General features: G+C 70.1%; 40 protein-coding genes and 1 pseudogene (1 of these 41 cut by a window edge). 22 read left to right on the top strand and 19 right to left on the bottom strand.

Annotated elements, in window-relative coordinates; genetic code table 11:
- The 4 genes from ACIREI_RS16085 to glgB all read left to right on the top strand — a co-directional run.
- The coding region (locus tag ACIREI_RS16085; RefSeq protein WP_403332929.1) for a DUF3459 domain-containing protein at positions 1 to 573 on the top strand (573 nt) is incomplete at its 5' end.
- On the top strand, positions 570 to 2,270 hold the full coding sequence (gene treS / locus ACIREI_RS16080; protein ID WP_403332927.1) for a maltose alpha-D-glucosyltransferase: 1,701 nt from the start codon (positions 570 to 572) through the stop codon (positions 2,268 to 2,270). The genes ACIREI_RS16085 and treS, both read left to right, overlap by 4 nt.
- Positions 2,271 to 2,354: 84 nt before the next feature.
- A complete protein-coding gene (locus ACIREI_RS16075) occupies positions 2,355 to 3,800 on the top strand; it encodes a maltokinase (RefSeq protein ID WP_403332924.1) in 1,446 nt (481 codons plus the stop codon).
- Complete coding sequence (glgB, locus tag ACIREI_RS16070) at positions 3,797 to 6,508, top strand: 1,4-alpha-glucan branching enzyme (RefSeq protein WP_403332921.1); 2,712 nt, start codon at positions 3,797 to 3,799, stop codon at positions 6,506 to 6,508. Before ACIREI_RS16075 ends, glgB begins: the two co-directional genes overlap by 4 nt.
- A gap of 177 nt (positions 6,509 to 6,685) precedes the next feature.
- On the opposite strand, the gene ACIREI_RS16065 is transcribed toward glgB, so the two are convergent.
- The 4 genes from ACIREI_RS16065 to ACIREI_RS16050 all read right to left on the bottom strand — a co-directional run bounded on the left by ACIREI_RS16065 (position 6,686) and on the right by ACIREI_RS16050 (position 10,347).
- Positions 6,686 to 8,902: a HelD family protein gene (locus ACIREI_RS16065; RefSeq protein WP_403332918.1), complete on the bottom strand. Its 2,217-nt coding sequence runs from the start codon at positions 8,900 to 8,902 to the stop codon at positions 6,686 to 6,688.
- 181 nt (positions 8,903 to 9,083) lie between these two features.
- Entirely contained in the window at positions 9,084 to 9,416 is a 333-nt protein-coding gene (gene trxA, locus ACIREI_RS16060; RefSeq protein ID WP_403332916.1) for a thioredoxin, read from the bottom strand.
- On the bottom strand, positions 9,413 to 9,799 hold the full coding sequence (locus ACIREI_RS16055) for a MerR family transcriptional regulator (protein WP_403332913.1): 387 nt from the start codon (positions 9,797 to 9,799) through the stop codon (positions 9,413 to 9,415). Before ACIREI_RS16055 ends, trxA begins: the two co-directional genes overlap by 4 nt.
- 29 nt (positions 9,800 to 9,828) lie before the next feature.
- Positions 9,829 to 10,347, bottom strand: coding sequence for an Lrp/AsnC family transcriptional regulator (locus ACIREI_RS16050; RefSeq protein WP_403332910.1), 519 nt, complete (start codon positions 10,345 to 10,347; stop codon positions 9,829 to 9,831).
- Positions 10,348 to 10,392: 45 nt separating this feature from the next.
- Between ACIREI_RS16050 and ACIREI_RS16045 the strand changes: the two genes are divergently transcribed.
- Complete coding sequence (locus tag ACIREI_RS16045; RefSeq protein WP_403332907.1) at positions 10,393 to 11,304, top strand: NAD-dependent epimerase/dehydratase family protein; 912 nt, start codon at positions 10,393 to 10,395, stop codon at positions 11,302 to 11,304.
- Between the two features lie 323 nt (positions 11,305 to 11,627).
- Here the strand turns inward: ACIREI_RS16045 and ACIREI_RS16040 are convergent, their stop codons facing one another.
- The gene (locus ACIREI_RS16040; protein ID WP_403332904.1) at positions 11,628 to 13,016 is read right to left on the bottom strand and encodes a cation:dicarboxylate symporter family transporter; all 1,389 of its coding nucleotides are present in this window, start codon (positions 13,014 to 13,016) and stop codon (positions 11,628 to 11,630) included.
- A gap of 369 nt (positions 13,017 to 13,385) precedes the next feature.
- Between ACIREI_RS16040 and ACIREI_RS16035 the strand changes: the two genes are divergently transcribed.
- The 4 genes from ACIREI_RS16035 (at position 13,386) to ACIREI_RS16020 (ending at position 18,096) form a co-directional block, all read left to right on the top strand.
- Positions 13,386 to 14,564, top strand: coding sequence for an NAD(P)/FAD-dependent oxidoreductase (locus ACIREI_RS16035; RefSeq protein WP_403332973.1), 1,179 nt, complete (start codon positions 13,386 to 13,388; stop codon positions 14,562 to 14,564).
- A 30-nt stretch (positions 14,565 to 14,594) separates the two neighbouring features.
- A complete protein-coding gene (locus ACIREI_RS16030) occupies positions 14,595 to 15,497 on the top strand; it encodes an RNA polymerase sigma-70 factor (protein WP_403332901.1) in 903 nt (300 codons plus the stop codon).
- Positions 15,498 to 15,664: 167 nt separating this feature from the next.
- Positions 15,665 to 17,395, top strand: a complete 1,731-nt coding sequence (locus tag ACIREI_RS16025; RefSeq protein WP_403332898.1) for an ATP-binding protein — start codon at positions 15,665 to 15,667, stop codon at positions 17,393 to 17,395.
- The gene (locus ACIREI_RS16020; protein WP_403332896.1) at positions 17,392 to 18,096 is read left to right on the top strand and encodes a response regulator; all 705 of its coding nucleotides are present in this window, start codon (positions 17,392 to 17,394) and stop codon (positions 18,094 to 18,096) included. The genes ACIREI_RS16025 and ACIREI_RS16020 overlap by 4 nt, the downstream gene beginning before the upstream one ends.
- A 79-nt stretch (positions 18,097 to 18,175) precedes the next feature.
- Here the strand turns inward: ACIREI_RS16020 and ACIREI_RS16015 are convergent.
- Together ACIREI_RS16015 and ACIREI_RS16010 are read right to left on the bottom strand one after the other, a co-directional pair.
- Positions 18,176 to 18,979 (bottom strand): annotated as a pseudogene (locus tag ACIREI_RS16015) (tetratricopeptide repeat protein); the annotation flags it as partial.
- A gap of 1,594 nt (positions 18,980 to 20,573) precedes the next feature.
- Entirely contained in the window at positions 20,574 to 21,125 is a 552-nt protein-coding gene (locus ACIREI_RS16010) for a hypothetical protein (RefSeq protein ID WP_403332893.1), read from the bottom strand.
- Between the two features lie 33 nt (positions 21,126 to 21,158).
- Here ACIREI_RS16010 and ACIREI_RS16005 point away from each other — a divergent pair, with 33 nt between their 5' ends.
- Both ACIREI_RS16005 and ACIREI_RS16000 read left to right on the top strand, forming a co-directional pair.
- Positions 21,159 to 22,037 (top strand): nucleosidase, encoded by an 879-nt coding sequence (locus ACIREI_RS16005; RefSeq protein WP_403332890.1) that lies wholly within the window; start codon positions 21,159 to 21,161, stop codon positions 22,035 to 22,037.
- A gap of 106 nt (positions 22,038 to 22,143) precedes the next feature.
- The gene (locus ACIREI_RS16000; RefSeq protein ID WP_403332887.1) at positions 22,144 to 24,150 is read left to right on the top strand and encodes an ATP-binding protein; all 2,007 of its coding nucleotides are present in this window, start codon (positions 22,144 to 22,146) and stop codon (positions 24,148 to 24,150) included.
- Here ACIREI_RS16000 and ACIREI_RS15995 read toward each other — a convergent pair.
- Positions 24,147 to 24,653, bottom strand: coding sequence for an ATP-binding protein (locus ACIREI_RS15995; RefSeq protein WP_403332884.1), 507 nt, complete (start codon positions 24,651 to 24,653; stop codon positions 24,147 to 24,149). The genes ACIREI_RS16000 and ACIREI_RS15995 overlap by 4 nt on opposite strands.
- 276 nt (positions 24,654 to 24,929) lie before the next feature.
- Between ACIREI_RS15995 and ACIREI_RS15990 the strand changes: the two genes are divergently transcribed.
- The 6 genes from ACIREI_RS15990 to ACIREI_RS15965 all read left to right on the top strand — a co-directional run bounded on the left by ACIREI_RS15990 (position 24,930) and on the right by ACIREI_RS15965 (position 30,368).
- A complete protein-coding gene (locus ACIREI_RS15990) occupies positions 24,930 to 25,781 on the top strand; it encodes a helix-turn-helix domain-containing protein (protein WP_403332881.1) in 852 nt (283 codons plus the stop codon).
- A gap of 10 nt (positions 25,782 to 25,791) precedes the next feature.
- A complete protein-coding gene (locus ACIREI_RS15985; RefSeq protein WP_403332878.1) occupies positions 25,792 to 25,983 on the top strand; it encodes a hypothetical protein in 192 nt (63 codons plus the stop codon).
- A gap of 110 nt (positions 25,984 to 26,093) precedes the next feature.
- Positions 26,094 to 27,470 (top strand): extracellular solute-binding protein, encoded by a 1,377-nt coding sequence (locus ACIREI_RS15980; protein ID WP_403332875.1) that lies wholly within the window; start codon positions 26,094 to 26,096, stop codon positions 27,468 to 27,470.
- Between the two features lie 25 nt (positions 27,471 to 27,495).
- Positions 27,496 to 28,371 (top strand): carbohydrate ABC transporter permease, encoded by an 876-nt coding sequence (locus tag ACIREI_RS15975; protein WP_403332873.1) that lies wholly within the window; start codon positions 27,496 to 27,498, stop codon positions 28,369 to 28,371.
- 5 nt (positions 28,372 to 28,376) lie between these two features.
- Positions 28,377 to 29,216: a carbohydrate ABC transporter permease gene (locus ACIREI_RS15970; protein ID WP_403332870.1), complete on the top strand. Its 840-nt coding sequence runs from the start codon at positions 28,377 to 28,379 to the stop codon at positions 29,214 to 29,216.
- A 414-nt stretch (positions 29,217 to 29,630) separates the two neighbouring features.
- A complete protein-coding gene (locus tag ACIREI_RS15965) occupies positions 29,631 to 30,368 on the top strand; it encodes an XRE family transcriptional regulator (protein ID WP_403332867.1) in 738 nt (245 codons plus the stop codon).
- Between the two features lie 105 nt (positions 30,369 to 30,473).
- Here the strand turns inward: ACIREI_RS15965 and ACIREI_RS15960 are convergent, their stop codons facing one another.
- A complete protein-coding gene (locus tag ACIREI_RS15960) occupies positions 30,474 to 31,085 on the bottom strand; it encodes a DUF3500 domain-containing protein (RefSeq protein ID WP_403332864.1) in 612 nt (203 codons plus the stop codon).
- Between the two features lie 209 nt (positions 31,086 to 31,294).
- Positions 31,295 to 32,320, bottom strand: coding sequence for an ATP-dependent 6-phosphofructokinase (locus tag ACIREI_RS15955; protein WP_403332861.1), 1,026 nt, complete (start codon positions 32,318 to 32,320; stop codon positions 31,295 to 31,297).
- Between the two features lie 272 nt (positions 32,321 to 32,592).
- Here ACIREI_RS15955 and pta point away from each other — a divergent pair, with 272 nt between their 5' ends.
- The 3 genes from pta to pyk all read left to right on the top strand — a co-directional run bounded on the left by pta (position 32,593) and on the right by pyk (position 37,420).
- Complete coding sequence (gene pta / locus ACIREI_RS15950) at positions 32,593 to 34,695, top strand: phosphate acetyltransferase (RefSeq protein ID WP_403332858.1); 2,103 nt, start codon at positions 32,593 to 32,595, stop codon at positions 34,693 to 34,695.
- Positions 34,692 to 35,903, top strand: a complete 1,212-nt coding sequence (locus ACIREI_RS15945; protein WP_403332855.1) for an acetate kinase — start codon at positions 34,692 to 34,694, stop codon at positions 35,901 to 35,903. Before pta ends, ACIREI_RS15945 begins: the two co-directional genes overlap by 4 nt.
- 86 nt (positions 35,904 to 35,989) lie before the next feature.
- Positions 35,990 to 37,420: a pyruvate kinase gene (pyk, locus tag ACIREI_RS15940; protein WP_301996798.1), complete on the top strand. Its 1,431-nt coding sequence runs from the start codon at positions 35,990 to 35,992 to the stop codon at positions 37,418 to 37,420.
- A 135-nt stretch (positions 37,421 to 37,555) separates the two neighbouring features.
- On the opposite strand, the gene ACIREI_RS15935 is transcribed toward pyk, so the two are convergent.
- The 4 genes from ACIREI_RS15935 to ACIREI_RS15920 all read right to left on the bottom strand — a co-directional run bounded on the left by ACIREI_RS15935 (position 37,556) and on the right by ACIREI_RS15920 (position 41,948).
- On the bottom strand, positions 37,556 to 38,953 hold the full coding sequence (locus ACIREI_RS15935) for a hypothetical protein (RefSeq protein ID WP_403332852.1): 1,398 nt from the start codon (positions 38,951 to 38,953) through the stop codon (positions 37,556 to 37,558).
- Complete coding sequence (locus ACIREI_RS15930) at positions 38,943 to 39,527, bottom strand: DUF6114 domain-containing protein (protein WP_403332849.1); 585 nt, start codon at positions 39,525 to 39,527, stop codon at positions 38,943 to 38,945. Before ACIREI_RS15930 ends, ACIREI_RS15935 begins: the two co-directional genes overlap by 11 nt.
- A 142-nt stretch (positions 39,528 to 39,669) precedes the next feature.
- Positions 39,670 to 40,308 (bottom strand): DUF6230 family protein, encoded by a 639-nt coding sequence (locus ACIREI_RS15925; protein WP_403332846.1) that lies wholly within the window; start codon positions 40,306 to 40,308, stop codon positions 39,670 to 39,672.
- A 662-nt stretch (positions 40,309 to 40,970) separates the two neighbouring features.
- Complete coding sequence (locus tag ACIREI_RS15920) at positions 40,971 to 41,948, bottom strand: tetratricopeptide repeat protein (protein WP_403332843.1); 978 nt, start codon at positions 41,946 to 41,948, stop codon at positions 40,971 to 40,973.
- 257 nt (positions 41,949 to 42,205) lie between these two features.
- Between ACIREI_RS15920 and ACIREI_RS15915 the strand changes: the two genes are divergently transcribed.
- The gene (locus ACIREI_RS15915) at positions 42,206 to 42,823 is read left to right on the top strand and encodes a TetR/AcrR family transcriptional regulator (RefSeq protein WP_403332840.1); all 618 of its coding nucleotides are present in this window, start codon (positions 42,206 to 42,208) and stop codon (positions 42,821 to 42,823) included.
- Between the two features lie 10 nt (positions 42,824 to 42,833).
- Here ACIREI_RS15915 and ACIREI_RS15910 read toward each other — a convergent pair whose 3' ends face one another.
- The 5 genes from ACIREI_RS15910 to ACIREI_RS15890 form a co-directional block, all read right to left on the bottom strand.
- A complete protein-coding gene (locus tag ACIREI_RS15910; protein ID WP_403332837.1) occupies positions 42,834 to 44,534 on the bottom strand; it encodes a methylmalonyl-CoA mutase in 1,701 nt (566 codons plus the stop codon).
- An 84-nt stretch (positions 44,535 to 44,618) separates the two neighbouring features.
- Positions 44,619 to 44,951, bottom strand: coding sequence for a DUF3817 domain-containing protein (locus ACIREI_RS15905; RefSeq protein ID WP_128434727.1), 333 nt, complete (start codon positions 44,949 to 44,951; stop codon positions 44,619 to 44,621).
- A 53-nt stretch (positions 44,952 to 45,004) separates the two neighbouring features.
- Positions 45,005 to 45,514, bottom strand: a complete 510-nt coding sequence (locus ACIREI_RS15900; RefSeq protein ID WP_403332834.1) for a MarR family winged helix-turn-helix transcriptional regulator — start codon at positions 45,512 to 45,514, stop codon at positions 45,005 to 45,007.
- A gap of 62 nt (positions 45,515 to 45,576) precedes the next feature.
- Entirely contained in the window at positions 45,577 to 45,903 is a 327-nt protein-coding gene (locus ACIREI_RS15895; protein WP_403332831.1) for an antibiotic biosynthesis monooxygenase family protein, read from the bottom strand.
- A complete protein-coding gene (locus ACIREI_RS15890; RefSeq protein WP_403332828.1) occupies positions 45,900 to 47,168 on the bottom strand; it encodes a cytochrome P450 in 1,269 nt (422 codons plus the stop codon). Before ACIREI_RS15890 ends, ACIREI_RS15895 begins: the two co-directional genes overlap by 4 nt.
- A gap of 160 nt (positions 47,169 to 47,328) precedes the next feature.
- Between ACIREI_RS15890 and ACIREI_RS15885 the strand changes: the two genes are divergently transcribed.
- A protein-coding gene (locus ACIREI_RS15885) for an FAD-dependent oxidoreductase (protein ID WP_403332825.1) crosses the window boundary here: on the top strand, positions 47,329 to 47,621 show its beginning. The gene runs 1,339 nt beyond the window's last position; 293 of the gene's 1,632 nt are visible here — the first part of the coding sequence; its start codon is at positions 47,329 to 47,331; the stop codon falls past the right edge of the window.

Raw genomic sequence — 47,621 nt, 5'->3', positions numbered from 1 at the left:
CTCCAGCACGGCGGCCGCCCCGCCTTCGAGGTCCGCGCCGTCCTCGCCGCCACCCTCTCGCCCACCTGGGGCATCTACAGCGGCTACGAACTGTGCGAGAACACCCCGCTGCGCACCGGCAGCGAGGAATACCTCCACTCGGAGAAGTACCAGCTGCGCCCCCGCGACTGGGAGACAGCCGAACGCGAAGGCCGCACCATCACCCCCCTGATCACCCAGCTCAACGCCATCCGGCGGGCCAATCCGGCCCTGCGGCAGCTGCGCGACCTCCACTTCCACCACGCGGACCAGGAAGCGGTGATCGTGTACTCGAAGCGCAGCGGTTCGAACACGGTTCTGGTGGTCGCGAACCTCGATCCTCACCACACCCAGGAGGCCACGGTCTCGTTGGACATGCCGCAACTCGGCCTGGACTGGCACGAGTCGGTGCCGGTGCGCGACGAGCTCACCGGCGAGACCTATCACTGGGGCAGGGCGAACTACGTGCGTCTCGAACCGGGCACTCGTCCCGCGCACATCCTCACCGTCCTGCGACCGTCCACCCCGCAGATCGGAGGGTCACCCACAAAATGATCGTCAACGAGCCCGTTCAGGACACCTTCGAGGACACGCCTGCCAAGGATCGTGACCCGGATTGGTTCAAGCGCGCCGTCTTCTACGAGGTCCTGGTCCGCTCCTTCCAGGACTCCAACGGCGACGGCGTCGGCGACCTCAAAGGACTGACCGCAAAACTCGACTACCTGCAATGGCTCGGCGTCGACTGCCTGTGGCTGCCGCCCTTCTTCAAATCACCGCTCAGGGACGGCGGCTACGACGTCTCCGACTACACCTCCGTACTGCCCGAATTCGGTGACCTCGCCGATTTCGTGGACTTCGTGGACTCCGCCCACCAGCGGGGCATGCGGGTCATCATCGACTTCGTCATGAACCACACCAGCGACCAGCACCCGTGGTTCCAGGAATCGAGGAAGGACCCCGACGGGCCCTACGGCGACTACTACATGTGGGCCGACGACGACAAGCAGTACGCCGACGCCCGCATCATCTTCGTCGACACGGAGGCGTCCAACTGGACCTTCGACCCGGTCCGCAAGCAGTACTTCTTCCACCGCTTCTTCTCCCACCAGCCGGACCTGAACTACGAGAACCCGGCTGTGCAGGAGGAGATCCTCTCCGCGCTGAAGTTCTGGCTGGACCTGGGAATCGACGGATTCCGGCTCGACGCCGTGCCCTATCTGTACGCGGAGGAAGGCACGAACTGCGAGAACCTTCCCGCGACCCATGAGTTCCTCAGGCGGGTACGGAAGGAAATCGACGCCCACTACCCCGACACGGTGCTGCTGGCGGAAGCGAACCAGTGGCCCGAGGACGTCGTCGACTATTTCGGCGACTTCCAGAGCGGCGGCGACGAATGCCACATGGCCTTCCACTTCCCCGTCATGCCACGCATCTTCATGGCCGTACGGCGGGAATCCCGCTACCCGGTCTCGGAAATCCTCGCCAAGACCCCCGCCATCCCCTCCGGCTGCCAGTGGGGCATCTTCCTGCGCAACCACGACGAGCTGACCCTCGAAATGGTCACCGACGAAGAGCGCGACTACATGTACGCGGAGTACGCCAAGGACCCGCGGATGCGCGCCAACATCGGCATCCGGCGCAGGCTGGCCCCGCTGCTGGACAACGACCGCAACCAGATCGAGCTGTTCACCGCACTGCTGCTGTCGCTGCCCGGCTCGCCGATCCTGTACTACGGCGACGAGATCGGCATGGGCGACAACATCTGGCTCGGCGACCGCGACGCCGTCCGCACACCGATGCAGTGGACCCCGGACCGCAACGCGGGCTTCTCGTCGAGCGACCCGGGGCGGCTGTTCCTGCCCACGATCATGGACCCGGTCTACGGCTACCAGGTGACGAACGTCGAGGCCTCCATGGCCTCCCCGTCCTCGCTCCTGCACTGGACCCGCCGCATGATCGAGATCCGCAAGCAGAACACGGCCTTCGGACTCGGCTCCTACACCGAACTCCAGTCGTCGAATCCGGCCGTGATCGCCTTCCTGCGCGAATACGAGGACGACCTCGTCCTGTGCGTGAACAACTTCTCGCGGTTCGCCCAGCCGACGGAGCTGGATCTCCGGCGGTTCAACGGACGGCATCCGGTGGAGCTGTTCGGCGGGGTGCGATTCCCGGCCATCGGTGAACTGCCGTACTTGCTGACCCTCGGGGGCCACGGCTTCTACTGGTTCCGGCTCCGCAAGGACGCCGCCTGACAGCCCGGCGGGGCGGTTTCTCCCGCCCCGCCCGGGGCACGCATCAGTAACACCCCGACCGGCCCGGGGAAAGGACGTGACGCCATGTCGAAAGCCGTCACCCGCACCCTCACCACCCCTCCCAGCCTCCTCGCGTCGCTGGACCCGCTCCTGCGGGAGTGGCTGCCACGGCAGCGATGGTTCGCCGGCAAGGGGCGTCCGGTCACCGGGTTCTCGCTGGTGGCGGCCACCGAGCTGCTGCCGCCCGGCGGCAAGCTGGGCCTGTACCACCTGCTGGTGCGCGCCCATCAGCCGCTCGCGCCCCTGACGGGCGCCCCCGGGCAGCCCGCGGACTGCTACCAGCTCCTCATAGGAGACCGCGAGGCGTTGCCGCCGCGGCTCGCGCCCGCGCTGATCGGGCACGTGGCCGAGGGCCCGCTCGCCGGACGCACGGTGTACGACGCCCTGTACGACACCCGCCCCACCGAGCTGCTCCTGGAGGCGCTGCGCACCGGGGCCCGGATCGGTGCGCTGCGTTTCGAGCGGGACGACAGCCAGGAGATCCGCTCCGGCCTGGTACCGCGCCTGGTCACCTCCGAACAGTCCAACTCGTCGGTCGTCTACGGCGATACGTTCATCCTGAAGCTGTTGCGCCGCATCGTGCCCGGCGTCAATCCCGACCTGGAGCTGCCGCTGGCGCTGGCCCGCGAGAGCTGCGACCGGGTGCCCGCGCCCACGGCGTGGATCCGGGGGGAACTGTCCGGCGAGTCGTACGTCCTCGGGGTGCTCCAGCCCTTCGTGCAGGGCGCGGCGGACGGCTGGGAGCTGGCGCTGCGCGAGCTGGCCAAGGGTGAGGACTTCGCCGCCGCGGCGCGGGCGCTAGGGCGCGCCACGGCCGAGGTGCACATGGCGCTGGCCCGCACGCTGCCGACGGTGACCCTGGGGCACGCGCAGGTGCAGCAGCTGGTCGACGGCATGGTCGAGCGGCTGGACGAGGCCGCCCAGGCGGTGCCCGCGCTGCGGCCGTACGCGCCCGGTCTGCGTTCCGCCTTCGCGGCGCTGGCCGACCTGGCCGCCGAGGGGTGCACCTGGACCGCCCAGCGCATCCACGGCGACCTGCACCTCGGGCAGTGCCTGCGCTCGCCCGCGGGGCAGTGGTGGCTGATCGACTTCGAGGGCGAGCCGTCGAAGCCACTCGCCGAACGGCGAATGCCGCAGCCTCCGGTGCGGGACGTCGCGGGGATGCTGCGCTCCTTCGACTACGCCGCCCACTCGGCCGACCCTCCGGTACCGGGCTGGGCCGACGCCTGCCGGGCCGCGTTCTGCTCCGGGTACGCGCAGGCCGGCGGCGCCGATCCGCGCACCGATCCGGTGCTGCTGCGCGCGTACGAGACCGACAAGGCGATCTACGAGGTCGTCTACGAGGCCCGCCATCGCCCCGACTGGCTCCCCGTACCCCTGTCCGCGATACGCCGCCTCGCCGCGGACGCCGCGATCCCGTCCCCCGCCACGCCCCCATCCCCACCTTCGCCTAGGAGGCCCCGCCCGTGACCCCCCGCACCACTCCCTCCAGCGGTTCGGATCAGAAGAAGACGGCCGAGACGCCGGATGAGCAGACGAACGTCGCGAAGAAGGCGGCGACGAAGACGGCGAAGGCCGCCGAGAAGGCCGCGGAGGCCATGAAGAAGGGGACAGCGAAAAAGGCGACGGCGAAGGCCGGCGCGGCGAAGAAAACGGCTGCCGAGAAGACAGCTGCGAAGAAGACGGCTGCCAAGAAGACGGCCGCGAAGAAAGCCCCCGCGAAGAAGGCTCCGGCGAAGAAGGCCGCCGCCAAGGAAGCCGTGGCGAAGAAGGCCGTGGCCAAGAAGACGGCCGCGAAGACCACCACCGCGAAGAGCACGACGACGCCGAAGAGCACGGCCGCGTCGAAGAGCACGGCCCCGAAGAAGGCCGCCGCCAAGAAGATCCCCGCACAGAAGGCGACGGCGCCCAGGAAGATCCCCGCGCAGAAGGCCGCTCCCGTCGAGCCGTCGCCCCCTGTCGAGCCGTCCGCCCCGGTCGAGGTGGCCGTCTCCCCGGCCCTGGACGCCGTCGACCGCGACCGGCTCCTCACCGGCACCCACCACGACCCGCACTCCGTTCTCGGCGCGCATCCCGTGCCCGGCGGTGTCGCCTTCCGGGCCTTTCGGCCGTACGCCCTGTCGGTCACCGTCGTCGCGGGCAGCCTGCGGGCCGAACTGCACGACGACGCGGAGGGGTTCTTCTCGGGTCTGCTGCCGCTGCGGGAGGTGCCGGAGGACTACCGGCTCCTCGTGGAGTACGAGGGGGCGGTCCAGGAGACCGAGGACGCGTACCGTTTCCTGCCCGCCCTGGGCGAGCTCGACCTGCATCTGATCGGCGAGGGACGGCACGAGGAGCTGTGGCGGGCGCTCGGCGCCGAGCCGATGACGCACCAGGGCGTGACCGGCACCCGCTTCACGGTGTGGGCGCCGAACGCACGCGGTGTGTCCCTGGCCGGCACCTTCAACTTCTGGGACGGCACGGGGTATCCGATGCGCTCGCTCGGCGGCTCCGGCGTCTGGGAGCTGTTCGTGCCCGGCATCGGCGAGGGCGAGCTGTACAAGTACGAGATCACCCGGCCCGACGGGTCGAAGACACTGCGCGCCGACCCGCTGGCCCGCCGTACGCAGGCCCCGCCCGACACGTCGTCCATCGTGCACGCCTCGCAGCACGAGTGGGGTGACGCGGCGTGGCTGGCGCAGCGCGGGTCTGTGCCGACGCATGAGGCGCCGCTCTCGGTGTACGAGGTTCATCTGGCCTCCTGGCGCCCGGGTCTGACCTACCGTCAACTGGCCGAGCAGCTCCCGGCCTACGTCAAGGACCTGGGCTTCACCCACGTCGAGCTGATGCCGGTGGCCGAGCATCCCTTCGGCGGCTCGTGGGGCTACCAGGTCACCGGGTTCTACGCGCCCACGGCCCGCCTCGGCACGCCGGACGACTTCAAGTTCCTCGTCGACGCCCTGCACCAGGCCGGGATCGGCGTGCTGATGGACTGGGTGCCGGCGCACTTCCCGCGCGACGACTGGGCGCTGGCCGAGTTCGACGGCCGTCCGTTGTACGAGCACGAGGATCCGCTGCGGTCCGCGCACCCGGACTGGGGCACGCTGGAGTTCGACTTCGGCCGTCGCGAGGTGCGCAACTTCCTGGTCGCCAACGCCACGTACTGGTGCGAGGAGTTCCACATCGACGGGCTGCGGGTGGACGCCGTGGCCTCCATGCTCTACCTGGACTACTCGCGCGAGCCGGGCCAGTGGGTGCCGAACGAGCACGGGGGCCGGGAGAACCTGGACGCGGTGGCGTTCCTCCAGGAGATGAACGCGACCCTGTACCGGCGGGTGCCGGGGGTCGTGACGATCGCGGAGGAGTCCACGGCCTGGGACGGCGTGACGCGTCCGACGCACGTGTCCGGTCCCGGCGGTTTCGGGGGTCTGGGCTTCGGGCTGAAGTGGAACATGGGCTGGATGCACGACTCGCTGGAGTACATGGCCAAGGAGCCGGTGCACCGCAAGTACCACCACAACGAGATGACGTTCTCGATGGTGTACGCCTACAGCGAGAACTACGTCCTGCCCATCTCCCACGACGAGGTGGTCCACGGCAAGCGCTCCCTGGTGTCGAAGATGCCGGGCGACTGGTGGCAGCAGCGCGCGAACCACCGGGCGTACCTGGGCTTCATGTGGGCGCACCCCGGCAAGCAACTGCTCTTCATGGGTCAGGAGTTCGCACAGGGCGCCGAGTGGTCCGAGGCGCACGGCCCGGACTGGTGGCTGCTGGACCCGGCGTACGGGGCGGAGCCCGACCATCGCGGGGTGCGGGACCTGGTCCGCGACCTCAACACGGTCTACCGCCACACGCCGGCCCTCTGGCAGCGGGACACCGATCCGTCCGGCTTCCAGTGGGTGGTCGGCGACGCGGCCGACGACAACGTGTTCGCGTTCCTGCGCTACGACGCCGAGGGTGCTCCGCTGCTGGCGGTGTCGAACATGTCGCCGGTCGTCCGGCACGACTACCGTCTCGGGGTGCCGGACGACGTCCCGGCCTGGCACGAGTCGCTGAACACGGACGCGGCGAAGTACGGCGGCAGCGACGTCGTCAACCCCGACCCGATCAAGCCGGAGGCCCAGCCGTGGCACGGCCGTGCGGCGAGCATCCGGCTGACGCTGCCACCGTTGGCGACGGTGTGGCTGCGTCCCGCGTAGCTTTTCGCCCCCGCCAGGGGGCTCTGCCCCCTGGACACCCGCTCCTCAAACGCCGGAGGGGCTGAGATTTTCAGCCCGTCCGGCGTTTGAGGACGAGGCCCGAAGGGCCGACAGCGGGGTCCGGGGGCGGCAGCCCCCGGGGACGGGACGGGTAGGGGCGGCGGGGGCGAGACTCGTTCAGGTGGTGGTCAGTGCCTGCGGCAGCCGCCCCGTATGCAGCACCCCCAGCCGCTGCGTGGCCCGCGTCAGCGCCACGTACAGGTCGCTCGTGCCGTACAGCCCGGGCTCCACCACCAGCACGGAGTCGAACTCCAGCCCCTTCGCCTGGCGCGGATCGAGGAGTACGACCGCCTGCGTCAGGTCGGGCTCCGCACCCGCCGTCACCCCGTCCAGCCGCGCGGCCAGCGACCGGTGCAGATCGCGCGGCGCGATGACCGCCAACCGCCCGTCCGCCGGGGTCAGTTCCGCGACCGCCTTGGCCACCGCGCCGGGGAGGTCGTCGGTGGCGCGGATCCACGGCAGTACCCCCGTCGACCGCACCGAACTCGGCGGCTCGAACTCGGGGTTCTCGGCCCGGACCACCGCCGCGGCCAGCTCCATGATCTCGGCCGGCGTGCGGTAGTTGACGCCGAGGCGGGTGTGCTCCCAGCGGTCCTCGACGTACGGCTCCAGGATCCCCGCCCAGGAGCCGACACCGGCCGCCTCGGCCGTCTGGGCCGGGTCGCCGACCAGCGTCATCGAGCGGGTCGGGCTGCGCCGCATCAGCAGCCGCCACGCCATCGGCGACAGTTCCTGCGCCTCGTCCACGATGATGTGCCCGAAGGCCCAGGTGCGGTCGGCCGCCGCGCGCTCGGCGGCGCTGCGGTGGTCGTCCTCCTCCTGGCGTTCGGCGAAGCGCTCGGCGTCGATGATGTCGTGCGCGGAGAGGACCTCGCTGTCCTCGTCCTCCTTGTCCTCGAACTCGTAGGTCCGCGAGGCGTACGACACGTCCAGCACGCCCTGCGCGTACGCCACCTGCGTCTCGCGCTCGCGGTCCGCGCGGGCCCGCGCCAACCGGTCGTCCTCGCCGAGGAGTTCGGCCGCCTCGTCGAGGAGCGGGACGTCCGCCACCGTCCACGCCCGCGTCACGGGCCGGCGGATCGCGGCGACGTCCTCGTCGGGGAGGTAGCCCACGGGGTCGGCGAGGAAGTCCGCGACCAGACGCTGCGGGGTGAGCACCGGCCACAACTGGTCGACGGCCGCCCAGACCTCGGGGTTCTCGGCGAGCTCGTCGCGGATCTGGGTGATGTCGCTGGGGTCGAGGAGGCTGCTGCCGTCGTACGGGTCGGTGCCGACGCGCTCGGCGTACAGCTCGGTGAGCGTGTTGAGGATGTGGCCCTCGAAGTACTCACGGGCCACGTTGTGCTGGAGCCCCGCGGCCCGGGTGCGCTCACGGGCCACCTTGACCAGGTCGTCGTCGAGCATGAGGATCTCGCGTTCGTGCTCGATCGCGATCACCGGGTCCGGCAGCGACTGCCAGTCGCGTACGACCTCGGCGAGTACGTCCGCCATGTCGGCGCGGCCCTTCACCGCGGCCGCCTCACGGGTGTCGGCGGCGGTCGCCCGCACCCCCGGGAACAGCTCGCCCACCGTGGCCAGCAGGACGCCGGTCTCGCCGAGCGAGGGCAGGACCTCGCCGATGTAGCCGAGGAAGGCGGGGTTGGGGCCGACGATCAGAACGGCGCGTTTGGCGAGCAGTTCGCGGTGTTCGTAGAGGAGGTATGCGGCGCGGTGCAGGGCGACCGCCGTCTTGCCCGTGCCGGGGCCGCCCTCGACCACCAGCACCCCGCGGTGCGGTGCCCGGATGATCTCGTCCTGTTCGGCCTGGATGGTCTGCACGATGTCGTGCATGCGGCCGGTGCGCGCGGCGTCGAGGGCGGCCAGCAGCACGGCGTCGCCGGTCGGGTCCTCGTGGCCGGTCCGCTCCCGGTCCCCCAGGTCGAGGATCTCGTCGTGCAGGGCGGTGACCGTACGGCCGCTGGTGGTGATGTGCCGCCTGCGCCTGATGCCCATCGGGGTGTGGCCGGTGGCCAGGTAGAAGGGGCGGGCGACGTCGGCCCGCCAGTCGATCAGGATCGGCGTGCGCTCGGCGTCGTCGGTGCGCAGGCCGATGCGGCCGATGTGGTGGTGGACGCCCGAGGCGAGGTCGATCCGGCCGAAGCAGAGCGAGCCGTCCACCGCGTTCAGCGCGGCGAGCAGCCCCGAGCGCTCGGCGACGAGGATGTCCCGCTCCAGCCGGGCCTGCATGGGCGTGTCGCCCTGGGCGAGCGCGTCCCCGACGGAGGCCTCGGTGTCGCCGCGCAGCGCGTCCACGCGGACGTACAGGTCGTCGATGAATTCCTGCTCACGCCGCATTTCACCGTCTTGAAATTCGGTGTTTGACAATTCCGCTCCCGGCCGGATATACTGTGCTCACTGAACTTCTTTGCGACTCAATATTCCTGAAGTCGCGAACCATTGAATATACGCAAAGAAATCCCCCGAGCGCAATTGCGCTCGGGGGATTTCTTCGTTCCGGGCCGGCCCCCGACTGGGCTCAGAGGATGTCGGACAGCTCCTCCAGCAGCCGCCGCTTGGGCCGCGCGCCCACCATCGACCTCACGGGCTCACCGTCCCGGAACACCATCAGCGTCGGCGTCGACAGCACGCCGTACGCGATCGTGGTGTTCGGATTGCGGTCCACGTCCAGCTGGACGATCCGCAGCCGGTCGCCCGTCTCGCCGGCGATGGCGCTCAGGACCGGCGCGAGCTGGCGGCACGGGCCGCACCACTCGGCCGTGAACTGCACCAGCACCGGCAGTTCGGAGCCGATCACCTCCGCTTCGAAGTCCGCGTCCGTCACCTCTGCCACGCCCGCCGCCTTGATCACAGCTCCTGCCCTCCCAGTTCGCACAACGGTGGTTCCCCCTCGGCGAGCGCGAGCCGCAGCCCGATCTTGGCGCGCACGGTCTGCAACTCCCCGATCAGTGCGTCGAGTTCGTCCAGCTTGCGCCGGTAGACCGCGAGCGAGGCGGGGCACGTGTCGCCTTCCGGGTGCCCGGCGCGCAGGCACTCCACGAACGGCCGCGTCTCCTCCAGGTCGAACCCGAAGTCCTGCAGCGTCCGGATCTGCCGGAGCAGCTTCAGGTCGCTCTCGTCGTAGGTCCGGTAGCCGTTGCCGCTGCGCCGCGCGGGCAACAGCCCTCGCGACTCGTAGTAGCGCAACGTGCGCGTCGTGGTCCCGGCCCGTGCGGCCAGCTCGCCGATTCGCATGCGTACGAACGTAATCCTTGACGCCGACGTCAGGGCAACCGCGGCAGGAGCGGCTTTCCGCGCACCGGCGAGGACAGCACGATCGACGTCGTCGTACGGCCCAGCGCCGAGGTCTGTTCGAGGACCTCCTCCAGGTGGACGGTGTCCTCGACGGCGACCTTGAGGATCCAGCAGTCCTCGCCGATGACGTGGTGGACCTCGATGATCTCTGGGCGGTCGAGCAGTTCCAGGGTGCGGGGGTGTTTGAGGGTGTAGCCGCCGTGCGGGTTGACGCGGATGAAGGCCTGGATGCCGTAGCCGAGCCGGGCGGGGGCGATCTGGGCGCCGTACCCGGTGATCGCGCCCGCCGCCTCCAGCCGCCGTACGCGCTCGGTGACGGCTGCCGGGCTGAGCCGTACGCGGCGGCCCAGCTCGCTCAGTTTGATCCGGCCGTCGGTCTGGAGCAGTTCGAGGATCTGCCGGTCCAGGGCGTCGAAGGCCACCGGTGTTTCGCCGGCGGCTGGGCGCAGATGCCGTGTTTCTTTCGGCGCGGCGGCCTGATCTCCCATGTCTTCCCCTTCAGGACGCGGTGCGGGGCCAGGAGAATTATGGTCATGCGAAAGGCACGAGAGGTACTGGTCATCGGCGGCAACCGCTATTTCGGCAAGCGGCTGATCGCGCGACTGCTGGCGGCCGGGGACCGGGTGACGGTTCTCAATCGCGGATCGTCGGCGCCACCGGAGGGCGTCGTCCATCTGGTCGCCGACCGGAATGACGAGAAGTCCCTGACGGCGGCGCTGGGTTCACGGACGTTCGACGCCGTGGTCGACCAGGTCTGCTACACGCCGCGCCAGGCGGAGATCGCCCGCCGGGTCCTCGCCGGCCGCACCCGTCGTTACGTGCTGACGTCGACGGTGGAGGTGTACGAGTACGAGGACTCGATCGCCCCCGTGCGCGAGACGGACGTGGATCCGCTGGGCGTGAACGTCGACCTCGAACTGCCGTGGGACGACCCGGAGTTCCTCGACAGCCACTACGGCGAGGGCAAGCGGCAGGCGGAGGCCGTCTTCGCCGCCGGCCCGGACCTGCCGTACGCGGCGGTGCGGGTCGCCCATGTGCTCGGCGGGGACGACGACTTCACGGGTCGTATGACGTACTACGCGGACCGTATCCGTACCGGCGCGCCGATCGCCGTGCCGGTGGTGAACCAGCCGGCGACGTACATCCATGTCGAGGAGATCGCCGACTTCCTGTTCTGGGCGGTGGGCCAGGACTTCACGGGGCCGGTCAACGCCGCCTCGCACGGCCTGCTGACCACCGGTGACCTGTGCGACGCGATCGCCGCGCACCTCCCGGACGGCACGGCCGTCTTCCGGCACGTCGAGGTCGGCGAGGTCTCCCCGCTCTCCTTCACCCGCGCCTACGGCATGGACAACTCCCGTGCCACCCGCCTGGGTTTCCGCTTCACGCCGGCCCGGCAGTGGCTCCCGAAGGCCGTCACCGAGACCCTCGGAAGGGCCGACTGACGTACGGGACCGCACGGTTGACACTCGCCGCGCGGCGCGCCGAGCGCCCGCCGGTGAGGAGCATGGCCCCGGGACCAGGGACGCAAGCTTCCGGTCATGCCGTCAGGCGCACGGCGGTTGCCGTGCGCCTGAGGCGGGGTCGGGGTGGACGGACGCGGACCGGGCGGCTGGGAGACGGGGGAGCATCCCAGCCGCCCGGAGTGTGATGCCGGACGCCCGGCCCCGGTTCAGGAGGGGCCGGACGTCCGGAGTGAAGAGGGCGGAAGGTCCCGGAGGGGGCGCCGGGGCGGTGGGCCCCGAGTTCTCCGCGGGCCGCCCGGCGCCTACGCCTTGGCGAGTTCCTTCTCGTCGCCCCGTTCCGACGGCTCGGCAGCCGGGGCGCCGTGGCCGTCGTCCTGGAGGGTCGCCTCGTCGAACGGGAGCCGGCCGGCGAGCACCTGGTCGACACGCCCGCGGTCGATCTCCTTGGTCCAGGTGCCGATCAGGACGGTGGCGACGGCGTTGCCCGCGAAGTTCGTCAGGGCGCGGGCCTCGCTCATGAAGCGGTCGATGCCGACGATGAGGCCGATGCCGTCCACCAGAGCCGGCTTGTGCGACTGCAGACCACCGGCCAGCGTGGCCAGACCCGCACCGGTGACACCGGCGGCGCCCTTGGAGGCGACCAGCAGGAAGAGCAGCAGCGGGATCTGCTCGCCGACGGACATCGGCGTACCCATGGCGTCGGCGATGAACAGGGACGCCATGGTCATGTAGATCATGGTGCCGTCGAGGTTGAAGGAGTAGCCGGTCGGGACGGTGATGCCGACCACCGGCTTGCTGACCCCCAGGTGCTCCATCTTCGCGATGAGCCGCGGCAGCGCGGACTCGGAGGAGGAGGTGGACAGGATCAGCAGGAACTCACGGCCCAGGTACTTGAAGAGCGTGAAGATGTTGAGGCCGGCGACGACGCGCAGCAGGGCGCCGAGCACGAGGAAGACGAAGAGGAAGCAGGTGACGTAGAAGCCGACCATCAGGATGGCGAGCTGCTTGAGCGCGTCCAGGCCGGCGGACCCGGTGACGGCGGCGATGGCACCGAACGCACCGATCGGGGCGGCCCACATCACCATGGCGAGGATGCGGAAGACGAGCCGCTGGATGTGCTGCACACCGCGCAGGATCGGCTCCCCGGCCGAGCCCATGGCCTGCAGCGCGAAACCGGCGAGCAGCGCGATGAGCAGGGTCTGCAGGACCGATTCCGAGGTGAAGGCGGAGACCATCGTGGTCGGGATGAGGCCGAGCAGGAACTCGGTCGTGCTCTTGGCCTCCGAGTCGACCTGCTCGTGACCGGCGTCCTTGATGGCGTCGGTGATGTGCAGGCCCGTGCCCGGCTCCAGGAGGTTGCCGACGAGGAGCCCGATACCGAGGGCGACCAGCGACATCACGAGGAAGTAGCCCAGCGCGATACCGCCGACGGCGCCGACCTTGGCGGCCTTGCGTACCGAGCCGATGCCCAGAACGATCGTGCAGAAGATGATCGGCGAGATCATCATCTTGATCAGGTTCACGAAGCCCGTTCCGATGGGCTTCAGCTCGACCGCGAAGTCGGGCGCGACCAGGCCCACGGTGATACCGAGGGCCACCGCGATGATCACCGCGATGTAGAGGTAGTGCGTGCGGTCCCGCTTGGCGGCGGGTGCGGCAGGTGCCGTATCGGGGGATTTGGCGGCGGCCACGGCTGCCCTCCTTGACGTCTTCGTCGGTATCACCGGCGTGCGGCTCACGTCCGGGGTGGGGGTTCGCTGACGGGGAAGCGCGCCCCGGGGAGCGGGGGTCGTACTCCAGCGATGCGGTGACTATCCCTTGCCGTGTGAGGGCGGTCACCCTTCCGTTCATTGAGTTCACCGCGCATGCCCACGCGCCGCCGCATCGCCTCGGCGGCACCGGCCGAGCCCTGCTGGAGTGATCTGGGTCACGTCCTGTCACAGCGACCGAGGCCCCGGTGTCTTGAGGTCGAACCCCCTGGAGCCGGAGGAGGCACCGTGACCGAGAACAGCAACGGCATCAGCAACGTCATCGTGATCGGCGGCGGATACGCGGGCGTCATGGCGGCCAATCGCCTGACCCTGCGCGACGACGTGACCGTGACCCTGGTCAACCCGCGCTCGACCTTCGTCCACCGGGTCCGCCTGCACCAGCTGGTGGGCGGGTCCGACGACGCGGTCGTCGACTACCGGGAGGTCCTGGCCGAGGACGTCCGGCTGGTCGTGGACAGCGTGACGCGGATCGACGCGGCCGAGCGCAGCGTGACGCTGGCGACCGGCGGCACGGTCGGCTACGACTACCTGGTCTACGCGGTGGGCAGCGGCAGCGCCGACCCGGGCGTGCCCGGAGCGGCCGAGTTCGCCTACCCGATCGCCGGCCTGGAGGAGGCGCAGCGGCTGCGGCCGGTTCTCGACGCCGCGTCCGCGAAGGCGCCGGTGACGGTCGTCGGCGCCGGTCCGACCGGTATCGAGACCGCCGCCGAGCTGGCGGAGGCCGGCCGCAGGGTGACCCTGGTCTGCGGTGGGGTGCTCGGCCCGTATCTGCATCCGCGGGGGCGGCGCTCGGTCGCCAGGCGGATGGCCGCCCTCGGGGTGACCGTGCTGGAGGGCCCCGACACAAAGGTGACGGCCGTGACCCGGGACTCCGTACGGCTCGGCGACGGCCGTACGGTGCCGAGCGAGGTGACCATCTGGACCGCCGGCTTCGGCGTGCCGGACCTGGCCGCGCGCAGCGGGCTGAGCACCGACGCCCTGGGCCGACTGCTCACCGACGAGACGCTGACCAGCGTGGACGATCCGCACATCGTCGCGGCCGGCGACTCGGCGGCCCCGTCGGGTCTGCCGTTGCGGATGAGCTGCCAGGCCGCGATACCGCTGGGCGCGCGGGCCGCCGACACGCTGCTCAGCCGGCTCGCGGGTGAGCAGCCCTCGCCCCTCAGCCAGTTCTTCGCCGGGCAGTGCATCAGCCTGGGCCGCGGCGCCGGCATCTTCCAGTTCGCCCACCGGAACGACGTGGCGCTGTGGTTCCACATCGACGGCCGGCCCGCCGCGAGGCTCAAGGAGTTCGTCTGCAAGGCCATCGTCAAGCATCTGTCCGACGAGTCGCGCAAGCCCGGCTCGTTCCGCCTGCACCGCGTCTCGGGGAGCGTCAGGCGTCAGGAGCTGCTGCGGGCCGGGCACGACGGGACCCGGGCCACGGAGGCGGACGGGACTCCGGCCACCGTCGAACGCGTGGCCTAGCCCGCGCACGAACAGGGGAGAGACCTGGGCATGAGTGATCACGCCACCGATCCGGATCCGGCGACCGAGGCCTTCGTCGCCCACCGCAACCTGCTCTTCACCGTCGCCTACGAGATGCTCGGCTCGGCCGCCGACGCCGAGGACGTCCTGCAGGAGACCTGGCTGCGGTGGGTGGAGGTCGACCTGGGGCAGGTGCGCGACCAGCGCGCCTACCTGGTCCGGATCACGACCCGCCAGTCGCTCAACCGGCTGCGCACGATGTCGCGCCGCAAGGAGGCGTACGTCGGCCCCTGGCTGCCCGAGCCGCTGCTCACCGCTCCGGACGTGGCCCAGGACGTCGAGCTCGCCGAGAGCGTGTCGATGGCGCTGATGCTCGTCCTGGAGACGCTCTCCCCCACGGAGCGCGCCGTCTTCGTGCTGCGCGAGGTCTTCGACGTCGACTACGACGAGATCGCGGCCGCCGTCGACAAGACCCCCGCGGCCGTCCGCCAGATCGCGCACCGCGCCCGCCGGCACGTCGACGCCCGCCGCCCCCGCGCGGCGGTCTCCGCGAGCGCGACCAGGGCGGCCCTGGAGTCGTTCCAGCGCGCGCTCGCCACCGGCGACCTGCAGGGCTTCCTCGACGTGCTCGCCCCCGACGTGGTCCTGGTCAGCGACGGCGGCGGCGTCAAGCAGGCCGCACCGCGCCCGGTGGTCGGCGCCGACAAGGTGGCCCGCTTCATCGTCGGCGGCACGGGCAAGCTCGACGCCACGCTCACCACCGGCCTCACCGTGGTCAACGGCAGCCCGGCACTCGTCCTGCGCCTGGACGGCGAGATCGACGGCGTCATGGCGATCCGCATGGAGGACGCCCGCATCACCGGCCTCTACTACGTCCGCAACCCTGAGAAACTGACCCGCGTCGAGTCGGAGACCCCGCTCACCCTGCGATGACGACGCATACGGCGAGCATCACCTGGCGCTGAACACGGCGAGCCACCGGATCGCACGGCCCGGCGAACACCGCCTTTCACCGGGCGGTGCTCGCCCCTCATCCACAGGGAAAAACAGTCGTCCACAGGGGGCAGCAACCAAAATCGGCCATGGGGCAGACTGACGGCATGCGCATCTCCGTCCCGCGGCCCCGCAGCCTGGCCGGCCAGCTCTTCGCGATGCAGGCCGTGCTGATCGCGGTGCTCGTCGCCGGGTACGCGGTGTTCACCTACGTCAGCGACCGCGGCCAGGCCGAGGACGCGGCGCGCCGCCAGGCGATGGCGGTGGCCCAGTCGATCGCCGACGCCCCGTCCGTACGCGAGGCGATCCGCACCCCCGACCCGACGGCCGAACTCCAGCCCTACGCGGTGCGCGTCCAGCAACACACCGGCGTCGACTTCGTCACGATCATGAACCCCCAGGGCATCCGCTGGACGCACCCCGACGAGAAGCAGATCGGCCAGCACTTCCGCGGCCACACTGAGCGCGCCCTGCGAGGCGAACCCTTCACCGAGACGTACACCGGCACGCTGGGCCCGTCCGTCCGCGCGGTCGTGCCGATCTACGACGGTGGTACGGCCCCGAAGGACATCGTCGGGCTGGTCAGCGCGGGCATCAGGGTCGAGGAGATAAGCAAGCGGGTGCAGGAGCAGCTGACGGCCCTGCTGGGTGTGGCGGCGGGCGCGCTCGCGCTGGGCGCGATCGGCACGTACGTCGTCAACGCCCGCCTGCGCCGCCACACCCACGGCATGAACGCGGCCGAGCTGAGCCGGATGCACGACTACCACCAGGCCGCGCTGCACGCGGTGCGCGAGGGGCTGCTGATGCTGGACGGGCAGTACCGGGTGGCGCTGATCAACGACGGCGGGCGGGAACTGCTCGGGGTGGGCGGCGATGTGGTGGGGCAGTCGGTCGCGGACCTCGGCCTGCCCGCACCGCTGACCGGGGCCCTGCTGGCGTCCGAGCCCAGGGTCGACGAGGTGCATCTGACGGCGCAGCGCGTCCTGGTGGTGAACACCTCCCCCGTGTCGGGCGGCGAGCGCCGCGGAACGGTCGTGACACTGCGGGACGTGACCGAACTCCAGTCCCTGATGGGCGAGTTGGACTCCGAGCGAGGCTTCACCCAGGCGCTGCGGTCCCAGGCGCACGAGGCGGCGAACCGCCTCCACACGGTCGTCTCACTGATCGAACTCGGACGCGCCGAGGAGGCGGTGGAGTTCGCGACCGCCGAGCTGGAGCTGGCACAGGCACTGACGGACCAGGTGGTCGCGGCGGTCAGCGAGCCGGTGCTGGCGGCACTGCTGCTGGGGAAGACGGCGCAGGCCAACGAACGGGGCGTCGAGCTCGTCGTATCCGAGGACAGCCGACTGGACGACGGCCTGCTGCCGCCCTCGCTGCCGGCCCGGGACCTGGTGACGATCCTCGGCAATCTGATCGACAACGCGGTGGACGCCGCACAGGGGAGCGTGCGGGGCCAGGTGACGGTGACGGCGTACACGGAGGGTGCGGAGCTGGTGCTGCGGGTGTCGGACACGGGCGCCGGGGTGGACCCCGCGCACGCGGAGGCGGTGTTCGAGCGCGGCTTCTCGACCAAGCCGGCGGGGCCGGGCGGGCGGGGACTGGGACTGGCGCTGGTCCGGCAGGCGGCGCATCGGCACGGCGGGACGCTGGCGGTGGCGGAGGCTGCCGGGGGCGGGGCGGAGTTCGAGGTGCGGTTGCCGTTGGGGGAGGCCGTGAGGCGCGAGCCCGGTACCGGAGTCACGCCGGGTGCCGCACCGACGCCGGGCGGCGGGCCCGCGCGGCAGGCCGACCCGGTGCGGGGCTCCGAGGGCGCGGTGGTTTCGAGAGGTGACGTATGACGGCGGCGGCCGAGCAGGCGATTCGCGTCCTGGTCGTGGAGGACGATCCCGTCGCGGCGGACGCGCACGTGATGTACGTCGGCCGAGTGCCGGGGTTCGTCGCGGTCGGCAAGGCGCACACGGGCGCGGAGGCGCGGCGCGCGCTGGAGCGGACGCCGGTGGACCTGCTGCTGCTGGACCTGCACCTGCCGGATGTGCACGGGCTGCAACTGGCACGGTCACTGCGGGCGGCCGGGCATCACGCGGACGTGATCGCGGTGACGTCGGCGCGGGATCTGGCGGTGGTGCGGGAGGGGGTGTCGCTGGGGGTCGTGCAGTACGTACTGAAGCCGTTCACTTTCGCGACGCTGCGGGATCGGCTGGTGCGGTACGCCGAGTTCCATGCGGCGGTGGGCGAGGCGAGCGGCCAGGACGAGGTGGACCGGGCGTTGGCGGCGCTGCGGGCGCCGGGGCCTGCGGCGCTGCCGAAAGGGTTGAGCGGGCCGACGCTGGAGCGGGTGACCGGGGTGGTGCGGGAGGCCGCGGAGGGGCTCACGGCGGCGGGGGTCGCGGAGGCCGTGGGGATCTCGCGGATCACGGCTCGGCGGTATCTGGAGCATCTGGTGGAGGCCGGGAGGGCCGAGCGGAAGCCGGTTTATGGGCAGGTGGGGAGGCCGGAGTTGGTTTATCGGTGGGTTCCGGGAGTGGAGAAGGGACGTTAGGGGTAGCGGTGTCCAGGGCGGCTGCGCGGGTGCGGGCTTGAGCGGCTTCGGTGGGCGCGTTGGCGCGGGTGTAGGCGTTGGCGGATTTGAGGTAGGCAGTGCGGGCATCGACGGGGCGGTGGGCAGCCTTGTAGGCCCAGGCCAAGTTTGAGAGGGCCTGGCCCGCCCTGTACCAGTCCTCGAACTCGCGGCAGATCTCCAGTTCCTTGCCATACGCCTCGATCGCTTCCTCCGTCCGGCCCACCTTTTGCAGGGCGAGACCGAGGGTGTTCCACGCCGTACCCTCGCCGTAGCGGTCCCCAATGGCCTTGAAGAGGTCTCGGGAGCGGGTGTGGGCGTCGATTGCCGCCTCCGCTCGTTCCGCTACCCGCAGGGCGAGGCCGAGGCCGGTCCACGCGATGGCCTCGCCGTGGCGATCGCCGACTGAGTGGTAGAGATCGACGGCGCGGGTGTGGGCATCGATTGCCGCCTCCACGCGGCCCGCCTCCACCAGAGCGCGGCCGAGGTTGTCCCACGCGATGGCCTCGCCGTGACAGTCCCGGCTGGCCTGGTACAGGGTGCGGGAGCGGGTGTGGGCATCGATTGCCTCCTCCGGCTGCCCCGCCGCCCGCAGGGTGGCGCCGAGGCAATTCCACGCGATGGCCTCCCCTGTGCGGTCACCGATGCGATGGGCGGCGTCCCTGGCGGTACTCGCCACGGTGGCCCAATCGTCGAAGTAGCGGCGCCGGCCCAGATACTCCGCCAGGTATTCGGCCAGCCGCACCGCCAGACCCGCGAACCGCTCCTCCCGTCCCCATCCCACCGCCGCCACCAGGCCCGCCCGCTCCCCGTCCAGCCATGCCAGCGCCTGCCCCCGGTCCGCGAACCGCTCCGGCTCCTTCATCCCCGGCAGCCACCACAGCCGGGCATCAGCCGCACCCGTCCACCGGTGATAGAACTCGAGCACCCGCTCCCGCGCCGCGTCCCCCTCCCTCTGCAACCCGGCATCCCGCGCCACCACGCCCACCCCGAACACCCGCACCAAGTCGTGCAACCGCCACCATCGGCGCCCACTCCCCCGCTCAACGAGGTGTGCGCGGGCCAAGGCCTTCAGTTCCCGCACCGGAGTCACCTCGGCCCCGACCAGCGCGGCAACAACCTCGTCGCTCACCTCGGGCCCGGGCGCGAGGGCGAGCAGGCGCAGGAGGCGGGCCTGTTCGGGCGGCAGACGGCGGTAGGACAGGTCGAAGGCGGCGCGGACGTTGCGGTCGCCGTCGTCGAGGGGGTCGAGGCGGTCGTGCGACGCGGCGAGTTCGTCCACGAGTTCCGCGACCGGCTTGTCCGGGTCTTCCGCCAGCAGTGCGGCCGCGATCTGGAGGGCCAGCGGCAGGTATCCGCAGAGGGCGGCGAGCCGCTCGGCCGCGTCGGGATCGTCGGTGACCCGGCTGTCGTCCGGGTTGGCGATCCGCAGGGCAAGGCCCAGCAGTTCGTACGCGGCCGTGGGCGTGAGCTGGTCCAAGGGTACGAGCCGGGCACCGAGTTGAGGCAAGCGGTCGCGGGACGTGACCACGACGCGGTGGCGGGTGTCGCCCGGGATGAGCGGGCGGACCTGGTCCGGCGACGACGCGTTGTCGGCCAGCACCAGCACTGGTCCGCGCTCCCTCGCACGCGCGGCGAGTACCGAACGGTAGAGGACCGCACGGTCGTCGGCCGTGGCAGGGATGTGCTCCGGCGGAACCCCGAGGGCTCGCAGCAGGCACTGGAGTGCCTGGTCGGCGGTGACCGGATCATCGTCGTACCCGTGCAGGTCGACGAAGAGCTCCCCGCCCGGGAACCAGCCCTTCTCCCGGGCCAGGTGCGCGGTCTCGACGGCGAGCGCGGTCTTCCCGATGCCGCCGAGCCCGGACACGGCGGCGACGAGGACCGCCGCGCAGTCCGGCGACCGGGGCACGACCGCCGGGTCCAAGGCGCGCAGCAACGCCTCCGTCTCCTCACCCCGCCCGGCGAAGCCGCCGGGTCTCGGCGGCAGGGAGGCCATGGCCTCCGGCGCGGCGGCCGCCCCGCTCTGCTGGATCACGACCTGGACGCCGACCACCTCACGCAGGAACAGCCCGCCCCGGAAGTCAGTGTGGTCACCGCCGTACTCGGTGTGGTCGGCGCTGTACCAGGCCTTCCCGCTGCCCGGCGCGTGCCGCTCCATGGCCGCCGCGACGGCACCCGCGATCCGCGGATCGGCGGCGAGCAGGTCCGCGACCCGGTCGCCCCAGGCCCGTACCGCATCCCGCCGGTCCGGACGCCCCGCCACCTCGGCGAGCACCTGCGCGGAGACGCCCGTGTCCAGCCCCGACGCCCGCGCCAGTTCCCGCACCATCCGGCGCCCGGCGTCCCCGCCCGCGCCTTCGGCCAGGGCCGCCAGCAACGCCGCTCTCATGTGCCCGTTCCGTCCCCCGCTCCATGCCCCACCGGCCCGCGCGGAGCCGTAGGTCAACGGTACGGCGTCAGCCGGGAGTTCGCTCCGGACTCGCGTACAGCACGACCTGCACGCCGAGGCCGGCCACCGCGAGCGCTTCCAGCACCGACAGCGTGACGAGCAGTCCACCGCCCTCCCCGTCGGCCCAGAACACCACCAGCGCCGCCAGCGGCACCGCGCAGAACGCCGTCAGGTCCACGACGCACTGGACGGCCTTGCGGGACCTGCGCCGGGCGTCGCTCCGGTGGGCCCTCTCCCAGCCGAAGGCCGCGAAGTCCCCGCCGGGCTGGGCGAGTTGGGTCAGGCGGGGGCCCAGCTCGTCCCGCACGTACCGCCCGATCGCCGAGATCTTCTCGTCGTTGACCAGGTACGTCCACCCGAGGACGACGCACACGGGCGGCAGCGCGAGCAGCATCGACGCCTGCTTGGCCTGCGCCGCCGCGGCGATGAGGGCGGCGACCGCGGCCAGCGTGACGTACAGCAGATTGTCGCGGAACCCGATGCGCGCCTTCTGCTCGTCCTTGATGCTCTGGTACTCGGCGAGCAGCAACTGCCCGACGGTGACGTCCTGTTCCGGCACTCGAATCCCTTCCCCCGGCTGTACGTTATGAGTGTGCCGGAGACTCAGCCCAGCGTTCTCGTCCTGACCGCGCTCCCCCTCGAATACGCCGCCATTCGCGCGCACGTCGAGGAGCGCCGGGAACTCGTCCACCCCGACGGGACCCGAGTCGAGAAGGGCCAACTACCCGGTTCTTCCTGGCACGTTGCCATCGCCGAGCTGGGCATGGGCGCCGAGCGGGCCGCCGCTCTCACCACACAGCTCATCAACTGGTTGCACCCCGAGGCCGTGTTCTTCATCGGTGTCGCCGGCAGCCTCAAGGACGACGTCGGGATCGGCGACGTCGTCGTGGGTACGCAGGTGTACGAGATCCACGGCGGCAAGCAGACACCCGAGGGTTTCCTGGTCCGCCCGAAGGCCCTGCCGGGCTCGCACGCGCTCGAGCAGGCGGCCCGTTCCGCCGTGCGGGACATGCCCGGCGTACGGGCGCACTTCATGCCGATCGCCACGGGGGACGTGGTTTTGGCGGACGCCGAGTCCGAGATCGCCGCGTTCATCCGCCGGAGCTACAACGACGCGGGGGCGATCGAGATGGAGGGCTCCGGTGCGCTCCAGGCGGCCCATCTGAACGGCCAGTTGAAGGCCCTGGTGATCCGGGGCATCAGCGACCGCGCCAATGCCGAGAAGCACAAGGCCGACGCCTCGGGATCCCAGGAGCGGGCGGCCCAGCAGGCGGCCAGGGTCACGGTGGCCGTCCTCCGGAAGCAGCAGCCGCGCGGAGGCTCCGCCGACTCCGAGGAGGGGCCCCATTCCGGCCGCGCAGGCGGGGCCACCTACGGCGGCGACCACATCGACTTCCGGGGCAGCACCTTCCACGGGCCCGTCACCGGCAAGACCGTCGGGCCGGGACCGGGCGACGACGGGCGGCGGTGAGGGCACAGTCCCGGGGCGCGGCTCGGGCGCCGTCCACGGCCCGGTTCCGGTCGCGGCCACCACGCTCCCGCCCCGGCCGCTCGGCTTCACCGGCCGATCGACGGAGATGGACCGCCTGCTGCGGCGTCTCGCACCCGCCCCGGACGACGATGCCACCGCGCTCCCGCTCCTCATCTCCGCCGTCACCGGCATGGGCGGCATCGGCAAGACCGCGCTCGCGGTGGAGGCGGCGCACCGGGCCCGGGCGAAAGGCTGGTTCCCCGGCGGGACCCTCTTCGTGGACCTGCGCGGCTACGACGACAACCCGGTCACGGCCGACCAGGCGGTCCTGGCCCTGCTCGACGCACTCGGCGTCCACGGCCCGGACCTCCCCGCGACGGCGGCGCGCCAGTACGACACGTACCGCAAACTCCTCGCCGAGCGGCAGGACCGGACGTTGCTGGTCCTGGACAACGTCTCGGGCCCGTCTCAATACCTGCCGCTCCTGCCCGGCACGGACCACCACCGTGTGCTGATCACGTCCCGGGACCGCCCGGATGCCCTCCCCGTACGCGTCATCGACCTCGAAGTACTCGATCCGGACGAGTCCGCCGCCCTCGTGACGCGCGCGCTCCATGAGGCCGACGAGCGGGACGACCGCCCGGCACGGGAGCCGGACGCCCTCCGCGAACTGACCACCCTCTGCGGCCACTTGCCCCTCGCCCTCCAGATCGCCGCCGCGATGCTGCGTCGGCGGCGCCACCGGGGCATCGCCTCGCTGGTGGCCGAGATCAAGAAGGCCGGAGACCCGGCCGCTGTGCTCGACAACGGCACCCCCGGCACGGATCTGTACGGCCGCTCGCTCGTCCTCCGGCCCGTACTGGAGACCTCGTACCGCCGCCTGCCACCCGACCAGGCCCGCCTCCTGCGCCTGCTCGCCCTCGCCCCCGGCGCGGAGACCGGCACGGAGGCCGTGGCCGCCCTGGCCGACCTGGACACGGAGGTCACGCTGTCCCTGCTGGAGGACCTGGCCGCCACGCATCTCGTCGCGCCGGTCCCGGATAGCGCGGGATCGGCTTCCGTGTTGCGGTGGCGGTTGCATGACCTGGTGCGGGTGTTCGGGGCGGGTGTGGTGGCTCGGGATGCGGGTCTGCGGGAGGAGGGGGAGGCGGCGCGGGAGCGAGTGCTGGCGTTCTATTACCGGTGGGCGGATGCGGCTGATGACCGGTTGCGGTGGTTGCCGGGGATGGTGGAGCCGGAGCGGTTCGCCGACCGGGGGGAGGCGTTGGCGTGGCTGGACTCCGAGCGGGCGGGGCTGGTGGCGGCGGTGTCGTGGGGGCGGGAGGAGCGATACGCGGGCACGGCGGTGCGGCTAGCCGAGTGCCTGGGGGTGTATCTCGACTGGCGGCGGTACTTCGACGACTTGGTCACCGTCATGCGTGCCGCTCAGGAGGCCGCGCACCGCGCCAGGGACCGCTACAACGAGGCCGCGGCGTGGAACAACCTAGGCAACGCCCTGCAGGAAGCGGGCCGGACAGAGGAGGCCATCGACGCACTCACCCGCGCCCGCGACCAGTACCAGGCCGCCGGAGACCGCCACAACGAGGCCGCGGCGTGGCACAACCTCGGCAGCGCCCTGGGGAAGGCGGGCCGGGCAGAGGAGGCCATCGACGCACTCACCCGCGCCCGCGACCTGTTCCAGGCCGCCGGGGACCGCTACAACGAGGCCGGAGCGTGGAACAGCCTAGGCAACGCTTTGCAGAAGGCGGGCCGGACAGAAGAGGCCATCGACGCCCACACCCGCGCCCGCGACCTGCACCAGGCCGCCGGGGACCGGCACGGCGAGGCCCGGACGTGGAACAACCTCGGCGTCGCCCTGTGGGAGGCGGGCCGGGTGAAGGAAGCGATCGAGGCGTACGGCCAGGCCCTGGAGGTCTGCCGGGAGTTCGAGGACTGGTACGGGGCGGGCCAGGCCCTCCAAAACCTGGCCCTCGCCCACGAGTACGCCGACCGCCCCGCCGACGCCCGCACCCACTGGCTCCAAGCCGCCGACGCCTTCACCCGCGCCGGCGCCCCCGCCGAAGCCACTAAAGCCCGCACCCGAGCCACCGAACTCAACGAGACCGACACCTAACCCGCATACCCCCGAGCCCCCCGCCAAGGCACCACCGCCCACATCCGCGTCCCACCCCCGGGCTCCCGAGCCTCCCCGAACCCCCACTCCCCGTCACACGCCCGCACCACGCACCCCAACACCCGCAGCGCAGCCCGCCTCCGCGCATCGCAAGCCGCGGCGAGCCGAGGGTGCTCGTGCCGGCGATGCCCGTCGTACAGCACAACCCGCAACGTCCCCTCCCGATACCGCAGCGACAGATACACCTCCTCCCCCGGAGTGAACCGGCACGCGCAGGCGGTGAGCTCCCCCACCACCTGCACCACCGCATCCGCCATGTCCTCCAGCCCATGCCCATGAAGCGCGGCCCGCGTAGCGACCCGCGCGATCCGTGAACTGGTGGGCCCGGCGGGCAAGGTGAGGCTGTAGGTGAGTGAGTCGGGCGCGGGCGGCGCGACGCCCGTCTCCTCGGTGAAGACAGGACAGGCGGAGACGACCCCGAGTACGGACAGGGACGCGGACATGAGCAACTCCCTTGCTGGCTACGGACATTCGCTGACGTGCCGACGCCCCGACCGGTGGTGGCTTGTCTCCCTGGCGCGGACCCACCCCTCCCAGGGAAGGAGTAAGCGGGCAGGCTCGCGCGATGCGCTTCCAACGGCGTAGGGCCGTAAGCGGCTCATCACTGACTGTAGGGCACGACAGGAGTACGTGTACTACTCTCACCGAAAGTCCCCGGTGGACCGATCAGTCACACCGGCGGCAGACTGTCCCCGTCACGCCGCCGAACGGGAGGACGAATGCCGCCGAGGAGCGCTCCGACGGAGCGTCAGCGACGACTCGGTGCCGAGTTGCGCAAGTTGCGCGTCGCGGCCGGGATGACGACGGAGCACGCCGCCGCGCTGTTGGGCGTCCCACGCACGAACGTGCCCAACATGGAGTCCGGGCGCTCCGGCATCAGCGTGGAACGCGTACGCACCCTCGCGGGAAACTACGGCTGCACGGACCAAGCACTCATAAAGGCCCTCGCCGCCATGGCCGCCGGGCGCGAGAAGGGTTGGTGGGAGGCCTACCGGGGGCGACTCCGCGACGGTTTCCTGGACATCGCCGAGATGGAGTGGCACGCCACCCGCCTGCGCATCGCCGTCACCGTGCACCTGCCAGGGCTGCTCCAGACCGAGGACCATGCACGCGCCGTATTCGACGCCGTGATCCCACGCCTGTCCCCGGACGACATCGACGCCCGCGTCGCCCATCGGATCGACCGGCACCAGGTGCTGGACCGTCCGAGCCCTCCGGAGCTCGACGTGATCCTCCACGAGGCCGCCCTCCGCATGGAGTTCGGCGGTCCTGCGGTCGCGCGGCGCCAGTTGGAGCACCTACTGCGCATGTCCGAGCGCGAGACGGTGACCCTGCGGGTCATCCCGTTCAAGGCTGGCGGCTTCCCGGGGGCCGGGCAGTCCGTCGTCTACGCCGAGGCGGCTGTCCCCCGTCTCGACACCGTGGAACTCGACAGTACCCACGGTCCGGAGTTCATCGACACGGAAGCCCAACTTGCCAAGTACCGCGCCCAGTTGGATGCCGCGCAGGCCCTCGCACTCACGCCGCCCGCCTCGCGCGACTTCATCCGAGCCCTGGCCGACGACCTCTAGGAGAGCCCCCATGAACGACATCACCTGGGAAGAACCGTTCTGCGGCGAGGGCGCCAACTGCTTCCGCATTGGCACCGATCCCAACGGCAACGCCTACATAGCCATCGCCGGCCAGGAGGACCACTACCTCACCGACACCCAAGAAGCCCTCCGCACCCTCATCCGCGACATCAAGTCCGGAAAGGCCGACCACCTCCTCTAGCCCCCTTCCAGCGGAATCCGCCGCACATGCATTGACCTGACTAGACCACTCCTCTTAGGTTCACCGGGCAGACAACCCCAGGCCACAACGAAGTGCGTCCGCAGGAGGTCATGTCCGTGCGCCCCACCGCCGCCCTCCCCACGCTCCTCGCCCTCACCCTCGCCGCCGCAGCCACCCTCACCGCCTGCGGCACCGGCTCCAACAGCGACCCGGACACCATCAAGGTCTCCTTCAAACAGTCCACGGACAACTCCATCAAGGTGATGGACACCTACCTCGCGGACATCAAGAAGCAGTTCGAGAAGGCGAACCCCGGCAAGAAGGTCGAGTTCGTCCCGATCAAGGCCCCGGACTCGGAGTACTACACCAAGCTCCAGCAGATGCTCCGCTCCCCCAAGACCGCCCCGGACCTGGTCTACGAGGACACCTTCCTCATCAACTCGGACATCACCAGCGGGTACTTGAAGCCGCTCGACCCGTACCTCGCCAAGTGGGCGGACTGGGACCGGTTCGTCGACACGGCCAAGGAGGCCGCGAAGGGCGAGGACGGCAAGACGTACGGCATCCCGGACGGCACCGACACCCGGGGCCTGTGGTTCAGCAAGGACATCTTCGAGAAGGCCGGCCTGCCCGCCGACTGGCAGCCGAAGACCTGGAACGACGTCCTCGACGCCGCCCGCACCGTCAAGCGGAAAGCCCCCGGCGTCATCCCCCTGAACATCTACACCGGCAAACCCGTCGGCGAGGCCGCCACCATGCAGACCTTCGAGATGCTGCTGTACGGCACCAACGACGGCCAGTCGGACCCCCTGTACGACAGGTCCGCCAAGAAGTGGATCGCCGGCGGCCAGGGCTTCAAAGACGCTCTCGGGTTCGTGGAGACCGTCTACAAGGAGAAACTCGGCCCGGACGTCTCGGACGCCCTCGACCCCAACGTCATGACCCGCGTCCGCGGCGAGTGGCTCCCGCAGGGCAAGCTCGCCATCGCCCTCGACGGCTCCTGGCTCCCGCAGGACTGGCTGCCCGGCAGCGGCCACGAGTGGCCGGAATGGTCCGACGAGCTCGGCCTCGCCGCCATGCCCACCCAGAACGGCCAGGCCCCCGGCAAGGTGAGCATGTCCGGCGGCTGGACCTGGTCCATCCCGGCCAAGGCGGCCAACCCCGACCTCGCCTTCGAGTTCGTCAAGACGATGCAGACGAAGGCGAACGCCCAGAAGTGGTACGTCGCCAACTCCGGCATCGCGGTACGCGAGGACGTGGCCGCCGACCCCGCGTACGTCGACGCCCAACCCGGCATCAAGTTCTTCACGGACCTCGTCGCGCACACCCACTACCGCCCCGCCTACCCGGCGTACCCGAAGGTCTCCACCGCCGTACAGGAGGCGATGGAGGGCGTGACGACGGGCGACATGCCGGTCGAGGACGCGGCGAAGGGCTATGACGAGGAGCTGAAGGCGGCGGCGGACGGCCAGGTGATCGAGAAATGAACGCCGCCGAGACGGGCTCCCGCGTATGACCCCGCGTGTGACGCGGTCCCGCTCCCTCGCCCGCGCCCTCCCGCTCACCCCGGCCGTCGTCCTCCTGCTCCTCTTCCTCGCCGGCCCCATCGCCTACTGCGCCTACATCGCCTTCACCGACCTCCAGCTCACGGGCCAGGCCGAGGACTCGTTCGTCGGCTTCGACAACTTCCGTACGGCGTTCGGTGACGAGGCGTTCCTCAACGCGGTCTGGCTCACCCTGGTCTTCACCGTCATCTCCGCCCTGCTCGGGCAGAACACCCTGGGCCTGGCGCTGGCCGCCCTGATGCGGCGCGCCTCGAAGCCCGTACGGACGCTGGTGGGCGGCATCGTCATCACGGCGTGGGTCCTGCCGGAGGTCGTCGCCGGTTTCCTGCTCTACGTCTTCTTCCGTCGCGAAGGAACCCTGAACGCCATCCTGGACTGGCTCCAACTCCCCACCCAGAACTGGCTGTTCACCCTCCCGATCCTGGCGGTGTCCTTCGCGAACGTCTGGCGCGGCACGGCCTTCTCCATGCTGGTCTACTCGGCGGCCCTGGGCGAGATCCCCAAGGAGATCACCGAGGCGGCCGAGGTGGACGGCGCGGGCGGCTGGCGCCGTATGTGGCACATCACGCTCCCGATGATCCGCCGCTCCATCGCCACGAACCTCATGCTGATCACCCTCCAGACCCTGTCCGTCTTCGGCCTGATCTGGGTGATGACGAGAGGCGGCCCCGGTGGCAAGAGCCAGACGCTTCCGCTCTTCATGTACGAGGAGGCGTTCCAGAAGAGCATGATCGGCTACGGCACGGCGGTCGCCCTGCTGCTGTTGGTCGTGGGCTCGCTGTTCTCGGTGGTCTACCTGCGTCTGCTGCGAACGGAGGTCTGACGACCGTGCCCCGCACTCTCTCCTCCCGACGCACCACCCACCGCCTGGCCGCCGACGCCGGCCTCCTGGCGGTGGCCGCGGCCTTCGTGCTCCCGCTCGCCTGGGTGCTCCTCTCCTCCCTGGACACGGACGCGAACCTCCGGGTGAAGTTCCCCGACGGCATGACCCTGGACAACTTCGACGCGGTCCTGACCCCGGACGTCACCTTCACCCCCCTGCTCAACAGCCTGCTCCTGTGCGGCGGGGGGACGGCCCTGACGGTGGTGTGCGCGGCACTGGCGGCCTACCCGCTGTCTCGGTTCCGCTCGCGGCTCAACCGTCCGTTCCTCCTCACGGTCCTCTTCGCGACGAGCCTGCCGATCACGGCGATCATGGTCCCGGTGTACGCCCTGTTCGTGCGGGTGAACCTGATCGACACCATGCAGGGCACGATCTTCTTCTTCGCCGCCTCCCAACTGCCGTTCGCCATCTGGCTGATGAAGAACTTCATGGACGGAGTGCCGAAGGAACTGGAGGAGGCCGCCTGGACGGACGGCGCGTCATCACTTCAGTCGCTGCTCCGGGTCGTGCTGCCGCTGATGGGGCCGGGAGTGGCGGTGGTGACGGTGTTCTCGTTCGTGATGATGTGGGGGAACTTCTTCGTCCCCTTCATGCTGCTGCTGACGCCGGACCAGATGCCGGCGGCGGTGAGCATCAATGAGTTCTTCGGGAATCGCGGGACCGTGGTGTACGGGCAGTTGGCCGCGTTCTCGATCATCTACTCGACGCCGGTGATTCTGCTTTACGTGCTGGCGGCGAGGCGGCTGGGCGGGGGGTTCGCGCTGGGTGGGGCGGTCAAGGGGTGAGGGGCCGCCGCCCATGAAAGGTGTGATGAACGCCTCCCCACCGTCGGGATTGAGCCGCCCATCGCCCACCTCCCGGTGACGGATCGGCGCATCCACCACGCCGTACACCTGTTCCATATCCGCTCACGCGCCCCACGACCGCAGCACCGCCCGCGCGGACCGCCAAGAGATCGACACCCGAAAGCGTCCGCGAATATGCCCCTTGAGCTTGCCGTTCACCGACCGTAGCCACCCGCCGGCCCAGCCCTCGCCCCATTCCGGGGTCCGCCCCGAGGCCCGTCCCGACTGCCCCGTCCGCTCCCGAGATGATCTCGACCGTCAACGAACCCGCCAGTAGCCGTAGCTTCCTACAATCCGTGATCCTGGCCGAACAGACCGTAGTCACCCCACTCCGCCCGGCCTACGTTGTGCCCCGTGCGCCGACCCCCAGCCCAACCGAACCAGCCCCCCAACCGCTCCAGCCGCCGGACCCCGCCCACTCCCCCGTTCAACGCCCCCGCCGCCCGCCGCCTGCGTGCCGGGCTCAACATGGGGCCCGAACATGTCGCCTACGGCATGCGGGCCTCGTACGGGCTCCCCTACGTCACCGGGGAGCTCGTCGTCGCCTGGGAACGTGAGCTCGCCTCCCCGAACAGCAATGAGCTCACCGCCCTCGCGGGCGTGCTGTGGTGCTCGCCCAGTGAGCTGCTCGGCAAGCCGAGGACGCTGCGCGAGCACCGCATCGCCCGTGGACTGGCGCCGGAGGACGTGGCCCGTGCCGTCGGGCACGACCTCGGCGCGTATCTCCGCATGGAGGAGCACGACGACTGGCACGGCAACGACCGTCAGTCCGCCGCCCTCGCGGAGGCCCTCGGGCTGACCCTCCCGGACTTCATCACCGTCACCGGCCGCGATGCGAAGCTCGGCGAGCTGCTGCGCAGCGCCGTGTCGACGCGCTGGCAGGCGTACGTACGGCCGGTGGGCAAGATGGTGCCCCTGGACCGGCGGCTCCTGGAGAACGCCCTGCAGGAGCTGCACCAGGACTACCAGGGGCAGATGACCGCCACGCTCAGCTGGGGCGACGCCGGCAGTGACTCCAGCGCGGCCGGCCGCGAGTTCCTGGAACGGATCGTGGAGCGCTTCTGGGCGACGGTCGGGGCAGGCACCGCCTGACGCCCCGGGCCCCGCGACCTCAGTGGTCGGTCTCCAGGTGCAGCTTCAACAGGTCGACCCCGTAGTCGTTGCCGTACGCGAGCGGCGACTGCGCGTCGTACTCGATCAGTACGACTGGGCTGTGCACCCGGTAGTAGAAGGCTTCGTCTCCTTCTTGAAGAGGGTGATCTTCTCGCCCTGGTACGTCGCCGACGTCGGCTCCGAGCCCATGAACGTCGGCGTCATGACGACCTGGTCGCCCAGGACGAAGTAGTTGATCGCCCGGTGGTGGCCCTCGGTGAGGGTCTCCTTGCCACCGCTGTACTCGCCCAGGTAGGCGTTGAGCTTCATGATGTTGCGGGACTGGGTGAGCCCGTCGGCGGACAGGGCCGCGCCGAGCAGCGCGAAACCGAGATCACGCTGCTTGTCGGTGAGGTCGCCCCTCCGGACGCCCTTGCGGGAGTAGCCGTCGACGTTGCTCCAGGCCAGCCACTCGTCGTCCAGGAAGCCCTGCGCGGCCTTGACGAGCGCGTCGGTGGAGACGTTGGTGGAGTGAAACGAGTACAGGTCGTCCTGGACCTGCCGTTCGTCGTGACGCCCACGAAGTCGTCGTACTTGACCGCGGAGGCGCTGGGGCCCATGCCTCCGCCGCCGGGCATTCCGGAGGGGGCGCCCGAGGGCGCGGCGCTCGACGAGGACGCGGCCTTGCCGGAGGAGTCGGAGGAGCCGTTGGAGCATCCGGCGGCTGGGGTCATGGTGGCCACCGCGGCGGCCCCGCCGAGCAGCAGCGACCGGTTCATGAACCAGCGGCGGGTGCGCTCGGCCTCGGGGGTGCGTGGTCTGTGGTGATGTCCGTGTCCGTGCATGGACACCAACGTCCCTGCCGGACCTGAAGCTCTCCTGGGCGAAGTCTGTGAATCGCGGGGCCCGGCGGAGGTGACCCGGTGCTAGAACACCGACTCCGCCTCGTCCATCCGGTCCTTCGGCACCGTCTTCAGCTCGGTCACCGCCTCCGCCAGCGGCACCATCACGACGTCGGTCCCGCGCAGGGCGGTCATCCGGCCGAACTCACCCCGGTGCGCGGCCTCCACCGCGTGCCAGCCGAAGCGGGTGGCGAGGACGCGGTCGTACGCCGTGGGCACGCCACCGCGCTGGACATGGCCGAGGATGACCGGCTTGGCCTCCTTGCCGAGCCGGCGCTCCAGCTCGAACGCCAGCGCCGTACCGATGCCCTGGAAGCGCTCGTGGCCGAACTTGTCGATCTCACCCTTGCCGTAGTCCATGGTGCCGTCGGCGGGGTGGGCGCCCTCGGCGACGCAGATCACCGCGAACTTCTTGCCGCGCGCGAAGCGCTCCTCGACCATCTTCACGAGGTCGGCCGGGTCGAACGGGCGCTCCGGGAGGCAGATGCCGTGCGCGCCCGCCGCCATGCCGGACTCCAGCGCGATCCAGCCCGCGTGGCGGCCCATGACCTCCACGACCATCACCCGCTGGTGGGACTCCGCCGTCGTCTTCAGGCGGTCCATGGCCTCGGTGGCGACACCGACCGCCGTGTCGAAGCCGAACGTCCGGTCCGTCGAGGAGATGTCGTTGTCGATCGTCTTCGGGACGCCGACCACCGGCAGGCCCGCGTCCGACAGCATGCGCGCCGCCGTCAGGGTGCCCTCGCCGCCGATCGGGATCAGCGCGTCGATGCCGAACTCCGCGACCATGTCCTCGGCCCGCTCGCACGCCTCGCGCAGCCGGTCGCGCTCCAGCCGGGAGGAGCCGAGGATCGTGCCGCCGCGGGCCAGGATGCCGCTCACGCTGTCCAGGTCGAGGCCGCGGTAGCGACCGTCCAGCAGGCCCGAGTAGCCGTCCTCGAAGCCGATGACCTCGTCGCCGTAGTTGTCGACCGCCCGGTGCACGACCGACCGGATCACGGCGTTCAGGCCGGGGCAGTCGCCGCCTGCGGTGAGAACTCCGATACGCATCGTGCTGTGTCTCCTGCTCGCTGTTGATATCGGTGAGCCAGTCCGATTGTTTCACGTTCCCGAAGGCCCTGTCGGACTCTGCCGGACCCTGGATCCTGACGGGCGCCTTATCCAGCGGCAAGGGTATTGTCAAGAGGGTTTCGCTCACCTCACTGGGCGATTTTGCGACCCTTGACCGGGACAGAGCAAAGGCTCCGCCAAGCCGCCGACAGTCAGCAGACGATCGTCAACGGACGACAGTCAACGGACGAGAGACGAAACGGAGAGCACGCGTGACGCGCAGCGTGTACGTGACCGGCATCGACCGCGGAGACGGCCGCCAGGTCGTCGAACTGGGGGTCATGGAGCTCCTGACCCGGCAGGTCGACCGGGTGGGGGTGTTCCGGCCTCTGGTGCACCACGTCCCCGACCGCCTGTTCGAGCTGTTGCGCGCCCGCTATCGGCTGTCCCAGGATCCGGCGACGGTCTACGGCATGGACTACCACGAGGCGTCGGCCCTCCAGGCCGAGCGCGGGACGGACGAGCTGGTGTCCACGCTCGTCGACCGGTTCCATCTCGTCGCCCGCGACTACGACGTCGTCCTCGTCCTCGGCACCGACTACGCCGGCACCCAGCTCCCGGACGAGCTGTCCCTGAACGCCCGGCTCGCCAACGAGTTCGGCGCGTCCGTGATACCGGTCGTGGGCGGGCGGGGGCAGACCACCGAGTCCGTGCTCGCCGAGACGCGCAACGCCTACCGGGCGTACGAGGGCCTCGGCTGCGACGTGCTGGCCATGGTCACCAACCGGGTCGCCCGCGACGACCGGGACGAGATCGCCCAGCGGCTCCAGGCGCGGCTGCCCGTGCCCTGCTACGTCGTGCCGGACGAGCCCGCCCTGGCCGCGCCGACCGTCTCGCAGATCGCCCAGTCCCTGGACGCGAAGGTCCTGCTCGGCGACGACTCGGGGCTCGCCCGTGACGCCCTCGGCTTCGTCTTCGGCGGCGCGATGCTGCCGAACTTCCTGGCCGCCCTGACCCCGGGCTGTCTGGTCGTCACGCCGGGCGACCGCGCCGACCTGGTCGTCGGCTCGCTGGCCGCGCACAGCGCAGGCACCCCGCCGATAGCCGGCGTGCTGCTCACCCTCGACGAGCGCCCCGGCGACGAGATCCTCACCCTCGCCGCCCGCCTCGCCCCGGGCACCCCGGTGCTCTCGGTGCCCGGCTACAGCTTCCCCACCGCCGAGCAACTCTTCTCCCTGGAGGGGAAGTTGAGCGCGGTCACCCCGCGCAAGGCGGAGACCGCCCTCGGCCTGTTCGAGCGGTACGTCGACACCAGCGACCTGCTGAAGCGGGTCTCGGCGCCCAGCAGCGACCGGGTCACGCCGATGATGTTCGAGCACAAGCTGCTGGAGCAGGCCCGCTCGAACGTGCGTCGCATCGTGCTGCCCGAGGGCACCGAGCCGCGCGTCCTGCACGCCGCCGAGGTGCTGCTGCGCCGCGACGTCTGCGACCTCACGCTCCTGGGGCCGGTGGACCGGATCCGCAAGCAGGCGGCCGACCTCGGTATCGACCTGGGGGACTGCCGGCTGATCGACCCCGCCACCAGCGAGCTGCGCGACGCCTTCGCCGAGAAGTACGCGAAGCTCCGCGCCCACCGGGGGGTGACGGTGGAGCTGGCGTACGACGTCGTCTCCGACGTGAACTACTTCGGCACGCTGATGGTGCAGGAGGGCCTCGCGGACGGCATGGTCTCGGGTTCCGTCCACTCGACCGCCGCGACCATCCGGCCCGCCTTCGAGATCATCAAGACCAACCCGGACGCCGACATCGTCTCCTCGGTCTTCTTCATGTGCCTCGCCGACCGGGTCCTCGTCTACGGCGACTGCGCCGTGAACCCCGACCCGAACGCCGAGCAGCTGGCCGACATCGCCATCCAGTCGGCCACCACGGCCCAGCGGTTCGGCGTGGAGCCGCGGATCGCGATGCTGTCGTACTCGACGGGTACGTCCGGTTCGGGCGCCGACGTCGACAAGGTGCGCGAGGCGACCGAGCTGGTGCGCGAGCGGCGGCCCGACCTGAAGATCGAGGGGCCCATTCAGTACGACGCCGCCGTGGAGCCGACCGTCGCCGCGACCAAGCTGCCGGAATCCGAGGTCGCCGGGCAGGCAACGGTTCTGATCTTCCCGGACCTCAATACCGGTAACAACACCTACAAGGCCGTGCAGCGCTCGGCCGGCGCGATCGCCGTCGGACCGGTGCTGCAGGGTCTGCGCAAGCCGGTCAACGACCTGTCCCGGGGCGCCCTGGTCCAGGACATCGTCAACACCGTCGCCATCACGGCGATCCAGGCCCAGTCCCCCGCCCTGTCCCCCACCGAGAAGGCAACCGCCCAGTGAGCCCGTCCCGCGTCCTCGTCCTCAACTCCGGCTCCTCGTCGGTGAAGTACCAGCTGCTCGACATGCGCGACAGCGGCCGCCTGGCCGTCGGGCTCGTCGAGCGCATCGGCGAGGACTCCTCCCGGCTCAGGCACACCCCGCTGGCGAGCGGTGGCGAGACCCGTGAGTGGGCCGGGGCGATATCCGATCACGAGGCGGCCCTGAAGGCCGTGTCGGCGGAGCTCGCCAGGGACGGCCTCGGGCTGGACTCGCCCGAGCTGGCCGCGATCGGGCACCGGGTGGTGCACGGCGGCAAGCACTTCACCGAGCCGACCGTCATCGACGACGCCGTGCTCGCCGAGATCGAGCGGCTGATCCCGGTCGCCCCGCTGCACAACCCGGCCAACCTCACCGGGATCCGCACGGCCCAGGCGCTGCGCCCGGACCTGCCGCAGGTCGCCGTCTTCGACACCGCGTTCCACACGACGATGCCGGAGTCGGCCGCCCGCTACGCGATCGACGTCGAGACCGCCGACCGGCACCGCATCCGCCGGTACGGCTTCCACGGCACCTCGCACGCGTACGTCTCCCGGGCCACCGCGAAGCTGCTGGGCAAGGCGCCCGAGGACGTGAACGTCATCGTGCTGCACCTGGGCAACGGGGCGTCCGCGTCCGCCGTGCGGGGCGGTCGTTGCGTCGACACCTCCATGGGGCTGACGCCTTTGGAGGGGCTCGTGATGGGTACGCGCTCCGGTGACATGGATCCCGCCGTCATCTTCCATTTGGCGCGTGTTGGAGGAATGTCCATCGAGGAAATCGACACTCTTCTCAACAAGAAGAGCGGATTGATCGGCCTGTGCGGTGACAACGACATGCGGGAGATCCGCCGACGGATCGACGAAGGTGACGAGCGGGCCCAATTGGCCTTCGACATCTACATTCACCGGCTGAAGAAGTACATAGGCGCCTATTACGCGGTGCTCGGCACGGTGGACGCGGTCGCGTTCACGGCCGGAGTCGGCGAGAACGCGGCGCCGGTGCGGGAGGCCGCCGTGGCGGGCCTGGAACAGCTGGGCCTCGTGGTGGACGCCGGACTGAACGCCGTACGCGGTGACGAGCCGCGGCTGATCTCACCTGCGGGCACACGGGTGGCGGTCGCCGTGGTTCCCACCGACGAAGAACTGGAGATCGCGACGCAGACCTACGCACTGGTCGAAGAGAACGCCTGAGTAACACGGCTGAGCAAAGTGCAGCTCATTTGTATCTTCCGCCAGACGGAATATTCCGTAGCGAAACAAACCGATAGGATCGTCCCATGCGCCGTTCGAAAATCGTTTGTACTCTCGGCCCCGCGGTCGACTCCCATGAACAGCTCGTCGCCCTGATCGAGGCGGGCATGAATGTGGCCCGCTTCAACTTCAGCCACGGCACCCACGAAGACCACCAGGGGCGGTACGAGCGCCTGCGGGCCGCCGCCGAGGAGACCGGGCGGGCCATCGGTGTGCTCGCCGACCTCCAGGGTCCGAAGATCCGCCTGGAGACCTTCGCCGAGGGCCCGGTGGAGCTGGAGCGCGGTGACGAGTTCGTCATCACGACCGAGGACGTCCCGGGCGACAAGCAGATCTGCGGGACCACCTACAAGGGCCTGCCGGGCGACGTCACCAAGGGCGACCAGGTCCTCATCAACGACGGCAACGTCGAGCTGAAGGTCACCGAGGTCGATGGCCCCCGGGTCAAGACGATCGTCATCGAGGGCGGTGTCGTCTCCGACCACAAGGGCATCAACCTGCCCGGCGCGGCCGTGAACGTCCCGGCGCTGAGCGAGAAGGACGTCGAGGACCTCCGCTTCGCGCTGCGCATGGGCTGCGACCTGGTCGCGCTGTCCTTCGTGCGGGACGCCAACGACGTGCAGGACGTGCACAAGGTCATGGACGAGGTCGGCCGCCGCGTCCCGGTCATCGCCAAGGTGGAGAAGCCGCAGGCGGTCGCCAACATGGAGGACGTCGTGATGGCGTTCGACGGCGTGATGGTCGCGCGTGGCGACCTGGCCGTCGAGTACCCGCTCGAGAAGGTCCCGATGGTGCAGAAGCGGCTCATCGAGCTGTGCCGTCGCAACGCCAAGCCGGTGATCGTGGCGACCCAGATGATGGAGTCGATGATCACCAACTCCCGCCCGACCCGCGCCGAGGCCTCCGACGTGGCCAACGCGATCCTGGACGGTGCCGACGCGGTCATGCTGTCGGCGGAGTCCTCGGTCGGCGCCTACCCGATCGAGACCGTCAAGACGATGTCGAAGATCGTCACCGCGGCCGAGCAGGAGCTGCTGAGCAAGGGCCTGCAGCCCCTCGTCCCCGGTAAGAAGCCGCGCACGCAGGGCGGTTCGGTCGCCCGCGCGGCCTGCGAGATCGCCGACTTCCTCGGCGGCAAGGGCCTGGTCGCCTTCACCCAGTCCGGCGACACCGCCCGCCGCCTGTGCCGCTACCGCGCCGCCCAGCAGATCATCGCGTTCACCACGGACGAGTCCACCCGCAACCAGATGACGCTCAGCTGGGGTGTGGAACCGCACGTCGTGCCGTTCGTCAACAGCACCGACGAGATGGTCGACCTGGTGGACCAGGAGATCGTCAAGATGGGCCTGTTCAACGAGGGCGACATCGTGGTCATCACCGCCGGTTCCCCGCCCGGCGTTCCCGGCACCACCAACATGGTCCGCGTCCACCACCTCGGCGGCGGCGCACGGGACTGATCCCGAGAAGGGCCTGCACGGCCCCGTACGGCGCTGAGGGCGCCCCCTGTGATCCAGGGGGCGCCCTCGGCGTTTTCGCGGCTCCCGAACAGGCTTGTGGGGGCGTCCCGCTCGAGACGCCCGGGGTCGGCCGGCTCAGTCGGTGATGTAGGAGTGCAGCCCGGGCACGTGCAGGGTGCCGCCGAACTGACCGGCCTGGACGACCTTCACCTTCGTGAAGTAGATCAGCGGGATGTTCAGCGGCGGCGGGTGCTCCGGGTCGAACGTCACCGGGATCAGGCCCAGCAGGTTGCCGGAGATGCTCTCCGTGTACATCACGACCTTGCCGTTGCGGAAGGTGGACGTCGAGCCCTCGGCCGCCTGCACGTGGTAGGTCTTGCCGGACTGCTTGTCCTTCACCGTCTGGTGCAGGTCGCCGATGTCGACGCCGTCGGAGACGACGTACTTCAGCACCTTCTTGGTGGAGCCGTTGGCCGTCTTCACCTTGACGATGCCCTGGTAGTCGGCGCCCTTGAGCAGCAGCGAGCTGGCGTCCAGGAACCAGGCGTCGTCGGGCAGCGGCACGGTGTTGTCGACGCCGCCCTCCTCGTCCGTGGCGGCCGGGCAGTCCTCCGGGTCCGTGGTGGAGCTCGCGGAGGGGCTGGGCGAGGCGGTGGCCTCGCCGGCCGCCTCGGTGGCGTCCTGCGCCGCCTCGGACGCCTTGTCGGTGGCGCCCTCGACGGTGTCCTTCACCGTGTCGGTGACCTTCTCGGCGGTGTCCTTGACGGGGTCGGAGGCGTCGGAGGTGTCCTTGCCGGCGGAGTCCGAGGAGTCGGAGGAGTCGGAGGAGTCGGAGGTGTCCGAGGAGTCGGAGGACGCCTCCTCGCTCGCGCTCGGGGAGGGCGTCGGCGTCGGGCTCGCGCTCTCCTCGGCGGAGGAGCCACCCGTGAAGACGCCGGTGATCGCGTCACCTATGTCCTCCAGCAGGTTGCCGCCGCTCTCGGACGCCGAGGGGCTCGGCGTGGCGGTGTCGCCGGACTGGGCCTCGCTCGTCTTGCTCGGGGAGGGCGTCGGCGTGGGCTCGGCCCCGTCGTCGGAACCTGAATCCGACGAAGAGGAGTCGCCGCCCGCGGAGCCGGCGGAACCCGAGGAGTCCGAAGAACCCGAACCGTCCGAGGAGTCGGAGGAGTCCTCGCCGGTCGAGGCCGACGCCGACGGGGTCGGCTCCGTCGCCTCGTCGCTGTCCGCGGACGCGTCGGCGCCCGGCGACGCGGAGGCATCGTCCTCCAGGGCCGCCACGCACTCCTTGTACTCGTCGGCCGTCAGGCTGTTGGACGTCGGCTTCGTCGAGTTGTTGCTGTCGGCCTGGGCGAGGGTGGGTGTGAAGCCCATCCCCATGAGGACCGCCGTGGGCATCGCCGCCAGGGCTATCGCCTTGCCGGCCGGCATGTGGAACCTGGTGAACAGCGGCTTCTTGGGCGCCGCGTGACGCGGCCCGGTTCTCGCACGGGACTTGTCCACCTCAGTCCCGTGGGTCACCTCGTCAGCCGGCACTGTGCCTCCCGTTCGCCCCGTTCGCCGGGCTCGTTCCTGACAGATCGTTCGACTTGCCCCACGCGTCCGTGTCCTGCACGGGCTTGAGGACCGTGGTGTCGGGGTCCAGGCCCTCAGGAGCGCCACCCGTTCCCGTCGTGCCCTGCTGCGCCTGCTCCGCGTCGGGCGGCGTGCCCGGGACCCACGACACGGCCATCGCTCCGCCGACGAGGGCGAAGAGGAAGCCGATGAGGAAGCCACCGAGGTTGGACAGCGGGATGGAGACGAGCGCCAGCAGGATCGCCGCTACGCCCGCGAAGGTGCGGACGTGCTTCTGGAACCACAGAGTGAAGCCCAGGACGACGAGCAGCACACCGATGATCAGGGAGCTGGAGCCCCCCGCGGTCTGCATCGCCAGCGTCAGGTGGCCGATCTGCAGGTTCGCGTACGGGAAGTAGGCGATCGGGAGTCCGCCGAACATGACGAACAGACCGGCCCAGAACGGCCTCGTGCCCCGCCAGGCGCGGAAGTTCCGCCGAAAGACCCGGAGGTAGTGCTCGTCACGGCCGGGCGCGGCAGGAGTTTCGGCGCTCATCGAAAACAGCTCCCTGGTACGGCGTTGCTGTGATGGTGGTGCTGTGGTGGTGAGTTGTGGTGCATGTGACCACTTGTGAAGAAAGCGGGCGGAGAGTGGACGGGCGGGGGCGCCATCGGCTCCCCCGCCCGTCACAGAGTGCTTAGTAGCACTCCTTGACACCCGTCGACAGCGACATCTTCAGACCGCTGAGCTTGAAGGTTCCGGCGGTGGTCGCCCACGCCGTCTGCTTCACGCCGACCAGCGTGGCCTTGTCGGCCTGCTGGGCGAACCCGAAGGGGTTGGCCTGCTCGCCGCCGCCCTTCATGCCCGGACCCTTGCTGGCGTCCTTGGCGGCCACACCGATGTCGATGTTCTCGAACGTCGCGTCGGCCTCGAGGTCGGCGACGTCGATGTAGAGGTTCTTGGCCTCGACCGGCTTGTTCGGGTCCTGGCCCGCCCGCAGGATCAGGCTGACGCTCCCGAGGATCGGGACGTCGGGGGTGACCACGGACTGGCACAGGCTGTTGATCGTCGCGGACTTGAAGCCCGAGACGGCGACGGGGTGAACCGTCTTCTTGCCGGTGAGCGTGTAGCCCTCGTCAAGAGCGCCGTACTGCGAGAAACCCGTACCGACGAGCTTGTCGGTCGTGACCTTGAACGACTGGCCGGAGACACTGAACGACGCGGCGAGAGCGCCCTGCGCGAGGGCGACACCTATCGCAGCCGTGGCGGCGACGCTGGGCACCATGACCACAGCGAACCGCTTCCATCTGGTCCCGCCACGCACCTGGGACTCCATATTTCCTCCTTCTCGGACGTACATCTCCTGGCCCTGGCTGCCACTGTCCACTTGACGGCTCAGCCGGGCAGGGATGGGAGAAGTGCTACGTCCTCGGGAAGGAGAGCGCCTGCGCTCGGCGGCGCGAACCGCGCCCGAATCACCGGCGATCACCCCCGAGCGACAACCACTGGTCGCGCCTGACACGCATCACGCACAACCTTGCTGGACAGGCTTCGCCGAGTGGGCGAAGACCCCCCTGCCCAAGAGCCGGCGCCACTGCCGCCGACTCTGCTCGGTGGGGACCCAGGAACTCCCGCGACCCAACCGGCTGTCGGGGTACGGGAATGGACCGAGCGTGGCCGATCGTGGTGCATTCTCGCCGCCCGCACAAGGGGCTTCGTTACTCGGTAGTAACGGCGGGATAACCGAACAACGACCCCCCGGTCTCGATCAGCGACACAGGGTGTTGCCCAGTGACCGGACAAGTCCAGTAATCATGGGACAGAATCCGACAGAACGACGCCTGCGACTTACCCGCAGTAACTGCGGCCGCGATTACCAAGATTTGGTAAAGCGCGGCCGCTTTGATGCCCTGTCAGCAGATCTTTCACTCAGGCAACACGTGCCTGCGCGTTTAGTGACTGGTCAGAACGGGGCCGCCACCCCGCACGCGACCCCGGTCAGAACAGCGCGCGCGCCAAGGCCCTGCGCGCCGCCGCCACCCGCGGATCCTCGCCGCCCACGACCTCGAACAGCTCCAGCAGCCGAAGCCGTACGGCATCCCGGTCGTCACCCACCGTGCGCTGCACGGTGTCGATGAGTCGCCCGAAGGCGTCCTCGACGTGCCCGCCCACCAGATCCAGGTCCGCGGCGGCGATCTGCGCCTGCACGTCGGCCGGCTTCTCGGCGGCGTCCTTGCGCACCTGCTGGGGGTCGGCGCCCTGTACCCGCTGGAGCAACTCGGCCTGGGCCAGCCCGAGTTTGGCCTCCGTGTTCGCCGGGTCCTCGGTCAGGACGTTCTTGTACGCCTGGACGGCGCCGCCCAAGTCACCCGCGTCAAGCGCCTGTACGGCGGCCTCGAGCAGCGCGTCGTACGGACCGGACGGCGCTGCGGGAGCGGGCTGGGCGCCACCGGGCTCGGCGTCCGGGTCGACGGTGAGGCCGGTGAGGCCGAACCTCTGCTCGGCGACGGTGACGAGCTGGTCGAGCGTCTGACGGATCTGTGCCTCGCCGGCCGCTCCCTGGAAGAGCGGCAGCGCCTGACCCGCGACGACGGCGAAGACGGCGGGGATCCCCTGGACGCCGAACTGCTGCATCAGCATCTGGTTGGCGTCGACGTCGATCTTGGCGAGGAGGAACCGGCCGCTGTACTCGACGGCGAGCCGCTCCAGTACCGGGCTCAGCTGCTTGCAGGGCTGACACCACTCGGCCCAGAAGTCGATGACGACGGGCACCTCGGCGGACCGCTGGAGGACGTCCCGCTCGAACCCGGCCTCATCCACATCGATAACAAGATCGGCGGGCGATACGGCGCCGGTGCCCCCGCCCTGCCGGGCGGCCTCGGCACGCGCCTGCTCCGCCTTCGCCTTGGCCTCCTGGGCCGCCTTCACCGCGGCGAGGTCGACGACTCCGCTCATGGACATGTTCCGTGGCTGCATGCGTCTATCCTCCCCCGTACCCCACGCACACGTGAAAAGCACCGTGAAAGCCGGTCCGGCCTGATGCTGTTCCCTGATGCCGTTCCGACGCCGGGTCCCCACCCGCGCCGTCCGTGCGGTCGCTCGCGTACGTCCATCGCAAGCTTTCGCTACGAGTCGTAGCGTAATGGCACCGAGTGCCTCCGGGGCACCATCCTCCGGTGATCTCCCTCACGGCATCACAGAATCCCCTGATATAGCGGGGATATGGTCATGGGATGCAGAGCCGCACCTCCGCCGCCCGCCCGGGCCGCCCGCGCAGCGCCGCCGCGGCCCCGGCGATCCTGGCCGCGACGCGGGAGGCGCTGGTCGAGGTGGGCTGGTCCAAGCTCACCCTGGGAGACGTGGCGACGCGCGCCGGGGTTGCGAAGACGACCCTCTATCGCCGCTGGTCCGGCAAGAACGAGCTGGTGGTGGACGCGGTCGCGGAACTCTTCGACGAACTGGAGCTCCCCGACAGCGGGAGCCTCGCCGCCGACATCGAGGGCGTGGTCCTGCAGTTCGCGGCGATCCTGGCCCGTCCCGAGGCGAAGAGCGGACTGATGGCGGTGGTGGCGGAGTCGACGCGGGACGAGGCCCTGCGCGAGCGCATCCGCCGCTCCATCGTCGACCGCCAGAAACGCCTGGTCCTCCAGGGCCGCTCCCGGGCCCAGAGACGCGGCGAGCTCCCCCCGGAGACGGATCCGGAGGAAGCCGCACGCACAGCGGACCTGGTCTTCGACGTGGTGGCGGGCGCGGTGGTGCACCGCACCCTGGTGAGCGCGGAGCCGGCGGACGAGGAGTGGGTACGCAGCTTCACGCGCGTCCTGCTCCTGGGCCTGGCCGGAGCCTCTTAGCTCAGCACACTCAGAACCCGGCCGGCTCGGTGTACACCCCCCACTCGTCCCGCAGCACCCCGCAGATCTCGCCCAGGGTCGCCTCGGCCCGGACCGCGTCCAGCATCGGCTCGATCATGTTGCCGCCGTCCCGCGCGGCGGCGAGCATCGCGTCGAGCGCGGCCCGCACGGCACCGTCGTCCCGCGCGTCCTTGCGGGCCCCCAGCACCCGCACCTGCTCCCGCTCCACCTCGTGGCTCACGCGCAGGATCTCCAGGTCGCCGGTGACGGAGCCGGTGTGGGCGTTGACCCCCACGACCCTCTTGTCACCCTTCTCCAGGGCCTGCTGATAGCGGAACGCCGACTCGGCGATCTCCCCGGTGAACCAGCCGTCCTCGATCCCGCGCAGGATCCCGGACGTGATCGGCCCGATCGGGTGCCGTCCGTCGGGGTGCGCCCGCAGTCCCCGCTCCTTTATCTGCTCGAAGATCTTCTCGGCGTCGGCCTCGATCCGGTCGGTCAGCTGCTCGACGTACCACGAACCACCCAGCGGGTCGGCCACGTTGGCGACGCCGGTCTCCTCCATCAGCACCTGCTGCGTGCGCAGCGCGATCTCGGCCGCCTGCTCGCTCGGCAGCGCGAGGGTCTCGTCGAGGGCGTTGGTGTGCAGCGAGTTCGTCCCGCCGAGCACAGCCGCGAGCGCCTCCACGGCGGTACGCACCACGTTGTTGTACGGCTGCTGCGCGGTCAGCGAGACTCCGGCGGTCTGCGTGTGGAAGCGCAGCCACTGCGCCTTCTCGCTCCGCGCCCCGTACACGTCCCGCATCCACCGCGCCCAAATGCGCCGCGCCGCACGGAACTTGGCGATCTCCTCGAAGAAATCGACGTGCGCGTCGAAGAAGAAGGACAGGCCGGGGGCGAAGACTTCGACGTCCAGGCCGCGCGAGAGCCCCAGTTCGACGTACCCGAACCCGTCCGCCAGCGTGTACGCCAGCTCCTGCGCGGCCGTCGCGCCGGCCTCGCGGATGTGGTACCCGGAGACGGACAGCGGCTTGTAGGCGGGGATGCCGGCCGCGCAGTACTCCATGAGGTCGCCGATGAGGCGAAGGTGCGGCTCGGGCTGGAAGAGCCACTCCTTCTGGGCGATGTACTCCTTGAAGATGTCGGTCTGGAGGGTCCCGTTGAGCACCCCCGGATCCACACCCTGCCGCTCCGCCGCCACCAGGTACATGCAGAAGACGGGCACGGCCGGCCCGCTGATCGTCATGGACGTCGTCACGTCGCCCAGCGGGATGTCCTTGAACAGGACCTCCATGTCGGCGGCCGAGTCGATGGCGACACCGCAGTGCCCGACCTCGCCGAGCGAGCGCGGGTCGTCGGAGTCGCGGCCCATGAGCGTCGGCATGTCGAAGGCGACCGAGAGACCGCCGCCGCCGTTGCCGAGGATCATCTTGTAGCGCTCGTTGGTCTGCTCGGCGTTGCCGAACCCGGCGAACTGCCGGATGGTCCACGTCCGCCCTCGGTAGCCGGTCGGATACAGCCCGCGGGTGAAGGGGTACTCCCCCGGCCAGCCGATCCGCTCGAAGCCCTCGTACCTGTCCCCGGGTCGGGGTCCGTACACCGGCTCCACGGGATCGCCGGAGAGCGTGGTGAAATCGGCCGTGCGCTTGCGCGCGGCGTCGTACCGGGCCTGCCAGCGACGGCGGCCCTCCTCGATGGCGTCAGCGTCCATAGCTTCGAATTTACTAGGACGTCCTAGTAAATGTCGATGGGAGAACCGCCGTACGCGTCGGTACGGCGGTTGCGTCAGGCTTCGTCAGGCCTTGGCGACAGCCGGGACCGGCTCGCTGACCAGGGGTTCGACCTGGCGTGTGACCTTGCGCTCGACGAAGAAGGCCGCGAAGGGAATCGTCCCGGAGAGCAGCACCCACAGCAGCTTGCCGAACGACCACTTGGCCTTGGAGCCGAGGTCGAAGGCGAAGACCAGGTAGATGATGTAGAGGAAGCCGTGGACCTGGGAGACGGCGAAGGTGACGTCCTCGCCCATGTCGAAGCCGTACTTGAACACCATGCAGGTGCACAGCACGAGCAGCATGACGGCGGTGACGTAGGCCATCACCCGGTAGCGGGTCAGGACGCTCTTCTTCATGCGTAAGAGCGTAACCACCCGTTCCGGGGGATCTTGCCCGGGGTCGGGGCGGGTCAGCTCTCCTCGAAGTCGTGCGCCGCCACCCGCAGCGGGCGCAGCATCGCGAAGATCTCCGCGCACTCCTCGGCGTCGTAGACCCCGAGCCCGAAGTCCATCGCCATCAGGTCGCGGGTGGCCGCCTCGACGACCTCGCGGCCCTTGTCGGTGATGGAGGCGAGCGTGCCGCGTCCGTCGTTGGGGTTGGGGCGCTTGTCGACCAGGCCCGACTTGACCAGCCGGTCGACGGTGTTCGTCACCGACGTGGGATGGACCATCAGCCGCTCGCCGATCTTGGACATCGGCAGTTCGCCGGCCTTGGAGAAGTTGAGCAGCACCAGGGCCTCGTACCGCGCGAACGTCAGTCCGTACGGCTTGACCACCGCGTCGACCTCGCCGAGCAGGATCTGGTGCGCGCGCATGATCGAGGTGATGGCCGCCATCGACGGCACGTTTCCCCAGCGCTGCTTCCAGAGTTCGTCGGCGCGGGCGATGGGATCGAAGGGAAGACTGAGCGGCTTCGGCACGGGACCGACCTTACCGGCCGGTCACATGCTGGTCAGCCCCGTCTCGTCTTTCGGTCGGCCGCTCAGACGGTCATTGTCTCCTTCACCTGGAAGACCGCCGTCCACCGGTCGTCGTGCAGGCAGGCGTTCATGGGCTCGACCAGGGTCCGGTGCTCGGGGTCGGTGCGCCACCGCTGGACGGCTTCGAGGCTGTTCCACTCGCTGGTGAGCAGCCATTGCGCGGGATCGTCCAGGGAACGGCACAGCTGTTCGCCGAGGTGTCCGGGGAATCGCGCGGCCCCCGCGAGTACGCCCTTGTAGGACTGTACGAAGTCCGCTTCCATGCCGGCGCGCACGCGCAGCAGCCGGATCACCCGTACCCGCTCCGGGGCCGAGGGGCCGCCCGTCATGACGGGTCGAGGACGACCGGGAGTTCCGCGAGCCCGCGGAAGGCGGGGAACGGCACGGTCAGCCAGCGCGCGTCCTCCGGTGCCACGGCCAGCTCCATGCGGGGGAAGCGCGCGAAGAGCGAGGTGAGGGCGGTCTGCATCTCCAGCCGGGCCAGGGGCGCGCCGATGCAGTAGTGCGGGCCGTAGCCGAAGGCGAGATGCGTCGCCTGCACGTTCGGGCGCTGGACGTCCATCTCGTTGGGCTCGGCGAACATCTCCGGGTCACGGTTGGCCCCGGTGATGGAGATCTGGACGAGCGCGCCCTTGGGGATGAGCACGTCCCGGATGACGATGTCTTCCTTCGCGTGGCGGAAGGTCGAGTTCTCCACGGAGGTCTCGAACCGGAAGATCTCCTCGATGGCCGCGTTCATGGCGTTCGCGTCCCGCAGCGCCAGTTCCTTCTGGTCCGGCCGGCTGAGCAGGTGGTAGACGGCGTTGCCGATCTGGTACGCCGTCGACTTGTGGCCCGCGAAGAGGAGCACCCACGCCGTCGAGACGAGTTCGTGGTCGGTGAGCGAGCCCTCCTGGTCCTGGGCCGTGACGAGTGCGCTGAGCAGACCGCCGTCCGGCTCGGTCCGCTTCCGTGTGCACAGTTCCGCGAGATAGTCGCGCAGGTTTCCCTCGGCGATTTCCAGCGCTTTTCTCGCCTCCGGCCCGAAACCGGTCTGCGCGACGGTGGCGGACCATTCCTGAGCCTGTTTGCGTTCGTTTTCCGGAACGCCCAGGAGTTCACAGATGACGTGCATCGGCAGCGGGAAACAGAACTCGGGGAGCAGGTTCACCGGACCGGACGTCGGGCATTGGTCCAGCAGCTCATCGGTGATTTCCTGCACGCGCGTACGCAGCGATTCCACCCTTTTTGGCGTGAAGGTGCTGCCGACGATCCTCCTGAGCCGGGTGTGCTTAGGCGGGTCGGAGAAGAGCATGTTGTCGTCCAGCGCGATCGACGAGTCACCGAAGATGCGGTGATAGGCGTCGATGGCGCCGTACATGTCCTTGCTCAGCCGGGGGTCGGCCAGGGCGGCACGCGCGTCGTCGTAGCGCGTGATGAGGTACGTCTCGACGCCGTGCGGCGGAGACAGCGGGCAGACCGGCGCCGACTCCCGGAGCGCGGCGTACACGGGGTGCGGGTCGGCCCGAAACTCCCGGGTGCAGTTCGAGGCCGCGGTCGCGGCCTCCTCGGGCGACAGTGCCTCGGATTCCTCGGATGCGAACGCTTGCGTCATGACTGGATCCCCGGGGTAGGCGTGGATTCCGGCGGTCGGATTCCGTCGGTCAGAGCCACCGTTTCCCGGGCGACACCACGCCGCAAACGGCACTGCGCCATACGGGTCGGCTCGTCGTACGACGTGTGTGTGGCAGTCCGGCTTGGTAAACATCGTCGACGTGAGCGGACACGAAGCGGAATCTGTACCAGTTCTCATCGTCGGCGGATCCCTGGTGGGTCTTTCCACTTCGGTTTTCCTGGGGCGCCTCGGTATCGAGCACATGCTCGTGGAGCGCCATGCCGCGACATCGACGCATCCGCGTGGCCGTGGCAACAACGTGCGCACCATGGAGATTTACCGGACCGCCGGCCTCGAATCACGTATTCGGGACGCGGCCCGTGTGCTCGCCGGAAACGACGGCATTCTCCAGGTGGACACCCTCACCGGGAAGCAGCGCCGCTGGATCATCGG

Source organism: Streptomyces sp. NPDC093591, assembly GCF_044764885.1.
In the GTDB taxonomy this organism is placed as follows: domain Bacteria; phylum Actinomycetota; class Actinomycetes; order Streptomycetales; family Streptomycetaceae; genus Streptomyces.
Note: the sequence above shows the minus strand (reverse complement) of the source record. Positions and strands in the feature narration are given on the sequence as shown.

What these genes read in the sequence shown, in the direction of transcription:
- ACIREI_RS16055 (WP_403332913.1), bottom strand. Translation starts at nt 9,799, where the DNA reads ATGCGAATCGGCGAGCTGGCCGCACGGGCCGGGACCACGACGCGCACG.
- ACIREI_RS15905 (WP_128434727.1), bottom strand. Translation starts at nt 44,951, where the DNA reads ATGAAGAAGAGCGTCCTGACCCGCTACCGGGTGATGGCCTACGTCACC.
- ACIREI_RS15960 (WP_403332864.1), bottom strand. Translation starts at nt 31,085, where the DNA reads ATGCTCCAACGGCTCCTCCGACTCCTCCGGCAAGGCCGCGTCCTCGTC.
- ACIREI_RS16035 (WP_403332973.1), top strand. Translation starts at nt 13,386, where the DNA reads ATGGCGGCCAATCGCCTGACCCTGCGCGACGACGTGACCGTGACCCTG.
- ACIREI_RS15910 (WP_403332837.1), bottom strand. Translation starts at nt 44,534, where the DNA reads ATGGACGCTGACGCCATCGAGGAGGGCCGCCGTCGCTGGCAGGCCCGG.
- ACIREI_RS15925 (WP_403332846.1), bottom strand. Translation starts at nt 40,308, where the DNA reads ATGGAGTCCCAGGTGCGTGGCGGGACCAGATGGAAGCGGTTCGCTGTG.
- ACIREI_RS15955 (WP_403332861.1), bottom strand. Translation starts at nt 32,320, where the DNA reads ATGCGTATCGGAGTTCTCACCGCAGGCGGCGACTGCCCCGGCCTGAAC.
- ACIREI_RS15995 (WP_403332884.1), bottom strand. Translation starts at nt 24,653, where the DNA reads ATGTCCGCGTCCCTGTCCGTACTCGGGGTCGTCTCCGCCTGTCCTGTC.
- ACIREI_RS15980 (WP_403332875.1), top strand. Translation starts at nt 26,094, where the DNA reads ATGTCCGTGCGCCCCACCGCCGCCCTCCCCACGCTCCTCGCCCTCACC.
- ACIREI_RS16045 (WP_403332907.1), top strand. Translation starts at nt 10,393, where the DNA reads ATGCGAAAGGCACGAGAGGTACTGGTCATCGGCGGCAACCGCTATTTC.
- ACIREI_RS15915 (WP_403332840.1), top strand. Translation starts at nt 42,206, where the DNA reads ATGCAGAGCCGCACCTCCGCCGCCCGCCCGGGCCGCCCGCGCAGCGCC.
- ACIREI_RS16065 (WP_403332918.1), bottom strand. Translation starts at nt 8,902, where the DNA reads ATGCGGCGTGAGCAGGAATTCATCGACGACCTGTACGTCCGCGTGGAC.
- ACIREI_RS15985 (WP_403332878.1), top strand. Translation starts at nt 25,792, where the DNA reads ATGAACGACATCACCTGGGAAGAACCGTTCTGCGGCGAGGGCGCCAAC.
- treS (WP_403332927.1), top strand. Translation starts at nt 570, where the DNA reads ATGATCGTCAACGAGCCCGTTCAGGACACCTTCGAGGACACGCCTGCC.
- ACIREI_RS16075 (WP_403332924.1), top strand. Translation starts at nt 2,355, where the DNA reads ATGTCGAAAGCCGTCACCCGCACCCTCACCACCCCTCCCAGCCTCCTC.
- pyk (WP_301996798.1), top strand. Translation starts at nt 35,990, where the DNA reads ATGCGCCGTTCGAAAATCGTTTGTACTCTCGGCCCCGCGGTCGACTCC.
- ACIREI_RS15990 (WP_403332881.1), top strand. Translation starts at nt 24,930, where the DNA reads ATGCCGCCGAGGAGCGCTCCGACGGAGCGTCAGCGACGACTCGGTGCC.
- ACIREI_RS15930 (WP_403332849.1), bottom strand. Translation starts at nt 39,527, where the DNA reads ATGAGCGCCGAAACTCCTGCCGCGCCCGGCCGTGACGAGCACTACCTC.
- ACIREI_RS16030 (WP_403332901.1), top strand. Translation starts at nt 14,595, where the DNA reads ATGAGTGATCACGCCACCGATCCGGATCCGGCGACCGAGGCCTTCGTC.
- ACIREI_RS16000 (WP_403332887.1), top strand. Translation starts at nt 22,144, where the DNA reads ATGGACCGCCTGCTGCGGCGTCTCGCACCCGCCCCGGACGACGATGCC.
- ACIREI_RS16025 (WP_403332898.1), top strand. Translation starts at nt 15,665, where the DNA reads ATGCGCATCTCCGTCCCGCGGCCCCGCAGCCTGGCCGGCCAGCTCTTC.
- ACIREI_RS16050 (WP_403332910.1), bottom strand. Translation starts at nt 10,347, where the DNA reads ATGGGAGATCAGGCCGCCGCGCCGAAAGAAACACGGCATCTGCGCCCA.
- ACIREI_RS15895 (WP_403332831.1), bottom strand. Translation starts at nt 45,903, where the DNA reads ATGACGGGCGGCCCCTCGGCCCCGGAGCGGGTACGGGTGATCCGGCTG.
- ACIREI_RS15920 (WP_403332843.1), bottom strand. Translation starts at nt 41,948, where the DNA reads ATGCAGCCACGGAACATGTCCATGAGCGGAGTCGTCGACCTCGCCGCG.
- ACIREI_RS15890 (WP_403332828.1), bottom strand. Translation starts at nt 47,168, where the DNA reads ATGACGCAAGCGTTCGCATCCGAGGAATCCGAGGCACTGTCGCCCGAG.
- ACIREI_RS15975 (WP_403332873.1), top strand. Translation starts at nt 27,496, where the DNA reads ATGACCCCGCGTGTGACGCGGTCCCGCTCCCTCGCCCGCGCCCTCCCG.
- ACIREI_RS16020 (WP_403332896.1), top strand. Translation starts at nt 17,392, where the DNA reads ATGACGGCGGCGGCCGAGCAGGCGATTCGCGTCCTGGTCGTGGAGGAC.